The following is a 54,585-nucleotide window of genomic DNA, read 5'->3' on the forward strand; positions in this document are numbered from 1 at the left end:
CCCGGAGCACCCACCCCCGGAACCGCCCCCGGCGTCACCCACCCTCCCGAAAGCCCCCACCCCCACAGAAGCCCCGCGCAGCGGCCCCCCTCAGCCCCTCCGCCCCGTGTGCACCGTCATCGCCGAAAGATAAAAGGCATCCCCCCGCCGAAGGATCCCCCTGGGCGCCTCCCGATCGATCAGCACCTCCAGCGTCGCCCGGTCCTCCTCCCCCAGCACCTCCGCGAGCTGGTCGTACCGCCGCACGAGCTGGGTGTGCAGGTACTCCCGGGCCGGCCCGGCCAGTGGCGCCGGGTGGTCGACCAGGAAGGTGCGCGTTCCGCTGGGCTCCAGTCCGGCCCGCTCCAGCATGGCCGGCCAGTCCTCGACCTCCTCGGTGGTGTCCGGCAGTTCGGCCCGCATCGCGGCGAAGCCGTCCTCGTGGGCCGCGTCCAGCCGGGACTGGAGGCCCGGCCGACCGAGCCCGAAGTCGCGGGGCAGGAAGCGCGCGGGCAGCCCGCTCTCCGCGACGGCGAGCAGGCCCCCGGGCCGCAGCCGCCCGGCCAGCGCGGTGAGTGCGGCCTGCTGGTCGCCGAGGTGGTGGATGGCGTTGCCCGACCAGATCAGGTCGGCGTCCCCGAGCTTGTCGAACTCGGCGGGCAGGTCGGCCTGTTGGATCCCCAGGCGACCGCCCGAGCGGGCCCGGGCGCGCTCCAGCAGGGCGGCCGACTGGTCGACGGCGACCACCTCGGCCGCCGGGAAGACCTCCGCGAGCAGCCCGGTGATCACCCCGGGCCCGGCCCCCACGTCGAGCACCCGGCGCACCCCGTCGCCCCCGGCGAGTCCGGCGAGCCACTGCCCGGCCGCGGTGACGGCCCCGGCCCGCAGATCCGCCTCGCGCTCCAGATGCACCGCCATGGCGTCCCAGTCCAACTCCGCCGCCGCCACCCGCCCGTGCCCATGCCCATGCCCGTGCCCATGCCCATGCCCACCATGGCCATGACCCTGCCCCTGCCCCTGCTGATGCGCGTTCATCCCGTACCTCATCTCCTTCTTCTCCGTTGCCGGTCCGACGAAAGCTTCGCCGCTCAGGCGGACAGCGCGACCCCGGACGCGCGGCACAGCGCGACCGCCCGTCCGATCTCCTCGTCCACCAGGTCGTGGTCGAGGTCGAGGGCGGCGGCCGCACCCATCCCCGCGGCCACGACCACCTGGGCGCGCGGGTCGACGACGTTGCCGACCGCCCAGACGCCGGGCACGCTGGTGCGCCCGGTCCGGTCGACGGCAACCCAGCCGTTGTCGTCCCGGGCGCAATCCAGCCCGAACAGCAGGGCGTCCCGGGGCACCATCTGCGGGCGGACGAACACCGCCTCCCGGGGCACCACGGCCCCGTTCGCGAGTTCGACGCCGCGCAGCCGCCCGCCGTCGGCCACCAGCCGCACGATCCGCCCCTCGACCACCCGGACGCCGCGCGCCGCGAGCCGTTCCCGTTCGGCGTCGGTCGGCTCCAGGGTGTGCGCGAGCAGCAGCACGTCGGCCGACCACTGCCGCAGCAGCAGCGCCAGGTCGACCGACCCCGGGCCGGTGCCGAGCACCCCGAGCGGGCGGTCGCGGACCTCCCAGCCGTGGCAGTACGGGCAGTGCAGCACGTCCTTGCCCCAGCGCTCGGCGAGACCGGGCAGCTCCGGCAGCCCGTCCCGCAGTCCGGTGGCGACGACCACCCGGCGTGCGTGCAGCACCGGTCCGCCCGCCAGTTGCACGGTGTGGCCGAGCTCGGCAGGTCCGGCGGGCTCGATGTGCTCCACCCGCCCGTCGATCAGGTCGACCCCGTACCGGGCGACCTCCTCCCGGCCGACCGCCAGCAGTGCGGCCGGGGGCATGCCGTCCCGGCTGAGGAAGCCCTGCAGGTGGGCGGCGGGGGCGTTGCGCGGTTGACCCGCGTCGACCACCGCGACCCGCCGCCGGGCCCGTCCCAGCACCAGGGCGGCGTTCAGTCCCGCCGCACCCGCGCCGACCACCACCGCGTCGTAGCGCTCCGCCGTACCGTTCTCGGTCATCGTCGCTCACCTCCACCGCCAGGCTGCGACCGACCACCCCGTATCAGCAAGCTTTCTTGCCGCCTCAGCAAACCCGTCCGCCCTCTCCCCCCCTCACCCCCGACCCCCACTCCCCCGCCAGGACCACCACGCCGCCACCGCCACCCCGTACCGCGCGACCACCCACCCCACCCAGGGGCCCCACAGCGCCGTCCCGCTCAGCGCACATCCCAGCCCGAACCCCCCGTAGCCGCCGCACCGCTCCCGACCCACTCGCGCGCCACCATGCCCCCAGGCTCGCGCCGCCCGCCCCGCCCCGACCTCCCCCTCGGCAGCCATCCCCCTCCCCCTCCCGGGGGATCCCCACCCCACCCCGAACCGCTCCGCAGCCCGCCCCCCGGCCCCCGAAGCCGCTACAGGGCGCATGACAGCGCGCCACAATGGCCGCATGAAGACCATCACGCAGCGCGAACTCGCGGCGCGGTCCAAGGCCGTGCTCGACGACGTCGAAGCCGGCGAGATCTACTACATCACCCGTAACGGCACCGAGATCGCCGAGGTCCGTCCCATCAGCAGCCGCCGTCGATTCGTTCCCGTCGAAGAACTCCAGCGGAAATGGCAGCACGCACCCGCCGTCGACGCGGCACAGCTGCGCGCCGAAGCCGATGCCTTCTACGGGGACGAGGACCGAGTCGACGACGACCCGCAGGAGCAGGCGTGACCGCGCGACGCCGACGCGGGCCGCCCCGCCCACGCCGGATGGACCTGATGATCGCGGCCACGGCCGCTGCCCATGGCCTTCCGCTCTACACCCGGAACGGAGCCGACTTCGCCGGCCTCGAACAGGGAGTGGAGATCATCCTGGTCTAGGGCGCAGCGGACCCGCCCACGGGCGACCGCCCGACCGGGAGGTCGAGCAATCGCCCCGTCACCCCCGGCTCACTCCCTCGGTGCGGCGAAGCAGTGGACGACGACCGTCCGGCCGGAGGCCCACCGCTGCTCGGCGCTGCCGAGCGGGGTCCAGCCGAGCCGGCGGTAGAGGGCCAGGGCGTCGGTGTGGTCGGCGACCACGTCGAGCACCGGCTGCAGCCCGAGCGCCCGCGCGTGCGCCACCGCACTCGCCAGCAGCCGGGCCCCGGCAGCGTGGCCGCGCGCCGCCGGGGCGACGTACAACCGGCCGATCACGACGGTGAGTTCCGGTCTCCCCCCGGTCCGCCGGCTCCACAGGTCGGGCGCCGGGTCCCCCGGCCCGCTGCGGACCAGCCCGACGTGCCCGGCGATCCGGCCGTCCCACTCGGCGACCCAGGCGGCCAGCAGGCCGTCCGGGGTGAGCCAGGCCGCGGGCCGGGCCGGCCATTCGACGGGGTAGCCGTCGCTGCTGTGGACGTCGCTCAGGGCCCGTACGCAGTCGGCGAGATCGGCGGCGCGGCGCCGACGGACGCCCGCCCCCGCCCCACCGGTCCGCCGAGTGCCGGACGCGACGACATTGGCGCGTTCTTCAAGGTCAGCCATGCCGGTACGTTACCGGCCGCCCCTCAGCGGCGCAGCAGGTCGACCACACCGGTGAGGTCCTCGGCGCCGCTGCCGAGCGCCAACCGGTGCTCCATCAACCGGAAGTACGGGGACAGCAGTTCGACGCTCACGCGCTGTTCCTCCGCGGTCCGCAGCAGCGTCTCCTTCCCCGCCACCTGCATCGCCAGGTTGGAGACCACGCCGGTGGTGTAGTCCCCGCTCTCCAGCTGCCCGGCCGTCCGCCCGGCCGACCCGGCCATCGCGGTGAGCCAGTCCACCAGCAGCGGCGCCAGTTCGCCGGGCGTCACCGCCTCCCCCCGCACCAGCGCGAAGGCGTGGGCGATCCCGCCGAACATCCCGTACATCGCGCTGAGCAGCGCCACGTCGTGCAGCGCCGCGTACCCGGCGTCCGCCCCGACGTACCGGGCCCCGGCCGGCACGGACAGCACCTCCCGGTGCTCCTCGAACAGCTCCGCCGACCCGCTGTAGAACACGTACCCCCCGGCCGCCGGAACGCCGATCATCGGCGGCACGGCCATGATCCCGCCGTCCAGGTACCGGGCGCCCCGGCGGGCCGCCCATGCGGCCCGCGCCCGGGCCTGGCCGGGCGTGCCGGTGACCAGGTTGACCACGTCCTTCCCGGTCAACTCCACGCCCGCCAGCGCCTGTTCGACCGACTCGTCGTCCAGCAGGCAGACCACCACCAGCCGCCCGGCCGCCACCGCCCCGGCCGCCGTGGACGCCACCTCGGCGCCCGCCCCGGCCAGGGCCGCGGCCCGCGCCGCCGTCCGGTTCCAGACCGTCAGCGGGTGCCCGGCGGCCAGCCAGGCCCGCCCCAGCGCGGCCCCCATCGCCCCGGCCCCGAGCAGCACGACCGGAGTCCCCATCACACCGTCAACCCTGTTCTCTCCCATGCCGATCAGCCTCGCCGCACCCCCCGACCATGATCAAGTACGTACTTCGGAGTGGGTGGTTACCCTGGGGTGAGCAACGAGGTCGGAAGGGGTGGGCATGGCGACCGTGCCGAGGCCGGGGGCGCACGTCTGCGGGATCGACGCCGCGATGGACGTGATCGGCGGCAAGTGGAAGGTGCTCATCCTGTGGGCCCTCGGCGAGCGCCCGCACTGCCGCTTCGGCGAACTGCGCCGCCTGGTCCCGGGGATCACCGAGAAGGTGCTGGCCGCCCACCTGCGCGAGCTGGAGGCGGACGGCATCGTGCATCGGCAGTCCTACGACGAGGTACCGCCCCGGGTCGAGTACGCGCTGACCGACCCGGGCCGGCGGCTGAACGCGGCCCTGGCCCCGCTGGGCGCCTGGGGCCGGGAGCACGTCCTGGACCGGTGACTCAGTGCTCCTCCTGCACCAGGTGGTCCACGCAGGCCGCGACGGCGAGCAGCAGCCCGGTGTCCGCCCCGTCCGAGATCTCCACCCCGTAGGTGTCCCGGACCCGGAACCACTTGCGCGAGATCCGGGCGAGCTGGTGCCCGTGGTGGTTCTCCACCCGGTAGTCCTTGTCGATCAGGTTGCCGTGGATCCGCAGCTCACCGCCGCCGGCCAGCTCCACCAGGTACTTGTCCCGGAACGGGGTGAACAGCTTCTCCCGGACGGTGGCGACCACCTCGCCGTCGGCGTCCTCGATCTTCATCGCGTCCCGGACGGCGAGCATCTTCTCCTTCACCACCGCCACCACGTGCCCGTGCGCGTCCTTCAGCTCGAAGGTGTGCCGCAGCCGCAGCACCTTGCCGTCCACCAGGTAGGCCTTGTGCCCCCGGTCGTCCTCGATCCAGTAGTCGTCGCCGACCGCGAACAGCTTCTCCCTGACCAGGTACCGCACCACAGCCTCCTCCGTCGTCGGACTCGAACCACCCATTCGACCCGACCCCCCACCCGCCGCGGAGCACCGCCGCGCCGAACCGCTTCAATACCGCCATGCCCACCACCGCGACCCTGCACAGCGAGCGCCTCGACCTCCTCCCGCTCGCCCCCGAGCACGCCGACGAACTGGCCGCCGCCCTCGCCGACCCGGCCCTGCACGCCTTCACCGGCGGCCGCCCGGCCACCCCCGAGGAGCAGCGCGCCCGCTGCGCCCGGCTCGCCGCCGGCTCCCCCGACCCGGCCGAGGTCTGGGGCAACTGGGTGCTCCGGCTGCGCGCCGACGCCGCCCTGGTCGGCTACGTCCAGGCCACCGTCCGCCCCGCCACCGCCGAGGCCGAACTCGCCTGGGTGGTCGGCACCCCCTGGCAGCGCTGCGGCCTGGCCACCGAGGCCGCCCGCGCCCTGCTCGCCCACCTCGCCGCCACCGGCACCACCACCGTCCTCGCCCACATCCACCCCGACCACCACGCCTCCGCCCGCATCGCCCGCGCCCTCGGCCTGCACCCCACCCCGCACCGCCAGGACGGCGAGATCCGCTGGCAGGCCACCCTCCCCCGGCCGTAGGAACCCCCGCCGCCCGGAATGCCCACTGCCGCCGATGGGGTTGGATACAGCCATGGCATCTCGTGCACGTGTACGCGCCCCCGAGCTGGTCGGGGCAGGCGGTTGGCTGAACACCGGCGGCAAGGACCTCACCCTCGCCGACTTCCGGGGCAAGATCACCGTCCTGGACTTCTGGATGTCCTGAACCATTGAGGTAACTCCAGATAGGGTGTATCGCGTGCACCACCACACCATCGCTGACCTGTACCTTCGCCTGTCCCTGGATAGGGACGGGAAGACAGCGATCGACCGCCAGGAAGCCGACTGCCGCGCATGGGCGGAGCGCAACGGACTGACCGTCCGCAAGGTCCACATCGACCGGGGACGCAGCGGGTACAAGGACGTGAGTCGCAAGGGCTTCGATGCCGCGCTCACTGCCGTCACGTCCGGCGTGGTGGGCGTCCTGGTCGTCTGGAAGCTCGATCGCCTTTCTCGGAAGGGAATCGGCGAAGTCGGCACAGCGCTCGACGCCATCGGGCGCGTTGGCGGCCGTCTCGTCTCCGTGATGGATGGCCTCGACACGGCCAACGACAGCGCTCGGGTCACGATTGCCCTGCTCGCTGAGCTTGCCCGCTCGGAGTCACGCAACATCGGTACCCGCGTGAGCAATGCAAAGCGGTACCTGCGCCAGAAGGGCCAGTGGATCGGCGGTCAGCCACCCTACGGGCTCGCCGTGGAACCGGAGACCAAGAAGCTGGTGCACGACCCGGACACCGCCGTCTACGCCCGGATGATCGCGGACGAGGCGCTGAGCGGCAAGGCGCTGGTGCACATCGCCCGCTTTCTGAATGAGCACGAGATCGAGTCCCCGCGTGGCGGTAAGTGGAGTTCTTCCAGCGTCATGCAGTTGCTCCGCGCCCCGGCGTTCGCTGGCCTCATGCCTCAGACGGAGTACACGGAGGCAGCAGACGGAACACGGAAGTACGGCAGCCGAGTCGTGCCCTACCGGGACCCCGAGACGCTGGACACGATCAGCATCGGCGAGGGCATCATCACCCCCGGTGAGCGGGAGCTGATCATCCGGCAACTGGAGTCCCGAACGTTCCCGCATGCGGGCAAGCGCCACGGCCACAAGCAGGGCACGGCGCTTCTCACCGGTCTTGCCCGCTGCGCCCTGTGCGAGTCGCCGATGAGCCAGTCAGGGACTTCCTACGTCTGCGCCAACAAGCGGATGGGTCGGGGATGCTCGGGAGTCACAGCGCGAGTCGCGAGCCTTGACCACCACGTGACCGATGCGTTCCTGAGCCGTCTTCCGGCGCTGGAGCCGGGAGACCCGTTGCTGTCCGCCATCGCAGCCCGATGGGTTCAGCGGCAGGACCCCGAGGTGTTCGCGAAGCGGGACGCGATAGAGGCGGAGATCAGCGACGAGAGCGCCCGTCTGGCCGACCTGGAAGACGCTCGCTACGTGCGAGGCGAATTCTCGGGGGCCGACGCGATCGAGCGGTACAACCGTCTCGCTGGCCGCTTGCGAGGCCGGATCGACGGCCTGCGCGCCAACTTGGCAGCAATGCCGACCCCAGCAGTCGACATTTCCCCACTGTTGGACGGTGAGCTCCTGCGGGAAGCGTGGGAGAGGGACGTCGTCGCAGGCCAGCGCGACCGGCTGAGGCTGGCCATTGACCGCGTGAACGTCAGCCGGGGCGAGCGGGGCAAGCGGTTCGCTGGCCATGATCGGTGCGTCATCGAGTGGGCCGACATGGCGCCTGAGAACCCGTAGCCGTCCCACTAGACACCCCCTCGCAGCCCCGTCCTGGCCATACCCGGCCGGGACGGGGCTTTCGCATGACCGCAGAGTGCCACCGGGGCCATGCCCGCCCGCCTGAGAAGTCCTCGCCGCAGTCACCCGCCAGGGCGGCTACGCCCACTCACTGCCCGTGCTGGCGGACGGGCCACTGTGAGCCACGCCACAGCACGCCTTGTAGGACCCCGCCAGGCCGGCGAGCAGCACTGCCCCTGTTCTCCCTTGGCTGTTTCCTGGTACGCGCTGTGGGGGTCCTACAGGCGCCGTGCGCGATCCGCCAGCGCGAGCGGCCAGATCCGTTAACCACCCCCCGTTAATACCTATGCCAGCCGAGGCAGGTCGCAGGGTGGTCCCGTTAGGAAAGAGAGTAAGTGCTGTACCTACTTCTGTATCTATCTATAGCAGTACTCGCATATAGCTCTGTAGGGGTACTGGGGAAACCTGTATCACCACCACGCCACTTTCCTAACACTATCCCGGGAGGCCGTTCCTGCTGACCATCGGAATCGCCTGTGACCGGTGCGGGAAGTCCCTGCGGGGCCGTCAGCGCGCCGTCTGCTCGAACGCCTGCCGTCAGGCACTCAAGCGGGCCGAGAAGCGGACCACCGCCGATCTGATGGGGCGTCCATGCGATGCCTGCGGCGACGCTTCCGACTACGCCAACGGCCACGGGGCCTGGTGCGAGGCGCATACAGCCAGGGCCCGACACGAGGACGCGGAAGCAGCGCGCTGGGACGCCATGTGCGCCCTGGAAGGCTGCGAGAACAGCGCCGGATGGGACGGCATGGGCCGGGCCCGCAAGTACTGCTCGAACGCCCACAGCCAGAAGGCGTACCGGCTGCGTAAGGCCGCTGCCGCTGCTGCCGTTATGGCTCCCCGGTCGACTCTGACGCCAGGGGGCGGACGGGAGGACATTAGCCGCTCCGAGTAACCACAGGTGCCGGGATGGTGGGACACCCTGGCCCTTCGGCCTCCCGTGGCACTAATTGAATAACCCATGATTCCGCCCTGCCCTGCCGATCTCCGGCAGCGTAGGGCTTTTGTATGCAAAAAATGAAAGGGTACTGTGATGGACCGCAGGGAATTCGTCAGCTCGGTCATGGCGAAGGTCATGGCAGAGGACGGCGCGAAGGAAAGCCGCCCGGCGCAGGATACTTCGCCTGACGTGAACTCGCCGGAGATCACCGCCATGCGCGAGAAGGTGGCAAAGTCGTCCGGCCTTTCTCTGGCGCTGGCTGGCAGGCTGAGCGGCACCACCGAGGCCGAGATCAAGGCGGACGCCGATCGCCTCACGGAGGCAATTCGGTCCATGCCCGCGAACCTGCGCACTCATCCGAAGTCGCTCGTTCCGACCGGCGGTGCAGTCGATCAGCCGCCCTCGCACCTGGACATTGACCCGATAAAGCTCGCCGCCAACATCATGGCTCGCCGGCTGGGAAGCTGAACGCCAATGACCGAAATCAGTGGAATTCCCGAAAACTCGGACCCGTCCATTCGAGTGCTCAACCCGGAGGGCTCGAAGGGGAACGGTCAATTCGGCTGGCACTTCTGGTGCGACCCGGTCGACACCGGCGAAACAGCGGAGGACTGTGAATGACTGAGTACCGAAATGCGAACTTCCTGCCCGCCCTGGAGGCGACGGCGAGCGTCCTCACCTTCTCGGCCGGGGGCCGCCCCTCGCTGGCCTACCGGCCGGTGATCGGCTGGCTGTCGGACCCCGTGCTCACCTACGCCGAGAAGACCGGCGGGCATTCGATCCCGTACGCCATTCCGCTTGTTCTTACCGCTAGCGGTGTAGCGCACGGAATGTCCCCTGCGGACGTTTCCCCGAAGGAGACCGGGGACGGAATCCGAGTGCCGGCCGACGAATTCCTACTGGGCGTCTCAACCAATCAGGCTGACGCTCAGCGGAGTTACGGCGCTGTACTGGATGCAGTCGAGCGCATGTTGGTCGAGATGGCCGAGCAGCAGGAAGCCGACGAGGCCGAGGTCCGAGAGGCCGCCGAGAGTGCGGCACACGCCGAGCGTGAAGCCGCTAAGCATGCTGCCGACATGGCCGCCGCAAAGGTTGCACAACGAGCCGACGTGATCAGCGGCGCCGATGCACTCATTGCCGAGAACCGCGAATTCATCGCATCGCATTCCGCCATCATGCCTGAGGAGAACACCATTGCCTGAAAACCTGACGCCCGAGCAGCAGCGCGCAAAGCGCATTGAAATGCTCCGTACCCGCGCCGAAATGGCCATCCCGCATTACGTTGACCTGATGACCCCGGATTCCGTCCGGGCCGCTCTCGCCGAGCTGGAGAGCACTCGGGAGCGCCGGGACGCCGTGGACGACCTGGTGGGCGCGCTCCGCGTGGAGCTGGCGGGCCTGGACGAGAAGGACGCCAGGGCCGCCAAGGATGCGCTCCGCGACGGCAAGCCGATCCCCAAGGCCACGAACCGGGGGCAGCTGGAGAACAAGCTTGCCGAGGCCGAGCGTCAGCAGGTGCCGCTGTACGAACTGGCGGCCGAAGCGGCCCACGCGGTGAAGGTCGCAGCCATCGCCGTTCGCGCGGACTGGCGACAGACGATCTGCGAGGAGGCCGAGACGGCCCGCACCGAGGCGCTGGCCACGACCGCTCGGCTTACGGCTCTCATGGATCAACTCAGCATCCACGCAAAGGCAGTTGAGGATATGGATGGCGACCTTGCCCAGCCGTGGGGAGCGAACGAGCGGCAGTGGCGGATCATGGCTCCGCGTGGCGGGATCCCATGGGATACCGACCGGCGGGCGCTGGACCGGATCGCCTCTGACCGGCTGGAGTACTCGACCACCTACCCCGGCGGCCTGCCGGGCCGACTGAGCCCCGACGCCGACCCGGCGGAGGAGCACAACCCGATGGCCGTTCCGTCGGCCCCGTTCGGTTCCCAGGCCCGATACCGACGATGAGCCAGGCATGGGAGGGCAGCGATCGGCGGGCACGCCTGCCGCGCAACTGGGCCACTCTCCGGCGCAGCGTCATGCAGCGCGCTGGCTGGCAGTGCGAATGGATGCGGGCGGACACGGGCCAGCGCTGCCCCGAGGTGGCGTCCGACTGTGACCATGTGATCCCGGGCGACGACCACAGCCCGAGCAACCTGCAAGCGCTGTGCGGCTACCACCATGGGGTGAAGTCGGGCCGTGATGGTGGCCTGGCCGCTGCTGCAAGTCGGAAGCCCGGCGGCCGGTACTCACGGCTGCGCAAGCCGCCCGAGCACCCCGGTTACGTTGCGTAGCGCCTGAGGGTGGGGGAGGACTCCCCTCCCCCTCTCTCAGGGATCGGTGCCGATAGCAGGAATCAGCCTCTCTACGGGTCTGGGAGATCCAGCCCGGCCCGCTTGTCACCCGCTGTGACCTGGCCCAGCGCCTGATTCCCCGCCCGGCCCACCCGCGCGTGCACAGCGCGGGTGCACCTGCGCGCCCGCCCGCGCACACGTGAGGGCCTCCGAGCCCAGAACACCCCACAGAGCCGCCACCCGGGGTCCTGGTCGGCCCGACAGCCGGCCGGGGCCCAACGGGCCCACCGGACCCGCCATGGCCCGCCAAGTACCCACCGTGGCAACAAGACTGGAGATACCTATCCGAACACCCTTCGTCCATCCGCCATGCGGCCGGGAGTGGTCCGGCCTGCGAGCCGAGCACTGTCCGGCCTGTCACGAGACGTTCGCCAGCACCCGAGCAGGCGACGCCCACCGAACCGGCCCACACAACGCCCGCAGGTGCCTCCCACCCGCCACCGCCGGGCTCTGGCAGGACGCCCGGGGCCTCTGGCACCGCAAGCCCTACCCGGATCTCTGAGCGCGCCCTTGCCCCTACCTGGCCCTTCGAGGGCCGGGCAGGGGCCTTCTTTGCATTCTCCCGCCAAGCCAGATCGCTGATCGGGATAGGGGGCCTGCTGTCGACACCGGCAACAGAAACCGGGCAGGCAAGAGCAGGTGCACATCAACTGAACTAATTTGTCTGACAGTTGGGATAGCTGGCCAGCATACTGACGTCCATGAGTGAGATTTGGGTGCCGACGCTTCAGCTCCCCGACGGCGACGACGAGGACGAGCATGTGAAGACCACGTTCGCGCACTACGGCCTGGCCATGTACCACGCCGAGGTTCTGGGGCACGGGCTCGTCAACGCACTCGCCGTAACAAAGATCATCGAAGCCCGAGACCAGGCTGAGGTTCTGATCCGCGACCCCTGGGCGCAGGGCTTCAAGAAGACCATGGAGAAGCTGATCACCCACGTCAGTCAGCAGACAGCCGCTGACCAGCAGCTTATCGACGACCTCAACGAGTGCCGGGCTCGCCGCAACCATCTCGCCCATGCCTTCTGGCGCGATCACGCAGAAGAGTTCTGCTCGTACGCAGGCCGAAACAGCATGATCGAGAAGCTTGAGTCCGACGACGCCCTGTTTGTGGGGACGGATAAGCGACTCGCCGAGGTAATGGACCCGCTCCACGGCCAGCTGGGCATCAGCGAGGACCTCTTCAGTGCGACCTTCAGCAAGCTGTATCGCGAGGCCAAGGGCCGCTAGAGGGCGCTCGGGGCCGATTGGGCCCTACGTTCCAGGTCACGTCAGGTGTCGCGGTCCCGACGTGACCCAGGAAGATTCACTAACCGAGGTACGGTGCGATCCTGCCCTCTAGAAAGTGCTGGAGCCGAAGGCGCTGCGTGTGGTGCATCGGCAGGTCGCCGATGCCTTCAGGCGCGACGAACTGGAGGTCTGTGGACTCGTCAGAGATGCGCAGTTCACCGCCCGTGATGTGGGCCGTGAAGCAAACATTGAACTGTTGCCGAACCTCGCCGTCCGAGTAAGCAATGACGTGTCGGGGATCGGTGTAAGTGCCGACCAGCCCCGTGATCTCGACATCGAACCCGGTCTCCTCGCGAACCTCTCGCACGGCGGTGCCCGGGAGAGACTCACCAAGATCCATCGCTCCGCCAGGCAGGGCATACAACCCGTTGTCAGTGCGCCGCTGGAGCAGGATGCGCCCGGCCTCATCCGTAACGACGGCGGAAGCCGCGACCACCAGCCGGTTTGGCTTGGGCGCGTTGGGGTCGTCGTAGTACTCGGTCCGTGCCATGTCTCAGCTCTCCTCGACTGGTTGTGCTGCGCTCCACACCGCATCGAAGCTCGAAGCGTAGGTGTCGAACATCGTGCCCGCACCCGTCCGGCGGAGATGCCAGACCGGAGCACCGAAGGCGTTCACGCCCCAGACGTGGGCATTCACGAGAAGCTCATCGTCTGCCCGGTACAGGCTGTTGTAGAGGGTGGTCCCATGAGTGCGGATCTCGATGCCGGGAGTGCCGATAAGGGGGCCGTAGTGCATCAGGGCGAGGCGGCACCGAGACTCGATGCCGTGGCCGAACCTCTCCTCTTCGCCGCGCTGCCTCACGTTCTCGCTGTCGGCGTCACCGAGGGCGATGCGGACTACGCAGCCGTCAGCGGCACGCTCGCGAAGGAGATCGTTAAGCCTGGGGTACGCCTCGTGGAGGAACACCGCAGCGTAGACCAACACGTCAATGCGTTCAGCAGCCTTACCGAGCAGATCAATGAAGACGGACACCGGCAAGTCAGCCCGCTGCTCGTACAGCGCCACCAGCTCAGGGCTTATAGCCCGTGCGGCTCGGGGCTGCCGCAGGCTCGGCCACAGTGCGAACATGTCTTCTCCCAAGGCTTCGGCTGCCAGACGCGCTGTCCCTAACCGGGGCGTCCTGCTCTGGTTGGCCCACCGCTCAACCGACTTGGTGTCCACGCCGGCCTTCTCGGCGAGGGCGGCGCATGTCCAACCACCCGACACCATGACGCTTTTCAGTCTCTCGTTTGGCATCTCGCTTGTCTCCCCACAGGCACCGGTCCTTTGCTAGGGACGTTCTACCGCGCGAGGGACGTTCTGGAGTGTCCTTCGCGCGAGGTTTCACCGTCCCGGGCGGTTGCCAGATCTTGGTGGCAACTCGGTGGGAGGAGCGACTAATGACGACGAAGACGGGCAGCGCAAGGACGCTGTCCGAGCACAGGGCGGCACGTCGCCAGACGGCGGGGACCTTCAACCCGCTCGACGACTATGACACCGAAGTGTCGGCCCGAGTGGCAGAAAAAGGTGTCCTGCGCGAGTGGCCCGCCTGCACCTGCGGCAAGGACACCTGTCCCGACAAGGGGGCCGCGTGACGCTGCCCACGGCTCCCTCCCCGGCTGTCAGCGCGCCGGAGAACCCCTGTCTGGGGTGTGCCTACTTCGACGGGATCGAAGCGCAGTACCCGGCCGACACCAACCCCACCATCGCGCGTCACTTGGTCCGGTGGCGGCGGCGCCACGCCGACGACGGTGAGTGCACGAACCCGCTGGCGGACCCGAATGAGTGACCACCAGGACGGCCACCAGACGGCCTCACATGCCCCCTCCGGAGACGTTGAGCCCGTGGACCCGTTCGAGTGGCTGAGGACCCACCCGTGGCCCGGTATGCGGCCCGGCGGGCCCCGGCCCGCCGGGCCCCGGCCGGTCCTCAGCCCGGAGGAGCACACCGAGGTGCCCCTGACTCTGGAGGAACGGCAGTGCCGGGCAGCGCTGCTGGCACGGGTGCGCGAGGCGAATCACCCAAGGCACTGACGCGCCCAACAGAACTCCCGTCCCGGCAGCCTGGGGAAGTATGCGGCCGGGACGGGTCGCACAACCCAGCAGGCAAACGCCAGTTGGGCCCGACCAGCACGGAGGTACTGAGATGGGTAAGCACGGCGGCGGGTCCGGCGACGGCAAGGGCGGCGGGCAGCAGGACGACAGCAGCAGCGGCAACAAGCACGGCGGTGGCGGGTCCTCCGAGGGTGGGAACACCAGCGACGGCCAGGGCCCGGCGGACGGCAAGTAACCAATGAGCACCAAGCACGATGCGGAGGCCGGTCGGACCCGGCTGGCCTCCGCGCTCATCGCCAACGGGTCTCTCGCCTCGGACTGGCTGGGGCCGTACAACGCCGTGCCGCGCCATCTGTTCGTGCCTGACACGATCTGGCCCGGCCAGGCCGACGGCGTGCGTCAGGGAGAGGCTGTGCACCGGTACGGCGATCCTGCGGGGTGGTGGAACGCCGTCTACTCGGACGTGCCGCTCACGACCCAGTGGGACGACGGCGACCACACCGGGGACGCACGGGGCACGACTCCCACGTCGTCCAACTCGATGCCCACCATGGTGTTCTCCATGCTCGCCGCCCTGGATGTGCAGGACGGAAACCGGGTGTTGGAGATCGGCACCGGGACCGGCTGGAACGCCGCCCTGTTGTCCCACCGGCTCGGGTCCGGGAACGTGGTCACCATCGAGGTCGACCAGGACAGCGCCGCCGACGCGCAACGCCGACTCGCTCGGGCCGGGTACTTCCCCGCGCCCGTGGTCGGCGACGGAACGAAGGGCCACCCGGACGGCCTCCCCTTCGATCGGGTGATCGCCACCTGTTCGGTCGGCCAGGTGCCGCACGAGTGGGTGGCCCAGACCCGGCCGGGCGGGCTGATCGTCGCCCCGTGGGGGCCGCAGTACGGCGGGGAAGCCGTGGTGCGGCTGACGGTCGGCAACGACGGCACGGCAAGCGGCCGGTTCGTCGGGTCGTCCGCCTTCATGCGGCTGAGGCAGCAGCGCACCCCCCGGCCGAACAGCCTTGAGTACCTGTCCGGGCCCTGGCCGGCGGACGGCTCGAAGTCCTCAACTCGGCTTTCGCCGGACGACGTTGGCGGCTGGCTTGAGATGTTCGCCATCGGCGTGCAGGTCTCCGGGGCGTTCCCGCTCACCGAGCGGTACGACGACGGTACGTACACGCTGTGGCTGCACGACACGGCCGTCACGTCGTGGGCCACCGCCGACTGGGAACCGGACCGGACCGCCTACGAGGTGGTGCAGTCCGGCCCCCGGAACCTCTGGGACGAGGTGGAGACCGCTCGGCGCTGGTGGGACGACCAAGGCCGCCCCGGCTTCGACCGGTTCGGACTCACGGTGACCCCGGACGGCCACACGGTCTGGCTGGACAGTGTGGAGACCCCGGTTCCCGTCCGAGGGTGACCGGACAACCGGCCCCGTCCGCGCGTCGCCCCCGTGGCACGTGGACGGGGCTCCACCTGTGCCACACGTCCAGGGGCGATCACCCGCTGCCGCTATGCCACAACGGCCAGACGCCCGGAATGCTGACATCCGAGGTGGGGTTTGATTGGGGCATGGCTTCTCGTGCACGTGTCCGCGCCCCTGAACTGGTCGGCGCTGGTGGATGGCTCAACACCGGCGGCAAGGATCTGTCCCTGGCAGACTTCCGAGGTCGCATTTTGGTACTAGACTTCTGGACCTTCTGCTGCATCAACTGTCTGCACGTCCTCGACGAGCTCCGCGAGCTCGAGGAGCGGCACCGCGACACCGTGGTGATCGTCGGCGTGCACTCGCCGAAGTTCGTGCACGAGGCCGACCACCAGGCGGTCGTCGACGCGGTCGCCCGCTACGAGGTGCACCACCCGGTGCTGGACGACCCGGCGCTGGCGACCTGGAAGCAGTACGCCGTCCGCGCCTGGCCGACGCTGGTGGTGATCGACCCCGAGGGCTACGTGGTGGCCCAGCACGCCGGCGAGGGCCACGCCCACGCGATCGCCCGCCTGGTCGCCGAGCTGGAGGCGGAGCACGAGGCCAAGGGCACGCTGCGGCGCGGCGACGGCCCGTACGTGGCGCCCGAGCCGAGCACCGACGACCTCAAGTTCCCCGGCAAGGCGGTGCGGCTGCCGAACGGCCACTTCCTGGTCGCCGACTCCGGCCACCACAGCCTGGTGGAGCTGGCCGAGGACGGCGAGACGGTGGTGCGCCGGATCGGCGACGGGCAGCGCGGCCTGGTGGACGGCACCAGCCCCCGGTTCAGCGAGCCGCAGGGCCTCGCCCTGCTCCCCGGGAACGGCGACTACGACGTGGTGGTGGCCGACACCGTGAACCACGCGCTGCGCGGCGTACGGCTGGCCGACGGCAGCGTCACCACGCTGGCCGGCACCGGCCGCCAGTGGTGGCAGGGCTCGGCGACCGAGGGCCCGGCCCGCGAGGTGGACCTCTCCTCGCCCTGGGACGTCGCCTGGTTCGACGGCCGGGTGTGGATCGCGATGGCCGGCGTGCACCAGCTGTGGGCGTACGACCCGGCGACCGGCACCGTCGGCGTCGCGGCCGGCACCACCAACGAGGGCCTGGTGGACGGGCCGGCCGCCGAGGCCTGGTTCGCCCAGCCGTCCGGCCTGGCGGTCTCCGCGGACGGCGGGACGCTCTGGGTGGCCGACTCCGAGACCTCCGCGCTGCGCTCCGTTTCACGTGAAACCGACGGCGGCACGACGGTCCGCACCGCCGTCGGCACCGGCCTGTTCGACTTCGGCCACCGCGACGGCGCCGCCGACCAGGCGCTGCTCCAGCACCCGCTGGGCGTCACCGTGCTGCCGGACGGCTCGGTGGCCGTCAGCGACACCTACAACCACGCGCTGCGCCGCTACGACCCGGCGAGCGGCGAGGTCACCACCCTGGCCACCGACCTGCGCGAGCCCTCCGGGGCGGTGCTGGTGGACGGCGACATCGTGGTGGTCGAGTCGGCCCGGCACCGGCTGACCAGGCTGCGGCTGCCCGAGGAGGCGGTGCGGGTCGAGTCGGTCGCCCACCGCACCCAGCGCGCGGCCACCGAGGTCGCGCCGGGCACCCTGCGGCTGGACGTGGTCTTCGAGGCGCCGAGCGGCCAGAAGCTGGACGAGCGCTACGGCCCGTCCACCCGGCTGCTGGTCAGCGCGACCCCGCCCGAGCTGCTGGTCTCCGGTGCGGGCGCGGACACCGACCTCTCCCGCGAGCTGGTGCTCTCCGACCGGGTCGCCGAGGGCGTGCTGCACGTCTCGGCGATGGCCGCCTCCTGCGACGACGACCCGGAGATCGAGTTCCCGGCCTGCCACGTGCACCAGCAGGACTGGGGCGTGCCGGTGAAGCTGGTCGCCGACGGCGTCCGCCGCCTCCCGCTGGTCCTGGCCGGCCTGGAGTAGCCCGGGCCCGAAGCAGTCCGGGAGCAGTCAGGGCCCGGAGCAGTCCGGGCGACACGCCAGGGGCCCGCCGGAGAACCGGCGGGCCCCTGCGCGTTCACCCTCGACCTCAGCCCTCCAGGAAGGCCTTGATCGCGCTCGCCAGCAGGTACGGGTCCTCCGCCCCGCACAGCTCGCGCGCCGAGTGCATGGACAGCGCCGCGATGCCGCAGTCCACCGTCTTGATGCCCAGGCGCGCCGCCGTGATCGGCCCGATGGTCGTCCCGCAGGGCATCGCGTTGTTGGACACGAAGCTCTGCCACGGCACGCCGGCCTTCTCGCAGGCGGCCGCGAACACCGCCCGGCCGACGCCGTCGGTCGCGTAGCGGTTGTTGACGTTCACCTTGAGGATCGGCCCGTTGTTCGGCAGCGGGTGGTGGCCCGGCTCGTGCCGCTCCGAGTAGTTCGGGTGGACGGCGTGGCCCATGTCCGAGGACAGGCAGACGGTGCCGGCCAGCGCCCGGGCGCGGTCCTCGGTGGAGCCGCCGCGGGCGTGGATCGTCCGGTCCAGCACGTTGCCGAGCAGCGGGCCGTGCGCGCCGGTGTCGGACTCGCTGCCGGTCTCCTCGTGGTCGAAGGCGGCCAGCACCGGGATGTACGGCAGCTCGGCGCCCCCCGTGACGGCGGCCGCCAGCGCGGCCGTCGCCGCGTGCACCGAGAGCAGGTTGTCCAGCCGGGGGCCGGCCAGCAGCTCGCGGTCGCGGCCCAGGTACGAGGCGGGCTGGACGTCGTGGGTCATCAGGTCCCAGCCGGCCACGTCCTCGGCGGCCAGCCCGGCCCGCTCGGCGACGTGGGCGATCAGCGCGCCCTCGTCGACCGGGCCGAGGCCCCAGATCGGGGTGAGGTGGCGCTGCCGGTCGAGCTTCATGCCGTCGTTGACCTGGCGGTCCAGGTGGATGGCGAGCTGGGGCACGCGCAGCAGCGGCTCGTCCAGCTGGACGAGCCGCTCGGTGCCGTCCTTCAGCGCGAGCCGGCCGGACAGGCCGAGGTCCCGGTCCAGCCAGGTGTTCAGCGGCACCCCGCCGTAGATCTCCACCGCGACCTGCCGCCACCCGGCCGAGCCGGTGTCCGGCACCGGCTTCACCCGCAGGTTGGGCGAGTCGGTGTGGGTGCCGACGATCCGGAACGGGGTCTCCGGCCCGGCCCCCTCGGGCAGGTACCACGCGATCAGCGCGCCACCGCGGATCAGGTAGCGCCCACCGGCCGTCCCGTCCCACGCCTCCGTCTCGGCGACCTGACGGAACCCCGCCTTCTCCAGTCGCTCGGCGGCGCTCGCGACCGCGTGGTACGGGGACGGCGAAGAGCCGAGGAACGCGATCAGATCGTCGGTGTGCGTCCGGTCGAAGAATGCCCGGCGGGCGGCGGTCGACATACTGCTCCAGGGTCGAGGGAGGGCCGAAGTCGGATGGGGGACCGACCTCGCACCTTGAGCATATGCCCGTACACGGACATGGCATTCGTTGCCTCGTCACGGATGCGGCCCACCGTCACGACCGTCGACCGGCGCTGCGCCGGCCCCCTTCACGCCCTGGTCCCGCACGGTCGCACACCGTCAGCGGAACTCCCCGAATCCCCTGCCCCGGGGCGGGACTTCGCCCCCCCCCCGGGAGCCGGAAACACCGAAGGGCCCGGTGGCAGCCGGGCCCTTCGGTGCGAGGGTGTCGTCAGGCGGTCAGAAGAGGGTGCGGGACCTTAGAAGGCCTCCTCCGCCAGCTCCATGATCTCGTTGTCGATGCCCTCGGCGATCGCCCGCTGCGGGGCGATGGTCGGGAGGACGTTCTTGGCGAAGAAGCGGGCGGCCGCGACCTTGCCCTGGTAGAACGGCACGTCCTTCTCGGAGGCGCCGGCCTCCAGCTTGGCCAGGGCCACCGCGGCCTGACGCAGCAGCAGCCAGCCGACCACGACGTCGCCGGAGACCATCAGCAGGCGGGTGGTGTTGAGGCCCACCTTGTACATGTTCTTGACGTCCTGCTCGACCGAGGTCAGGTCGGCGATGAGCTTGCCGACGATGGCCTCCAGGTCGCCGGCGGCCTTGGCGAGCAGCTCGCGCTCGGCGGCCAGGGCGTCGCCGCCCTCGGCGGAGGCGAGGAACTTCTGGATCTGCTCGGACAGCGCGGCCAGCGCCTGGCCGCCGTCCTTGACGATCTTGCGGAAGAAGAAGTCCTGGCCCTGGATCGCCGTGGTGCCCTCGTAGAGGGTGTCGATCTTGGCGTCCCGGATGTACTGCTCGATCGGGTACTCCTGCAGGTAGCCGGAGCCACCGAAGGTCTGCAGGGACTGGGCGAGCTGCTCGTAGGACTTCTCCGAGCCGTAGCCCTTGACGATCGGCAGCAGCAGGTCGTTGAGGCGCTCGGCGGCCTCGTCGGTCTCGCCGCGCAGCTTGGCGGCGGTCATGTCGTCCTGGACCGACGCGGTGAACAGGACCAGCGCGCGCATGCCCTCGGCGTAGGCCTTCTGGGTCAGCAGCGAGCGGCGCACGTCGGGGTGGTGGGTGATGGTGACGCGCGGGGCGGTCTTGTCCAGGAACTGCGAGATGTCGGCGCCCTGCACGCGCTCCTTGGCGTACTCCAGGGCGTTCAGGTAGCCGGTGGAGAGGGTGGCGATGGCCTTCGTGCCGACCATCATCCGGGCGAACTCGATGATCTTGAACATCTGGCGGATGCCGTCGACCTTCTCGCCGAGCAGCCAGCCCTTGGCCGGGTGCTTGGCACCGAAGGTCATCTCGCAGGTGTTCGAGGCCTTGAGGCCCATCTTGTGCTCGACGTTGGTGGCGTAGGCGCCGTTGCGCTCGCCCAGCTCGCCGGTCTCCCAGTCGAAGTCGTACTTGGGGACGATGAACAGGCCCAGGCCCTTGGTGCCGGGCTTGCCGCCCTCGGGGCGGGCCAGCACCATGTGGATGATGTTCTCGGACATGTCGTGCTCGCCCGAGGTGATGAAGCGCTTGACGCCCTCGATGTGCCAGGAGCCGTCCTCCTGCTTGATCGCCTTGGTGCGGCCGGCGCCCACGTCGGAGCCCGCGTCGGGCTCGGTGAGGACCATGGTGGAGCCCCACAGGCGGTCGGTCATCCGCTTGGCGACCTCGAGCTGCTCCTCGGTGCCCTCGTCGGCGATGACGCCGGCGAAGGCCGGGCCGGAGGAGTACATCCAGATGGCCGGGTTGGAGCCCAGGATCTGCTCGGCGAAGGCCCAGATCAGCGAGTTCGGGGTGACCTGGCCGCCGATGGACTCCGGGATGCCCAGGCGCCACCACTCGGCGTCCATGAAGGTCTGGTAGCTCTTCTTGAACGTCTCGGGGACCGGCGCGGTGTTGGTCTCCGGGTCGAAGACCGGCGGGTTGCGGTCGGTGTCGGCGAACGACGCGGCGAGGTCGTTCTCGGCGAGGCGGGCGATCTCGCTGAGGATGTTCTTCGCGGTCTCGACGTCCATGTCCGCGTACGGGCCGGTGCCGTACACCTGGTCGCGACCGAACACCTCGAAGAGGTTGAACTCCACGTCCCGCAGGTTGGACTTGTAGTGACCCATGGCCGTTTTCTCCGGTTCGTCGCTTCCGGGAGACCGCCGCGTTTCGGGCGCCCCGTACCCACCAGTAGGCATCATGATGCTACCCAGCGGTAACTTGGGCAAGCCCCCGACGGTGAATCCGCTATGAACGTGGTCACGTCCCACAGCCGGGACGGCCGCTCCTTGTCAGGATCGACGCCAGCGCGCGCGGGTGCGCTCCCGCTAGCCTGTCCGTGTGTACGGATATGACCAGAACGCATACCCGGGTGACCCCTACCAGCAGCAGACGGGTCCGCAGCCGGGCATGAACGGCATGCCCGGACCGGACGCCTACGGCGCGCAGGGCCAGGCGCCCCAGCAGTCGCTGTACCCGGAGCCCTCCCCGCCGTCCCTGGCGGACGCGGTCCGGGCCTTCACCACGGGCTCGATGGCGGTCGAGGACTTCCAGGCCATCTTCATCACCTCCAAGGTGCACTGCCCGCGCGGCGAGCGCCCCGGCTTCCTGGCCCTGCACAACACCCCGACGCCGGTGATCCCGATGTTCAGCTCGCTGAAGGAGCTGCGCCGCTACGCCGGCAAGGACTCCAAGCACTTCACCGTCACCGGCGCCGAGGTGCTGGACCTGCTGCCGACCGGCTACGGCTTCGCGCTGGACATGGAGGGCGAGCACCGGATGGTGTTCGACGCCAAGGCGGTCGAGCAGATGGTCGACTTCACCATGCGCCGGATGTACGGATAGCCCACCCTGGGAGGGGAGCCCGCGCTCCCTCGTCGCTACATAGTTCAACTTTCAACTTGCTTGTTGTTGATGATTGAACTAATCTCGTGGACGTAGGCCAGAGAACCCCCCTCGAAGGAGGCCGACATGCCCGCCGTGACCGTCGACAACCCGCTGACCCTCCCGCGCGTCACCACGCCGGACCCGGCCGTCGCGAACGCCCGGCCGGTGCTCACCGTCGCGACCGCACCCGAGGGCTACGAGGGCGAGGGCTTCCCCGTCCGCCGCGCCTTCGCCAAGATCAACACCAAGTTCCTCGACCCGTTCATCATGATGGACCAGATGGGCGAGGTGGACTACGCGGCCGGCGAGCCGAAGGGCACCCCGTGGCACCCGCACCGGGGCTTCGAGACGGTCACGTACATCATTGACGGAACGTTCATCCACCAGGACTCGCACGGCGGCGGCGGCACCATCACCGACGGCGACACCCAGTGGATGACGGCCGGCTCGGGCCTGCTGCACATCGAGACCCCGCCGGAGTCGCTGGTGCTGTCCGGCGGCCTGTTCCACGGCCTCCAGCTCTGGGTCAACCTGCCCGCCTCGGACAAGATGATCGCCCCCAAGTACCAGGACATCCGCGGCGGCAGCGTCAAGCTGCTCAGCACCGAGGACGGCGGTGCGCTGATCCGCGTCATCGCCGGTGAGATCGACGGCCACCAGGGCCCCGGCACCACCCACACCCCGATCACCATGGCCCACGTGTCGGTGAACCCCGGCGCCCAGGTCACCCTGCCCTGGCGCGCCGACTTCAACGCCCTCGCCTACGGCCTGGCCGGCAACGGCTCGGCCGGCACCGAGCGGCGCCCGTTCCACCGGGGCCAGGCCGTGGTCTTCGGCGACGGCGACTCGATCACCATCCGCGCCGACGAGAAGCAGGACTCCCGCGACAACAACTTCGAGGTCGTCCTGCTCGGCGGCCTGCCGATCCGCGAACCCGTCGCCTGGTACGGCCCGTTCGTGATGAACAGCCACCGCGAACTCCAGCAGGCCATGGAGGACTTCCAGGCCGGCCGCCTCGGCACCGTCCCCGCCGGCGCCGAGTAGTCCGCCACGGCGCAGGGCCCCGGACCACCCGGTCCGGGGCCCTGCGCCGTCCGCGGGCGACCCTCCCCGCGGCCGGGGAACGGGCGGCCGCGGCAAGGCGCCGGCTCACAGCAGGGCGTAGAGGGCGGAGGCGTCGTCGTGGGTCTTGCCGCGCGGCCAGCGCTCGCAGCCCGCGTCCGCCCGCTCCACCTCGCGCACCTGGGCGATCAGCTCGGCCGGGCCGGACTCCGCCAGCAGCCGCAGCACGTCGCCCCAACTCCCCAGCCCGAAGCGCTCGGTGTAGCGCGAGGCGCCGTCGGTGAGGGCGGCCAGCGCGTGCAGCCGGTCCAGCCGGACGAAGCCGGTCTCGGCGTGCTCGGCGGCCCGCGGACTGGCGGCGGCGATCCACGGGCCGGCCCCCCGGTTGCGGGCGGCCCGCACCGCCAGCGCGTACTCCAGGTGCAACGCGGCCCGTTCGGCCGTGCCCGGGACGGTCGCCCAGACCTGGCGGCGCAGCCCCTCCCCGCCGGGGAAGCGCTGGTTGTCGCCGATCACCCTGGGCGGGCCGTCCTTGAGCTCCAGCACCAGCAGCGAGTCACCGAGCACCAGGTACTCCAGCGACTCGCCGTGCCGCCGGGCCGCGACCACCATCGCCGCCGGTGTGTTGGCGTGGCCGAGGTCGCAGCGGCCGCCGTGCAGCGCGGCCGTCTCCACGATGGCGTCGGCCAGGCACTCGGCGATCGAACGGTCCACCCGGTCGGTGAGCCGGGCGAGCAGGTGCACGCCCAGCCGGCGGACGTACCAGGCGGTCCCGTGCCGGCACCCGGACTCCAGGCCGGCCGGCGAGCTGGCGCCGTCCAGCAGGACCAGCGCCTCCGGCGAGGCGGCCGCGAAGTCCTCGCTCTCGCGGTCGGGCCGCCGTGCTTCCCCTGCGAGCTGTAGCTGCATCCCGACAGTGTGGCGCCGTCCCCGGCCCGCGCCCAGACCCCGTGCACCGGTGCGGGCCGGGCCGGCCCCGGTGCCCGGTGGCAGCGGGGGCGATTCGGCCATACCGTCGGATAACGGCCGCCCGATTCGGCCAATCCGGGCCGGTCGGGTTTGGGACCACCTTCGAGTGCCCGAGCGGCCCGGGACTGACGAGGAGCGGAAGATGTTCTGGCAGTTCATCGTGTTGCTCGCCGCCGCGCTCGGCTTTCCGACCGCCGCCCTGCTGTACTTCATCGGCGGGCCGCGCTTCCCGGACGAGAAGCGCGGCCCGCGGTCCGGGCCCCCGCACGCCTCCTGAGCAGCGGCCCCTCCCGCACCCGAGCCGGCCCGAGCCGGACCTGCCCCGTGTGAGGCCTATCCCGCGTGAGGCCTGCCCCGCGTCAGGCCGTCCAGGCCGGGTCGCGGCCGAGCAGCGCCAGCGCCCGGTCGAACCGGCCGGCGCCGGCGCCGACTTCGCGACCGGGGCGGAAGGCCCGCCCGGGCGCCCGGGCCTCCGGGGTGTCCGGGACGGCCTCGCTCACCGTCAGCAGCGCGGTGGCCAGGGCCTCGTCGCCGTCCACCGCCGCGACCAGCGCCGCCGCACCGCCTAGCGCGGCGGCGACGTCCCAGGCGTGCACCAGGGTGTCCACCAGGTGGAAGCCGACCGCCAGTCGGAGCGGGAAGGGGCCGCCGTCGCGGATCTCGGGCAGCCAGAGCGACCGCTCGGCGGCGGCCGCCGCCCGGAAGCCGGCGGTGAGTTCGGCACCGGTGCGGCGGAAGTCCGCCGCCGGGTCCGCGCCGAGCCGGGCGTCCGCGAACAGCGCGAGGTCCGGGCCCGCGCCGAGCGCCGCCGCGGCGAAGCCCCGGTGCTGGCCGACGCAGTGCTCCAGCAGGCGGCGCAGCGTCCAGTCGGCGCACGGGGTGGGCCGGTCCAGGTGCTCCGGCCGTACCGTGTCCACCACCTCGACGGCCACCTCCATGGCCCGTGCGTGCAGTTCGACGAGTTCCCAGTCGACGGTCCTCATGCGGCAGTGACCCCCAGTCCTGCGGAAATGAATCCGATCACCTGGTCAACGACGGCCGGTTCCGCGACGATCCTGCGGTGACCCAGCCCCCGGGTGGTCACCAGGTCGAGCCGCTCGCCGTACGCCCGCTTCAGCCGGTGCGCCTGCGCGACCGGCACCACCCCGTCGTCCTCGTCGTGCAGCACCAGCACCGGCAGCCCGATCGCCGCCGCCCGGAGCGCGGCGTCGTAGCGCTCCCAGACCCCGGCGTCCCCGGCGAACAGGCCCTGCTCGATCCGCTGGCGCAGCGCCTGCTCGACGGTGCCGTCCAGGCCCAGCCCGGCGCAGAACGCGGACGGGAAGAAGCCGACTTCGGACACCCCGGAGACGGCCGCCAGCCGGCCCGCCCGCAGTCCGTCGCCCAGCGCGCCGAAGGCCGCGCAGACGCCCAGCGAGTGCGCGACCACGGCCTCGAACGGCCCGTACCGCTCCTGGAGCCGGAGGGCGAGTTCGCGGTACTCCAGCACGCTGGTGGCGCGGCCGCCGGAATCGCCGTGCCCGGGCGCGTCGAAGGCGAGGACGCTGAGCCCGAGGGCGCGCAGCCGGGGCACGAACGGCGCGAAGCGGGAGGCCCGGGAGCGCCAGCCGTGCAGCAGCAGGACCGGCCGCTCGCCGCCGCCCCAGCGGTAGCCGACCACGGGCTTGCCGCCCACGGCCAGCGGTTCGAGGGCCGCCTGCCGGTGCACCTCCTGCTCGGCGGGCCGCACCCGGCTGCGGCGCAGCGGGCGGCGGAACAGCTCGTAGGCCGCCCGGCCGGCCAGGCCGGGGGCGATCCGGGCGGTGGGGTTGAGGGCGGTGCGGATCAGTGCCTGGGCCGGGTCCATCGGATCTCCCTGTTCTCCTGCTCCCTGGGCCTTGCTCGCGGCGAGATATTAGCACGACCGTTCGTGCAGTTTTAGGCTCCGCCCACGGCCCGCGCACTACCCTGGGCGGCACCCACCCCACGAAGGAACGAGGACGCACGATGGCCGGAGCGACCACCGACGGACGGGTCCTGCGCGGTGAGGAGACCCGCCGGGCGGTGCTGCGCCGCGCCGTCGGCATCGCCTCCGTCGAGGGCCTGGACGCCCTGTCCATCGGGCGCCTCGCCACCGACCTCGGCCTCAGCAAGAGCGGCGTCTTCGCCGGCTTCGGCTCCAAGGAGGAGCTCCAGCTCGCCACCGTCCGCGCGGCCCGCCGGATCTTCGCCGACGCCGTCGTGACCCCGGTCGCCGACACCCCGCCCGGCCTCCCCCGGGCCCGCGCGCTCTGCGAGAGCTGGCTCGCCTACTCCCGGGCCCGGGTCTTCCCCGGCGGCTGCTTCTTCCACCAGGTCATCGCCGAGTTCGACGCCCGCCCCGGCCCCGTCCGGGACGCCCTGGCCGACTGCGCCCGGCAGTGGCACGCCACCGTCGTCGAGTCCCTCGCCGCGGCCCGCACGGCCGGCGCCCTGCGCCCCGACACCGACCCCGACGACCTCGCCTTCGCCCTGATCGCGGTGCTGGAGACGGCCAACTCGCAGGCCGTGCTGCACGAGGAGGACATCCCCTACCAGCGGGCGGGCCGTCTGCTGCTGCGCCTGCTGCGCGCCGAGGCCGCCGACCCGGCCGACCCGGCACTCGCCTAGGCAGCCTCCGAGCACCTTCGGAGCGCGTCCCGCGACCCGCCCGGGGAAGCGCCCGGGAGACGCTCAGGGCGTCGCCAACACCCGTTCCAGCAGCGCCGATCCGGCCAGCAGCCGTTCGTCCCCACCCGCCGTGCCGACCACCTGGAGGCCGAGCGGAAGCCCGTCCGGGGTGCACCCGGCGGGCAGGCTGAGCGCGGGCAGGCCGAGGAAGCTCCACGGCAGCGACATCACCGCGTCCCCGGTGCTGTGCAGCCCCTCCGGCGCACCGCCGGTCGCGGCCGGCGCCAGCCACAGGTCCACCCCGGCCGCGTCCGCCGCCGCGGCCACCCGCGCGCGCAGCCGCTCCCGGAACTCCAGCGCGGCCGTCCGGTCCTCGGCCGCGACCCCCTGGCCGACCCGGATGCCCACCACCGTCTCCGGCCGGTACAGACCGCCGAACCGGGCGAACCAGTCGGCGTGACTGCGGGCCAGCTCGAACCGGTTGACGGTCTGCAACTGCCGGGTGACCTCGGCGAAGTCGGCGAACAGCGGCACCCTGCGCACCGTCACCCCGGCTCGCGCCAACCGCGCCAACTGCTCCTCGAAGGCCCGCCGGGCGACCGGCTCGGCCCGCTCCAGGTACGGGCCGTCCGGCACCCCGAGGACCGGCTCCGCAGCGGCCCCGGCAGCGCGCCAGCCGTCGCAGAGCAACGCGGCCGCCAGCGCCGCGCCCGCCAGATCGGCGGTGAACACGCCCAAGGTGTCGAGGCTCGGCGCGTTCGGGAGCACGCCCGCGATCGGGATCCGCCCGTACGTCGGCCGGAACCCCACCACCCCGCAGTACGCGGCCGGCCGGATCACCGAACCGACGGTCTGGGTGCCGATCGCCAACGGCACCAGCCCGGCCGCGACCGCCGCCGCCGAACCGCTGCTGGACCCGCCCGGGGTGTGCCCCGGACGGTGCGGGTTGCGGGTCGGCCCCGGCGCGCTCGCGGCGAACTCGGCCGTCACCGTCTTCCCCGCGACCAGCGCGCCCGCCGCCAGCAGCCGGTCCACCACCACGGCCTGCGGTCCCGCCAGCACGCCCGGCGGCAGCGCCGACCCGCCGTGCGTGGGCAGCCCGTCCACGTGCACGATGTCCTTCACCCCCACCGCCACCCCGTACAGCGGCGGGCGCCCGGCCGGATCCGGGTGCCGTGCCGCCAACTCCCGTGCCCGCGCCCGCAGTCGGTCGGGCCGTCCGGGCTCGGGGACGAAGGCGTGGAGCAGCGGGTCGACCCGCTCGACCAGGGCGCACAGCCGGTCGACGTACTCGGGCAGTCCGGGCGCGCCGGAGCGCAGCCCGGCGGCCTCGACGGTCAGCGACCGGGGCCGGACCAGGGGTTCGTCCATGCCGAGCACGGTAGCGCGCGACCGCTCACTGGTGCTCGGCCGACAGGTACGGCGTCTCGCGCAGGAAGTACGCCCCGCAGGTGTGGCAGCACAGTTCCGGGGTCCGCCCCCAGTCCACCGCGTCCCGCACCGGTGCCCCGGGGTCGAGCTCCCGGCCGCACATCGCCACGCTCTGCGCACCCCGGACCATGTGCCAGAGCCGCACCCCGCCGGCCTCCCCGTCGGCGCCGAACTCGGCTCGCATCTGGTGCATCATGCCCCCATCGTCCGACCGCCCCCCGCCCCCGGCAACCGGAGCGCCCCGGGGCCCTGCTCCCCCGTCCGGAGCGCGGTCACCACACCCCGGTAGGGTACGCGGGCGAACCAGCGCCGACGGCTCCCGTCGAGGCCCCAAGTCGCCCGAATCCACCCGAATTTCCCCCAAAGATGGAGCTTGTCAGCGTGCGCTCTTCCCGTCTTCTCGCCGCCTCCGCACTGACGGCGCTGACCCTCTGCGCCACGGCCGGCGCCGCCACCGCGGGCGCCGTCGGGATCACCTCCTCGCCGACCCCGACCGCCACCACGAGCCCCACCCCGACCGCCACCTCCCCGAGCAGCCCGGTCACCCCGAGCGTCCCGGGCACCCCCACCCTCAAGCCGATACCGAAGCCGACCCCGGACTCCCGGTGCCAGGGCGGCGTCTTCCAGAGCGCCCTGCTCAAGGCCACCGGCACCGGCCTCTACGGGACCACCCTGATCAAGGGCGGCCCGGCCGCCGAGATCACCGTGACCTGGGAGAACAAGAGCGGCGTGGACCTGCCCGTGGTCCACAACTCCCTCTACGTCACCGACGAGTTCAACAGCGACCGCCCGGTCGGGTGGAGCGCCGCGTTCTTCGACGTCCAGCTCGACACCGGCGACGGCTGGAAGCCCGCCCGGCTCGACGACCGGAGCCTGCAGTCGCCCGACCTCAAGCTGGCCAAGGGCGAGAAGCGCACCTACAAGGTCCGGATCGCCGCCACCGCCAAGGCCCCGGTCGGCCGCTACGGCGCCAACTACGAGGCCGGTTCGGACGCCTTCGACAACGACAAGATCCCCACCCCGGCCAACAACAAGCCCCAGGCCTGCACCCAGTTCCTGGACGACTACGCGGGCACGTTCCAGGTCGCCGAGGCCGGCGGCGCCACCGCCCCGGCCGCCAGCACCCCGGCCACCACCGCCGTGCCCGCCGCCGCCGTCTCCGCCTCCCCGTCGGCCGGCCCGCACCTGGCCGAGACCGGGGCCGACTCCAGCACCCTGCCGCTCGCCCTGGGCGGCGCCGCGGTGCTGGCGGCCGGCGCCGGTACCCTGTTCGTCCTGCGCCGCCGCAAGGCCGGTGCCCACAACTGACCCTCCGCCACATGAACCGAGGGGCGCGGACAACCGTTCGGGCCCCTCGGTGGTCTACCCCGGAGAGCGCACCCCGACCGACCGCTGGAGCCCACCGATGCGTCCCGCCCGCCTCCCCGCCGCCTGCACCCTGCTCGTGCTCACCGTCGGTCCGGTCGCCCTCGCCACGGCCCCCGCCCTCGCCGCCGACACCCCCTCGGCCACCCCGGCCGGTCCGACCCCCACCGGCCCCGCCACCGGCGAGCCCACCGGCCCGGCCGAGTGCCCGGAGGGCGTCACCGCCGACCCGATCCCGGCCACCGGCACCACCGACGCCGCGGGCGAGCTCGCCGTCACCTTCACCAACACCACCACCGCCACGGCCAAGCAGTTCGCCGCCACCGTCGCGCTCGCCGACGGCGCCGGCAGCCTCCCGCTGGAACTGCGCGCGGGAGCCGGGGCCTGGAAGCCCCTGACCGTCACCGGCACCCCCGTCAACGCCGGCAGCTACCAGCTCCCCCAGGGCCAGAAGCTCACCCTCACCGTGCGCAGCGCCGCCGGGGCCGGGCACGGCGACCACCGGATCACCTTCACCGCCAAGTCCGAGGTCCTCCCCAGCAGCTCCGCCCCGGCGAAGAAGTACACCTGCCCCCAGCTGACCGCCACCTACACGGCCACCCTCACCCTCACCCCCACCCCCACCGCCGACCGCACCCCGGCCCCCGCCCACCTCGCCGACACCGGCGCCGGCACCGCCACCCGCCCCCTCGCCGTCGCCGGCACCACCGCCCTCCTCCTCGGCGCCGGTCTCCGCGTCCTCACCCGCCGCCGCCCCACCGCCGACTGACGCGGACACCCGGGCACCCGGACACCCGGAACCAGCGGCACCGACCCGCTGCCGCTACGAGGCCGCCCGGAGCAGCGCGTCGTCCTGCCACTTGAGGATCTTGTCGAAGCTGACGATCGCCCCGCGGAGCGGGTGGTTGCGGAGCTGGACGTGGTCCGTGAGGGCGTGGATGAGGAAGAGGCCGCGGCCGGACTCGGCGGTGAGGTCGGGGAGGGCGTCGAGGTCGACCGGGCGGAGGGTGGGGACCTGGGGACGGCAGGGCAGGACGTGGGTGTCGTACGGGTGGCCGTCGCGGCGGGGGCGGTGGGCACTGAGGACCCGGGCCGGGACGGTGGCGCGGGCCCGGCGGGAGCGGCGGGGCGCCCGGCCGCTCGTGGCGGGGCGGGTGGCCGGGAGCGGGCCGGCCGGGCGGCGGGCGGGCAGGGCGCCGGCGGCGGGCAGGCCCGGGCCGGAGTCGGTGACCTCGATCCGCAGCCGGTCGCCGTTGATCGAGGCGGTGACCTGGAAACCGTCGTCCGGGCGGCCGGTGGCGCCGTGTTCGACGGCGTTGGCACAGGCCTCGGTGAGGGCGACGCCGAGGTCGTCGGCGATCTGCGGGTCGACGCCAGCGGTCGCCATGGCGCCGAGCAGGATGCGCCGGGCCAGCGGCACGCTGGCCGGGTCGCGCTTGAGGTGCAGAGTCCACCAGATGTCCACGGGAGGTCCCTCCTGGCTGCGGCTCCACATACAACTAGGTATCTCCGGGCGATTCGGCGGTGAACCGTGCCCGGGGGCGGCTACCGCCCGTTCGGCGGATGGACTGGGGACGGGCTCTGTGCCGAGCGGCGCGCTCCCGGCCCTGCACGCCGCGGCCGAACGGGGCATTCGTAGGGATTTCCCACCCTGCCCGTGTCGGCGGTGTACGCGATGAGATGATGGCCCGGCCATGACTGCCCTCCCCGCCGCCCCGTTCCAGGGCACCCCTGCACCGGTTCGGCCGGTCCGGGCTGCCGCCTGGGACCTGCGGCTCGCCCGGGCGGTCCCGTTCGCGCTGGTCTGCACGCTGATAGCGGCCGCCGGGCACGCGCTGGCCGGTGGCGGGGACGTCCCGCCGACCGCGCTGGCGACGGGTTTCGCCGCGGTGCTGGTGTTCGCGGCGGTGTGCGGCGGACGGGAGCGTTCGCTGGCGGCCATCGCCGGGGCGCTGGGCGCGGGGCAGCTCGGTCTGCACTGCCTCTTCCACGGTTTCCACGAGGTCGCCGGCTCCGGCATGCCCGGTGCGATGTCCATGCCGCAGGCGGCCGGCCGGCTGATCTGCAACGAGGCCCGGCCGGGCACGCTGCTCGGCCTGCCCGGCGGCACCTCGCCCGAGCAACTGGTCTCCTCCGCGGGCCTGGACCCGCACGTGTACGCCGTCGCGCCCTGGTGGCAGGGCGGCGTGCTGGGGATGACGCCGTCGATGCTGGCCGGGCACCTGACGGCCGCGCTGGTGGCGGGCTGGTGGCTGCGGCGCGGCGAGGCGGCGCTGTGGCGGCTGGTGCGGGTGGCCGCCTCGGCGGCCCGGGAGCACTGGGCGGCGCCGCTGCGGTCGGCGCTGGTGCTGGTGGCCGCGCTGCTGCGCGGGCTGTGCGGCGCGACCGGTCCGGTCCGCCGGTTCGGGGCGGGCGGCGGCGGGAGCCGGCTGTCCGCGGGTGCGGTGCTGCGGCACAGCGTGGTGCGGCGCGGCCCGCCGTGCGGGGCCCTCGCGTACTGACCCGGCGTTCCCCCGTACCCGACGAGCGGTACCGGTCGACCCGGTGACGTGCGCGGTGTCCGGGCCGTTCCCGTCCTCCCACGGCGACGGCGGCCCCAAGGCCCTGCCCCACCCACGTCCGCCCGCGCGGCCCCGCCGAGACCGGCGACCGCGCGCGCCGAGCTCCGATCGGAGACCCCCCATCATGCGTTCCCTTCCCGCCCGTCGCATCGCCGCCGTCACCCTGACCGCCGCCGCCTCGGTGGTGGCCCTGGCCGGCCCCGCCTTCGCGCACGTCACCGTGAACCCGGGCTCGGCCGCCCAGGGCGGCTACACGGCCGTCGACTTCCGGGTGCCGAACGAGAGCGACACCGCGAGCACGGTGAAGCTGGAGGTCAACCTGCCGCTGGACCACCCGCTGGCGTCGGTCCGCACCCTGCCGCTGCCGGGCTGGACCGCCGCGGTCGAGAAGTCCAAGCTGGACAAGCCGATCAAGGTGCACGGCAGCGACGTCACCGAGGCCGTCTCCAAGATCACCTGGACCGCCGACGCGGGCACCAAGATCGCCCCCGGCCAGTTCCAGGAGTTCCGGCTCTCGCTCGGCCCGCTGCCGACCGACGCCGACAGCATGGAGTTCAAGGCGCTGCAGACCTACGACAACGGCGACATCGTCCGCTGGATCGACGAGTCCAAGGACGGCCAGCCCGAGCCGGCCCACCCGGCCCCGGTCCTGAAGCTCACCAAGGCCGCCGCCGGTGACGGCCACGGCGTCACCGCCTCCCCGGCCGCCGGTGCCCACGGCGACAGCTCCGACCACGCCGCCGCCTCGGCCGGCGACGGCAAGTCCAGCGACGACACCGCCCGCACCCTCGGCGTGGTCGGCATCGTGGTCGGCGTGATCGGCACCGCCGTCGGCGTGCTCGGCCTGCGCCGCCGGAACAGCGGCTCCGCCTCCTGACCCCCGCGCCGACGGGGCCGCCGCGACCACGGCGGCCCCGTCGGCGGCCCCTCGCGCCCCGATCGGATCCACCATGCCCCGCACCACCCGCACCACCCGCCTGGCCGGCGCGGCCGCGCTCGCCCTGGCCGCCGCGCTGACCCTCTCCGCCTGCGGCTCCTCCGGCGGCGGCTCCTCCGCCGCCAAGGTCGTCCAGCAGAAGGACGACACCCCCTACCAGGGCACCAAGCTGGCGAAGAACTTCGAGAAGCCGGACCTCCAGCTGACCGACACCGCCGGCCAGCCGTACGACCTGCGGCAGCAGACCAACGGCAAGGCCACCCTGCTGTTCTTCGGCTACACCAGCTGCCCGGACGTCTGCCCGACCACCATGGGCGACATCGGCGTCGCGATGAAGGCGCTCCCCGCGGAGGAGCGGAAGAAGATCAACGTCGTCTTCGTCTCCACCGACCCCCAGCGCGACACCCCCAAGGTGCTGCGCAGCTGGCTGGACTCGATGGGCACCGACTTCATAGGCCTGACCGGCGACCTGGAGAAGGTGAAGACCGCCGCCAAGTCGCTCGGCATCATGATCGAGGACCCGGTGGTCAACGCGGACGGCACCGTCACCTCCACCCACGGCGCCCAGGTGCTGGCCTTCCTCCCCTCGGACGACAAGGCGCACGTGCTCTACATGAGCGGCACCGAGGAGAAGACCTACGAGCACGACCTGCCGCTGCTCGCCAAGGGGGTCGCGGCGTGAACCCCGCGACGGCCGGCACCCGGCGCTTCCGGCGCTCGGCCCTGCTGGGAGCCGTGGTCGCCACCGCGCTGGGCGGCGGCGCGATACTCGCCGCCTGCGGGACCGGTGGCCAGGGCGGCGGCACCGCCGCCGGCGGTCCGGCCAGGCTGAGCGTGGCCGACTCCTACGTCCCGCTGCCCCCGGCCGGCGGCATGGGGGCCGGCTACCTGACCGTCCGCAACGACGGCGGCGGCGCCGACCAGCTGGTCAAGGTGACCAGCCCGGACGCCGAGTCGGTCACCATGCACCGCTCCACCCCGTCGACCATGGAACAGGTCACCAGCCTGGACGTGCCCGCGCACGGCGCGCTCCAACTCGCCCGCGGCGGCACCCACCTGATGATCATGGGCTGGCAGAAGGCCCCCGCCCTGGGCGACGAGCTGGAGTTCGACCTGACCTTCGCCAAGTCCGGCACCATCTCCGTCAAGGTGCCGGTCAAGGAGCTCACCTACCGCCCAGGCCAGAGTTAGGGGACCCGCCAGCATGGAGAAGGCCTCGCACCGCAGACTCCCGCACCCCGCGACCGGCGGCCGCGGGACCGCCGACCGCCCGGCCGCCCGGCGCACGGCCACCGAGCGCACGGCCACCGACCGCACGGCCACCGACCGCCGGACCGCCCGCCGGCGGATCGCCGGGCTCCTCGGGACGCTCGGCGCGCTGCTCGCGCTGATGCTGGCCGGCGCCGGCCCGGCCGCCGCGCACGCCACCCTGGACGCCACCGACCCGGCGCAGAACTCGGTGGTCGCCACCGCCCCGGCGGCGGTCACCCTGACCTTCAGTGAGACCGTCTCGCTGTCCAACGACTCGGTCCGGGTGCTCGACCCGGCCGGCAAGGCCGTGGACACCGGCAACCCGGGGCACGCCGACGGCAAGGGCAACACCGCCCGGGTCGGCCTCAACAGCGGGCTCGCCAACGGCACGTACACCGTCGCCTGGCGGGCCGTCTCCGAGGACTCGCACCCGGTCGGCGGGGCGTTCACCTTCTCCATCGGCGCCCCCTCGGACACCTCGGTGTCCGCCACCGCGCTGCAGGGCGCCAAGGCCGACACCCTGGTCGCCGCCCTGTACGGGACCGGACGCACCGTCGCCTACGCGGCGTTCGCGCTGCTCGCCGGGGTCGCCGCCTTCGTCCTGGTCTGCTGGCCGGCCGGGGTCGCCCGGCGCCCGGTGCAGCGGCTGCTGATGACCGGCTGGACGGCGCTGCTGACCTCGACCGTCGCGGTGCTGCTGCTGCGCGGCCCGTACGAGCGCGGCTCGGGCGTCGGGCAGGCCCTCGACCTGTCGCTGGTGCGCACCACCCTGGACGAGCGGATCGGCACCGCGCTGGCCGCCCGGCTGCTGCTGCTGGCGGCCGCCGGGATCTTCCTGTCGCTGCTGGTCGGCCAGTTGGGGCAGCCGCCGAAGCCGGTCGCCCCGACCGCCGACGAGCACCCGGCGGAGGACGCCGAGGCCGCCGAGCTGCGCGAGCTGGAGCAGCGGGCCGTCGAGCGGCCGCAGCGCGAGGCCCGGCTCGGCCTGGGCGTGGCCGGACTGGTGCTCGCGGTGGCGCTCTCCGCGACCTGGGCCGGCGCCGACCACGCCTCGGTGGGCATCCAGGTCTGGCTGGCGCTGCCGTTCGGCATCCTGCACCTGATCGCGATGGCGCTCTGGCTGGGCGGGCTGGCCGCGCTGCTGGTCGCGCTGCGCGAGGGCGTCGGCGCCGAGGTGGTGGACCGCTTCTCCAGGGTCGCCTTCGGCTCGGTGGCCGTGCTGGTCGTCACCGGGGTCTACCAGTCCTGGCGGGGCGTGGGCAGTTGGAGCGCGCTGACCGGTACGGAGTACGGGAAGCTGCTGCTGGTGAAGACCGGCTGCGTGGTCGTGATGCTGGGGGTCGCCTGGATCTCCCGCAGCTGGCTGGCCCGGCTGCGCTCGGCCCCGGCCGAGGCCGCGGAGGTCGAGCGGGCCGAGGTGCCCGAGCCGGTGGGCGCCGTGGCGTCCGGCGCGGACCCGCTCCGGCAGGCGCAGTTGGAGCGCCAGCTGGCCGCCGCGCGCAGCGCCGGCCGCGACCGCGGACTGACCCCGACCCGGGCCGGGCTGCGCCGCTCCGTACTGGTCGAGGCGCTGGTCGCCGTGGCGGTGCTGGCGGTCACCACGATGCTCACCAACTCGCCGCCCGGACGGGTGGCCGGCGAGGTCAAGGCGGGCGGTGCCGCGGGCGCCGGGAACGCCGCTCCGGCCGCCCCGCAGACCGAGCCGGGCCGCACGGTGGAGCTCAAGCTGCCGTACGACACCAAGGGCCGGACGCCGAACGCCAAGGGCACCGCGACCGTCACCCTGAACCCGGCCCGGACCGGCCCGAACGAGGTCAAGCTCGCGCTGGACGGCACGGACGGCAAGCCGGTGGACGTCCCCGAGGTGCAGCTCGCCTTCACCCTGCCGGACCGCGACCTCGGCCCGCTGCCGGTCGCGCTCACCCCGGAGGGCACCGGCCGCTGGAGCGGCACCACCCAGCTCCCGCTGGCCGGGACCTGGGTGGTCTCGGTGCAGATCCGTTCCTCGGACATCGACCAGACCACTCCGACCCAGCAGTTCAAGGTCGGGTGAGCGCGATGGGAACGACGGACACCACGGACCCGACGGACGCCACCGGAGCGGCGGGAGCGGCGACACCGACCGGGCCCGGCGGCACCGCCCCGGCCACCGGCTTCAGCCGGCGGGCGCTGCTCGGCACGGCCGGCGCCGGACTGCTGGTCGGCGCCGGGGCGGGGGTGGCCGGGGCGGTCGTCCACGACCGCTCCGGACGGTCGGCCGCGGACGACCGGGCACCCGACGGCGCGCTCGGCACCGGCCGGGTGCCGTTCCGGGCCGAGCACCAGGCCGGCATCCTCGAACCCGCGCAGGCGCGGGTCCAGTTGGCCGCCTTCGACCTGGTCGACGGGGCCGGCCGGGACGGGCTGCGCGCCCTGCTGCAGCGCTGGACCGGCGCGATCGAGCGGCTGACCACCGGTCAGCCGGCCGCGGAGTTCGACAACCAGGTCGCCCTGGACGCCGGCCCCTGCTCGCTCACCGTCACGCTGGGCTTCGGCGCCGCGCTGTTCGACAAGGCCGGACTGGCCGACCGCCGCCCGGCCGCCCTCGAACCGCTGCCCGCCTTCACCGGCGACGCGCTGGACCCGGCCCGCGGCGACGGCGACCTGTTCGTCCAGATCGGCGCCGACGACGCGCTGGTGGCGCTGCACGCCCTGCGGACCCTGCAGAAGCTGGCGGCCGGCACCGCGACGCCGCGCTGGCAGTCGGCCGGCTTCGCCCGGACCCCCGGCGCGACCGCCCGCCCGGTGACCGGCCGCAACCTGATGGGCCAGATCGACGGCACCAACAACCCCAAGCCGGGCGAGGACGGCTTCGCCGCCAAGGTGTTCTGCGCCGCCGGCGGGGACGGGCCGGCCTGGCTGACCGGGGGCTCGTACCTGGTGTTCCGGCGGATCCGGATGCTGCTGGACCACTGGGAGGAACTGCCGGTGGAGCGTCAGGAGCGGGTGATCGGGCGGCGCAAGTCGGACGGTTCGCCGCTGAGCGCGCCGGCCGGTTCGGGCGAGGGCACCGCGGTGGACCTCTCCGCCCAGGGCCCGGACGGCGGGGTGGCGGTGCCGGCCGACGCGCACATCCGGGTGGCCGCGCCGGCGAGCAACGGCGGCGCGGCGATGCTGCGGCGCGGCTTCTCGTACCACGACGGGACGCTGCCGGACGGCTCGCCGGACGCCGGGCTGCTCTTCCTCGCCTTCCAGGCCGACCCGCGCAGGGGCTTCACCCCGGTGCAGCGCAAGCTCTCCCGGGGCGACGGCCTCTCCCGGTTCCTGCGGCACGAGGCGAGCGGGCTGTACGCGGTGCCGCCGGGGGTACCGGCCGGGGGCTACCTCGGGCAGCAACTGCTGGAGGGGTAGCGACCCCGCCCCGGGAGGCCGGGACGGCGCCGTCCGCGCCGTCCCGGCTTCCGGAACGCGCTCATGCCCGCGCCGCGGAATCGTTATGGTGACTGCTTCGGCACCACCCCGCTCGTGCAGCACCCCTTTCCCCACGGAGGCGTCATGTCGGCCACCCGCTACACCTACCTCGGCCCGGCCGGCACCTTCACCGAGGCGGCGCTGCACACCCTGCCGGAGGCGGCGACCCGGGAGCTGGTGCCGCTGTCCTCGGTCGCGTTGGCGCTGGACGCGGTGCGCGGCGGGGAGGCCGCCGGGGCGTTCGTCCCGATCGAGAACTCGGTGGAGGGCGCGGTCACCGCGACCAACGACGAACTGGCCGCCGGCGCACCGCTGATGATCTACCGCGAGGTACTGCTGCCGATCGCCTTCGCGCTGCTGGTGCGGCCGGGCACCGAGCTGTCCGGGGTCAAGACGGTGACCAGCCACCCGGTGGCCCAGCCCCAGGTGCGCAAGTGGCTGGCCGCCAACCTGCCGGACGCCGTCTGGGAGTCCGCCGCCTCCAACGCGGACGGCGCCCGGCTGGTCGCCGAGGGCCGCTACGACGGGGCGTTCGCGGGTGAGTTCGCGGCGCCGATCTACGGGCTGGACCCGCTGGTCAAGGAGATCGCCGACGCGCAGAGCGCGACCACCCGCTTCGTGCTGGTCGGCCGGCCCGGCCGGGTCTCCTCGCCGACCGGGACGGACAAGACCTCGATGGTGGTCTGGCTCCCGGACGACCACCCGGGTGCGCTGCTGGAACTGCTGCAGGAGTTCGCGGTGCGCGGGGTGAACCTGATGCGGATCGAGTCCCGGCCGACCGGCGAGGGGCTGGGCAGCTACTGCTTCCTGATCGACTGCGAGGGGCACCTGTCCGAGCGGCGGGTGGCCGAGGCGATGATGGGCCTCAAGCGGATCTGCCCGCAGGTGCGGTTCCTGGGCTCCTATCCGCGGGCCGACCGGCAGGGGTCCAAGCACCGGCGGCCGGGCACCTCGGACGAGGACTTCACCGCGGCCGCCGACTGGCTCTCGCGCGCACTCGACGGGCGCGGGGACATCTGAGCGCCACTTTTTGTCTTTCTGTCCTTTTCCGACTGTTATCGACCGGCCTGATCAAGTGCGTCGGGTGACCGTACCGTCATCCACAGGAACCTCCGGCTCCGCGGCCCGCTGTCCACAGGCCTTCCCGCTGTCCACAGCCCGAGGTTATCCACAGGCCTGGGGATGAGTCGACAAACCGGTATAGCCATTGCCCAGAACCGGTCGGACCATCGGTTTGCGTCGCAGAGATGACCAATCGGACCAGAGTCACCCGCTTGCCTCTAAATCACCCGTGCGAGTGCTTCAATTCCCTCACTCGGGAAGGTCCATTGGGGTTTGAAACCTCAATTCCCCGGTTTCGAGGAAGGGGTGTTGATCACCCCCGCTCATCCACAGGCCCGGGGCGGGGCCTGTGGATAACCCGCCCCCGCCCCGGGCCGGGTCGGTTCCCCACAGGAGTTATCCACAGGATCGGCCGAGTTATCCCCAGGGGAAAACCGGTACCGGTGGAGGAACGCCCGCCCGGTACGCTTGGCCCTGTGATTGACCTTCGCCTGCTCCGTGAGGACCCTGACCGAGTGCGCGCCTCGCAGCGCGTCCGTGGCGAGGACGTCGACGTGGTCGACGCCCTCCTCTCCGCCGACGAGCGACGCCGGTCCTCGGGCAGCCGCTTCGACGAACTGCGCAACGAGCAGCGGGTGCTCGGGAAGCAGGTCGCCCAGGCCAAGGGCGAGGAGAAGACCGCCCTGCTCCAGCGCACCAAGGACCTGGCCGCCGAGGTCAAGGCCGCGGACGCCGAACAGGGCACGGCCAAGGAGGAGGCGGACCGCCTGCTCCGCTCCCTGGCGAACCTCATCGACCCGGCCGCCCCGGTCGGCGGCGAGGAGGACTTCGTCACCCTGGAGGAGATCGGCACCCCGCGCGACTTCGCCGCCGAGGGCTTCGAGCCCCGCGACCACGTGGAGCTCGGCCAGCTGCTGGGCGCGATCGACACCGAGCGCGGCGCCAAGGTCGCGGGTGCCCGCTCCTACTACCTGACCGGTCCCGGCGCGCTGCTGGAGCTCGCCCTGGTCAACATGGCGATCGCCCAGGCCACCGCGGCCGGCTTCATCCCGATGATCACCCCGGCCCTGGTCCGCCCGGCCGCCATGGACGGCACCGGCTTCCTCGGTCAGGCCGCCGAGAACGTGTACCACCTCCCCGAGGAGGACAAGTACCTGGTCGGCACCAGCGAGGTCCCGCTGGCGGCGTACCACATGGACGAGATCATCGACGCCGACAAGCTGCCGCTGCGCTACGCCGGCTACTCGTCCTGCTTCCGCCGCGAGGCCGGCACCTACGGCAAGGACACCCGCGGCATCATCCGCGTCCACCAGTTCGAGAAGGTGGAGATGTTCGTCTACACCACTCCCGAGGACGCGGAGAACGAGCACCGCCGGCTGCTCCAGTGGGAGAAGGACTTCCTCAACGCGCTGGAGCTGCCCTACCGGGTGATCGACGTCGCCTCCGGCGACCTCGGCTCCTCGGCCGCCCGTAAGTTCGACATCGAGGCCTGGATCCCGACCCAGGGCAAGTACCGCGAGGTCACCTCGACCTCCAACACCACCGAGTACCAGGCCCGCCGCCTGTCGATCCGGATGCGCGAGGACGGCAAGACCCGCCCGCTCGCCACCCTGAACGGCACCCTGGTCGCGGTCCCGCGCACCATCGTGGCGATCCTGGAGAACCACCAGCAGGCCGACGGCTCGGTCGTCGTGCCCGAGGCGCTGCGCCCCTACCTCGGCGGGCGGACCGTCATCGAGCCGGTCAAGTGACCTCCTCCGCATCGCCCGTCGGTGGCGACCTGCCCTACCGGCTGGTCGCCACCGACCTCGACGGCACGCTGCTGACCAGCACGGAAACCGTCTCCGAGCGCACCCGCGCCGCGCTGGCCGCGGCCACCGGCGCGGGCGCGCTGCACATCGTGGTGACCGGCCGCTCGGCCGTCTGGGCCCGCCCGGTCTTCGACGAGATCGGCTACACCGGGATAGCGGTCTGCGGCCAGGGCGCCCAGGTCTACGACGCCGGCGCGCACAAGCTGCTGACCTCGCTCACCCTGGACCGCCGGCTGGCCGCGCTCGCGATCGAGAAGATCGAGGCCGAGACCGGCCCGCTGGCCGTCGCCGCCAACCAGGACGGCCTGGACGGCCAGGTGCTGGCCGGGCCCGGCTACGAGCTGCTGATCGGCTCCGACCTCCCGGTCGTCCGGGTCGAGCGCGACGAGCTGCTGGGCTCCCCGATCAGCAAGCTCTACATCCAGCACCCCGGACTGACCGACGACGCCCTCGCCGAGGCCGCCCGACGCGTCGCCGGGGACCTCGTCGGCGTGGTGATGGCCGGGGCCGGCGTGGTCGAGCTGCTGCCGCTGGGCCTGTCCAAGGCCACCGGTCTGGCCGTCGCGGCCCGCCGCCTGGGCGTGCGCGCCGCCGACACCGTCGCCTTCGGCGACATGCCCAACGACGTGCCGATGTTCGGCTGGGCGGCCCACGGGGTGGCCATGGCCAACGCCCACGAGGAGCTGCTCGCCGTGGCCGACGAGGTCACCACGGGCAACGACGAGGACGGCGTCGCCGTCGTCCTGGAACGGCTCTTCCCGACCCGGTCGTAGGACCGTTCGGCCCGGCCCACCGCCTCCGCCACCCCCGCCTCTTCCGACGGCTGAAACCCGGACCCCAGGGGTTGTAGGATGACCGGGCAATTGGTTGTAGGATGACCCATGACCGATCAGTGGTGTGCGAAGGGAGGCCCGGTATGAGCGGCGACGGCAACGGCCTGCACGCGGCCGGGCGGCGATCCCTGGTGGACACCGCGATCGAGCAGCTCCGCGAGCAACTGGCCGACGGCAGCTGGCCGGTGGGATCGCAGATCCCGACCGAGCACGAGCTCGCCGAGCGGCTGAAGGTCGGCCGGAACACCGTGCGGGAGGCGATCCGGGTGCTGGTGCACGCCGGGATGCTGGTCTCCCGGCAGGGCGAGGGGACCTTCGTCCGGTCCACCAGCGACCCGGCGGCGGTGCTCCGCGGCGTCCAGCGCTCGGGCATCCGGGACGTCCTGGAGGTCCGTGCCGCGCTGGAGACCGAGGGCGCCCGACTGGCCGCGCTGCGGCACACCCCCGAGGACGTCCGGCGGATGCGGGCCGCACTGGCCCGGGAGGCCGAGGTCTTCGCCCGGCACCCCGAGCGGACCGCCCGCGAAGCCACCGTCGAACACGACCTGGAGTTCCACACCGCCGTCGTCGAGGCCGCGCACAACCCGGCCCTGGCCGAGGTGTACCGCTACTTCGGCGCCTCCGTGCGCGAGGCGATGACCTCCGCCTTCGGCGACCACGAGATGCCCGAGGCGTCCGTGGCCACCCACGAGGCGCTGGTCGACGCGATCGAGAGCGGTGACCCGGACCGCGCCGAAACGGCGTGTCGCGCGCTGCTCGCCGAGCCCACCGCGGCCGTCGAGCAGCTGCTCGCGGCCATCGCGGCCCGGAAGTAGGACGGCGCGAGCCCCGCTTCCGTCCGTACCGCGGCCGGTGGAGGCCTCCTCCCGCCGTGCCCGCGCCACCCCCCGGCTCCCCCGGACCGGGCAGTCAGGAAAGAACAGCACACCCATGGCCGTCACCCGTGCCCAGCAGCCGGTTGTCACCGCTCCCGTCCCGCTCCCCGTCCGCAGCCGGCTGGCCCATCCCGCCCTGCTGCTGACCGGCATCGTGCTGGTCGCGCTCAACATGCGCGCCTGCCTGGCCGCGGTCTCCCCGATGGTCGCCGAGATCCAGCGCACCTTCGGCCTGTCCGCCACCGCGAGCGGGCTGATCACCACCGTCCCGGTGCTGTTCCAGGGCGTCGGCGCCCCGCTCACCCCCCGGCTGACCCGCCGGTTCGGCGCCGAGCGGGTCGTGCTCGGCGCGGTGCTGGTGCTCGGCGCGGGCGTCCTGCTGCGGGTGCTGCCCTCGGTGTTCGCGCTGTACGCGGGCTGCGTGGTGATCGGCGTGGCCATCGCCGTGCTGAACGTGTCGATGCCGGGCCTGGTCAAGCGGGAGTTCCCGGACCGCGCGGCGACCATGACCGGCGTCTACTCGACCACCATGCTGGTCGGCGCGACCCTCGCGGCCGGCACGTCCGTCCCGCTGGAGCACGCGCTCGGCGGCGGCTGGCGGGCCTCGCTCGGCGCCTGGTCGCTGCTCGCCCTGATCGCCGCGGTGGCCTGGCTGCCGCAGGTGCTGCGCGCCCGGCAGGAGAAGGCCGCGGCGGCCGCCGCGGCCCAGCCCGGCAAGCCGATCGAGGGCCTCTGGAAGTCCCCGCTGGCCTGGCAGATCAGCCTGTTCATGGGCATCTCGTCGCTGCTGGTGTACACCCTGGTCGCCTGGATGCCGACCATCCTGGCCGACCACGGCATGGACCGCGGCCAGGCCGGACTGGTCTTCGCCTTCTCCAACCTGGTGCAGGTGGCCGGCGCCTTCCTGGTCCCGCTGATGGCCGGCCGGATGACCAGCCAGCGCGCCCTGGCCGTCACCATGGCCGCCCTGAACGGGCTCGGCATCGCGATGCTGCTGGTCGTCCCGGTCTCCGCCGCCTGGGCGACGGCGGCCGTGCTCGGCGTGGCCCAGGGCGGTTCGCTGGGCCTGGGCCTGGCCTTCATCGTGCTGCGCACCGGCACCGCGGCCGGCGCCGCCCAGTTGGGCGGGATGTCCCAGGCGATCGGCTATCTGGTCGCCGCGGCCGGCCCGGTCGGCGCCGGTGCGCTGCACCAGCTGACCGGTGGCTGGGACGCCACCCTGGTGCTGATGCTGGTGCTGGCCCTGGTGGTCGGCGCGGCCGGCTTCGGCGCCGGGCGCAACCGCACGCTCTGAGCCCTGCCTTCTGATTGCTCCGTCCTCGGCCCCGCCGAGGCCGGAGCAGTCGCCTTTCCGCGGCCGCTCCCCCGCGCCGGGGCTCCCGCGGCTACTCCTCCGCGGCGAGGGTCAGCCCGGCGAGCTTCACCGAGGCCAGCACCGTCGCCCCGACGGTGACCACCAGCAGCAGCGGGAGGGCCGCCCCGAAGGAGACGTCGGCGCCGATCGCCGCGTCCCCGGCCACCTTCTCGGCGATCGCCCGGCCCCACTGCTGGATGCTCAGCGTCCGGGCGCCCTCGACGAAGTTGCCGATCAGCGACTCCCAGACCAGCGCGTACGCCAGCCCGGCCACCACCGCGTGCCGGGTGACCACGCCGAGCAGCAGGAACAGCGCGCTGTACGCGGCCCCGGCGACCAGCACCGCCACCGTGTAGCCGAGCGCCACGCCGTCCTTGGTGCCGTACAGCACCAGCCCGGCGACCAGGGTCGGGACGGCGGCGAACAGCCAGGTGGTGGCGATCGCGACGGTCAGCTTGGTGGTGATGATCTGCCAGCGCGGCAGCGGCTTGGCGAGCAGGTAGACGATCGAGCCGTCGTCGATCTCGGTGGCGATCACCCCGGTCCCGATCACCAGGCCCAGCAGCGGCACCAGGGTGCCGAGGTCCAGCTGGCCGAGGATCTTGACGGTGAGGCTGTGCGAATCGCTGCTCGACCCGCTCGCGAGGGCCGAGATGACCAGCAGCAGGGCCGGGGCCACCAGCAGCAGGACGCCGCGACGGCGGCCCAGCAGCCCGCGCAGGGTCAGCCTGGCGACGGTGGGGTTCATGGTCGGTCGGCCCCTTCCTGGGCAACGTCCTGGGCAGAGGTCCGCTCGGTCATGCGGACACCAGGTAGGAGAAGACGCTCTCCAGCGACTCGTCCGCCGGGGACACGGTGTACAGCCGGATGCCGGCCTCCCGGGCGACCCGCGGCAGCAGGGTGGTGAAGCCCTGGAAGTTGACCGCCTCGATCCGCAGCGCCCGCTCCCGCTCGTCCACCTCGATACCGGTGGTCGAGCCGTCGGCGATCAGCGCGGCGGCGAGCCGGCGGTCGTCGCTGGAGCGGACCAGGTAGCGGTGCGGGCGGTTGGTCATCAGCCGGCGGATCCGCCGGAAGTCGCCCGAGGCGGCGTGCCGTCCGGCCACCACCACCTCGATGTGCCGGGCCAGTTGCTCGACCTCCTCCAGGATGTGGGAGGAGAACAGCACCGTCCGGCCGTCCGCGCCGAAGCGGCGCAGCAGGTCCATCAGCTGCAGTCGCTGGCGCGGGTCCATGCCGTTGAAGGGCTCGTCCAGCAGCAGCACGGCCGGGTCGTGGACGAGGGCCGAGGCCATCTTGACCCGCTGCTTCATGCCCTTGGAGTACGTCCCGGTGCGGCGGTCCTTGGCGTACGCCATCTCGACCAGGTCCAGGGCGCGCCGGGCGGCGGCGCCGGGCTGGGGCAGGCCGTGCAACTCGGCGTTGGCGAGCACGAACTCCCAGCCGGTCAGGTAGTCGTACATCGACTCCCGCTCGGGGACCAGGCCGATCTGCCGGTACACCTGCTGGTTGCGCCAGATCGGTGCGCCGTCCAGGGTGACGGCGCCGCTGGACGGCGAGAGGAAGCCGCTCATCATGTGGATGAGCGTGGACTTGCCCGCGCCGTTGGGCCCGAGCAGACCGGTGATGCCGGGGCCGATCGACATCGTGATGTCGTTGACCGCGACGACGTTCCCGAACCAGCGGGAGACCTTGTCGATGGTGATGGTGGCCATGCCGCCCTCTCAGACCTCTCGCTAGACGTTCTTGTAGCGGCGCAGCAGGATCCGGTAAGCGCCCGCCACCATCGCCGCGGCGACGAGTGCGAACACCGTCAGGCCGATCCCGCCCGGGGCGTGCCGCCGGTCGGGCGCGTCGCCGCCCAGCCCGAACAGCTCGTTGACCAGTGCCTCGACCAGGCCGGTCGGCGAGATCAGCGACGTCCACTGGGCCGGGTCCGGGGACTTGAACGGGTTGCCGTTGATGCCGACCACGACCGCCGAGATCGTCGAACTCACCGCCAGGTAGCCCATGATGGCGGCCACCCCGAAGCCGCGGCGCGGGGTGCTCGCGGCGATCACCACCGCGACCGAGGTCGGCACCAGGGCGTACAGCACGGCGGCGGCCAGGCCGTAGAGGAAGTGGCCGGTGTTGTGCCCGAAGTCCATCCCGGCCAGCAGCGCGCCCGCGTACAGCACCAGCAGCGGGGCGGCCATCAGCAGGAACTGGGCGCAGGCCATGGCGCCGAACTTGGCCCGGACGTAGTCGGCCCGGGTGATCGGGCGGGAGAAGTACAGCGGGACGGTGTGGTGCCGGAGGTCCCGGGAGAGCAGCACCGGCGCCTGGGAGGCGAGGAAGATCGACACCACCAGGCCGAGGCTGGAGAGGTAGCCGGCGTACTCGACCGGGAGCTCGGGCCGCTTCAGGTAGACCGCGGCCGCGACGAAGATCATCGCCGGGACGGTCACCACGCCCAGCAGCAGCATCGGCAGCACCTTGGACTTGCCGGAGCGGCCGAGGCCGTAGGCGGCGCGCAGGCTCTGGGTGAAGAGCGAGCGGGTGGCGTAGCCGCGGCCGAGGCGGGGGCCGGCGTAGCCGCGGTAGCCGATGTCGTGGATGACACCGGTGTCGGCGGGCCTGGTGTCAGGAGGCTGCGGCATCGTCCGTCCCTCCCTTGTGCGCGTCCGTGAAGAGTTCGGCGACCCGGTGCCGGCGCTGTTCCAACCGGACCAGGCCGAGGCCGAGTTCGGCGACCGTGTCGCGGATGGTGTCGTAGGTGTCCTCGCCGGCCAGCCGGACCAGCAGCAGGTGCGAGCTCTCCGACTGGACCTCCAGGCCGACGGCGGCGAGCCGCTCGCGGACCTCGGCGCCCGGCTCGGCGACGGCGTCCTGCGGGTGGTCGGTGACCTCGACCGCGAGGACGGCCGTCGCCTCGGTGAAGGAGGCGGTGGAGGAGGAGCGCAGCAGCTTGCCGCCGTCGATGACCACCAGGTGGTCGCAGGTCCGCTCCAGCTCGCCGAGCAGGTGGGTGGTGACCAGCACCGAGATGCCGAAGTCGGAGTGCACCCGGCGGATCAGGCCGAGCATCTCGTCCCGGCCGGCCGGGTCCAGGCCGTTGGTCGGCTCGTCCAGCAGCACCAGCTTCGGGTCGTGCACCAGCGCCTGGGCCAGCTTGACCCGCTGCTTCATGCCGGTCGAGTAGCCGCCCATCGGGCGGTACCGCTCCTCGTAGAGGCCGACGTGCCGCAGGGTGTCGGCGGTGCGTTCACGGGCGGCGGTGGCGGGCAGCCCGGCCATCCGCGCCATGTGCACCACGAACTCGGTCGCCGAGACGTCCGGCGGCAGGCAGTCGTGCTCGGGCATGTAGCCGACCCGCTCGCGGATCTCCTCCCCCCGGGTGGCGATGTCCAGGCCGAGCACCTCGCCGCGGCCGGACGTCGCCGGGGCGAGCCCGAGCAGGATCTTGATCAGGGTGGACTTGCCCGCCCCGTTGGCCCCGACCAGCCCGACGACCCCGGGCTGCACCTCGACGGTGAGCTGGTCGAGGGCAGTGACCCGGGGGAACCTCTTGGTGAGGCCCTCGGTCTTGATGACAGCAGTGGACACGCGTTCAACGTAACGGGCCCGCACCGCAGGGGCCATGAGCTGGAATGACGAGGCCTCCTAGTGCCCCGGTATGACGCCGGGCACCCGCACCCCTAGGGGAAGCCCGCGTTCCCCTCCCCGCTCCGGCACCCGTCATGACTCCGGGCCCCTCGCGGAAGTTCCCCGGCGTAGGGTCGGGTGCATGCGACTGAGCACCGTGATCCTCCCCATCCACCGGTGGAGCGAGGGGCAGAAGATCTGGCGGCGGGCCGAGGAGCTCGGCTTCCACGCCGCGTACACCTACGACCACCTGTCCTGGCGGTCGTTCCGGGAGGAGCCGTGGTTCGGGGCCGTCCCCACCCTGACCGCGGCGGCCACGGCCACCGAGCGGCTGCGGCTGGGCACGCTGGTGACCTCGCCGAACTTCCGGCACCCGGTGACCCTGGCGAAGGAGCTGATCACGCTGGACGACGTGTCCGGCGGGCGGCTGACGCTGGGGATCGGGGCCGGGGGGACGGGCTTCGACGCGACGGCGATGGGGCAGGAGGCGTGGTCGCCGAAGGAGCGGGCGGACCGGTTCGGGGAGTTCCTGCCGCTGCTGGACGAGTTGCTGCGCGAGGACGCGGTGACGCGTGAGGGCACGTACTACTCGGCGGTCGAGGCGCGGAACATCCCCGGCTGCGTGCAGACCCCGCGGGTGCCGTTCTACGTGGCCGCGGCCGGGCCGCGCGGGATGCGGCTGGCCGCCGAGTACGGGCAGGGCTGGGTGACGTACGGGGACCCGAAGGGCCCGGCGGACGTGCCGGCCGAGCAGGCGCCCGCCGTGATCGCCGCGCAGCTCGGGAAGCTGACGGCGGCCTGCGAGGCGAAGGGGCGGGACGTCGCGACGCTGGAGAAGATGCTGCTCCAGGGCTCGACGGCGGAGAAGCCGCTGGAGTCGCTGGACGCGTTCGTGGACTTCGCCGGCACCTACCGGGAGTTGGGCATCACCGAGCTGGTGATCCACTGGCCGGTGCCGGACTCGATCTTCGCCAACGACCTCGACGTGTTCGAGCGGATCGCCACCGAGGGCCTCGCCCAGCTCGGCTGAGGGCCGACGTCGGGCCCCCGCCGGGTGTCAGGGGTGCGGGCGGGTGCGCTGGGCCGGGAGGCCCGGGACCGGCTCCGGGGTGCGGCGGGCGAGCTCGGCGAGGGTGTGGAAGAGGACCTCGCCGAGCAGGACCGGCTCGCGGGAGGCGGCCCGCGGGCCCGGGGCGTCCACGGTGTCCCGGGTGTCCTGGGTGTTCCGGGCCTCCCGGGCGGAGGCCGGGGGCTGCCCGGGGTCCGGGGGAGGGAGGGTCGGGTGCGGCTCGTCACGGAGCTGGCGAGTGGGCATGGCTCTTCCTGCCGACGGGGTGGCCGGGAGGAGTCCTGCCCGCCGGGCCGCAGCGACACCCCGGAGCCGGGCGAATCGGCCGGAAACGGCGCGCGAAGGGCCGGAACCCGTCCTTACGGTCATGTCCGGCGGCCGCGGTCCGGCCGGGGCCGGGGGCGGTGCCCGGAGCGGTGCCCGCGGCGTCGCCGATGGGCGAAGATGGACCGGTGACCGAACCCCGCAGCGCCCCCCGCCTCATCGCCACCGACCTGGACGGCACGCTGCTGTGCGCCGGCGGCACCGTCAGCGATCGCACCGCCGCGGCCCTGACGGCAGCCGAGGAGGCCGGGGTCCAGGTGGTGTTCGTGACCGGGCGGCCGCCGCGCTGGATGCAGCAGTTGAGCCCGCACATCGGCGGTCACGGGGTGGCCATCTGCTCCAACGGCGGCGCGATCGTGGACGTGCGGCGCGGCGGCGAGCTGATCGAGTACTTCCCGATGTCGGCCGGGACGGCGCTGGCCGTGGTCGAGACGCTGCGGGCGAAGCTGCCCGGCACCGCGTTCGCCTTCGAGTACGCGGACGGCTGGGCCCGTGAGCCCGGCTACGAGGTGCTGATGTGGGGCGACGCCGAGATCCGCGCGATCGGCCCGGCCGAGGAACTCCTCGGCGACGGCGGCCCGGTGCAGGGCCTGTTCAAACTGCTGGCCAAGCACCCGGAGCTGGAACCGGACGCCTTCCTCGCCGAGGCCCGCACGGCCGCCGGGCACCTGGCCGAGATCACCCGCTCCTCGCCGATCTCGCTGCTGGAGATCAGCGCGCCCGGCGTCACCAAGGCCAGCACGCTGGCCCGTTGGTGCGCCGAGCACGGGATCGACCGGTCCGAGGTGGTGGCCTTCGGCGACATGCCGAACGACCTGGAGATGCTGGCCTGGGCCGGAACGGCGTACGCCGTCGCCAACGCGCACCCCGAGGTGCTGGCGGCGGTGCCGCTGCACACGGTGAGCAACGAGGACGACGGCGTCGCGGCGGTGCTGGAGCGGCTGCTGAAGCCGTCCTGACCGGGCGGACCCTCCCGGGGGCTCCCAGGCCCCGACCGGCGGCCGCGCCGGCAGCCGACGGTCGTGCCCGGCAGCCGACGGCCGTGCCCGGCCTAGCCGAAGCGGCCGTTGACGTAGTCGGAGGTCCGCTGGTCGCGCGGGCTGCCGAAGACCTGCTCGGTGGGCCCGGCCTCGACGATCCGGCCCGGGGTGTCGTGGGTGGCCAGGAAGAACGCGCAGGTCTGCGAGACGCGCTGGGCCTGCTGCATGTTGTGGGTGACGATCACGATGGTGAGCCGCCCGCGCAGTTCGGCGATGGTCTCCTCGACCCGGCGGGTCGAGGTCGGGTCGAGCGCGGAGCACGGCTCGTCCATCAGCAGGATGTCCGGCGAGACGGCCAACGACCGTGCGATGCACAGGCGTTGCTGCTGACCGCCGGAGAGGGCGCCACCCGGGGTGTGCAGCCGGGTGGACACCTCGTCCCAGAGCCCGGCCCGGCGCAGGCTGGTCTCCACCAGCTCCCGGCGCTCCTCCTTGGACACCTTGATGCCGGCCAGCTTGAGCCCGCTGGAGACGTTGTCCTGGATGGACATCGCCGGGAACGGGTTGGGCCGCTGGAACACCATGCCGATCCGGCGCCGCACCTCGGCGGGGCGCCGGCCCGGCCGGTAGACGTCGTCCCCGTCCAGCAGCACCTCGCCGGCCAGCGCGGCGCCGCGCACCATCTCGTGCATCCGGTTGAGGATCCGCAGGTAGGTGGACTTGCCGCAGCCGGACGGGCCGATCAGCGCGGTCACCTCCCCGGCCGGCATCGCCAGCGAGACCCGCTCCAGCACCTTGCGGCTGCCGAACCAGGCGGAGACGTCCCGGGTCTCCAGCCCGGCCAGCACCCCGTCCCCGGGGGCGGCCGCCGGCGGGACCGGCGGGAGGGTGAGGGTGTCGGCGGCCGGGTCGACCGCCGCGTCGTGCGGCTGGTGGGTGGTGTCGGTCATCGGTACGGTCCTCCGGGCGCGCGTCAGTAGAGGTTGGGCAGCAGGGCGGCGGCGTTCTCGTAGACCGCCCAGAGCAGCGCGCCGACCACCGGCGCGGCGCTCAGGTAGGCGGTCGAGCGCCGCCAGTACCGGGCCAGCAGCAGCGCCCCGGCCACCGCGCCCAGCAGGCCCAGGGACCACAGCTGCAGCACGGCCAGCGCGCCCTTGTCCGCGGCCAGTGCCTTGTCGTACGGGACAGTGGCCGGGCGGCCGCCGGGGTTCTGCTGCGGGTCGCCCTCCAGCCGGGCCCCGATCATCACGGTGGAGCCGGGGATCCAGTCGGAGTCGCCGGTGACCAGGACCAGCCGGTTGCGGGCCGGGTCGGTGATCGGGTGGTCGCCGTCGCCGTACACGTTGACCACGTAGGTGGACTTGCCCTGGCCGGTGGTCGCCTCGATCCGGTCGCCCACCCGCAGCTTGGACAGCTCGGCGAACGGCGCGCCGAAGGTGGCGCCCCGGCCGAACAGCACGGCCACCCCGGTCTGGCCGGGCAGCGCGGTGTCCCGGCGGTGGCCGGGGCCGCGCATCAGGTCCCGGCCCGTGGTGCCCTCGACCACCACGGCCTGGTGCAGGCCGATCGCCGGGATGTCCAGCAGCGCCACCGGGTCACCGTCGGCGGCCGAACCGGTCGGGGCGACCGCCCGGGCGAGCTGGTCCTGGAAGGTCTTGTACGCCGTCGACTGGTAGTGCCGCTCCTGCACGTGCGAGAGCGTGAACAGGAAGCCGACGAAGCCCAGCACCAGCGCGGCCAGCAGGCTGACCGCCCAGGCGCCCTGGAGGAAGCGGCGCCGGGCGGGGGTGACCGCCGGAGCCGCCTTCGGCTCCCCGGCCGCGGCTCCGGCCGCCGGGGCGCCCGCTGCGGCCGGGGCCGGGGTCTGCGCCCGGGCCGCCGGCTTCTCCAGGACGGGGGCCGTCACGCGGCACCGCCCGAGCCCTTGCGCCGGCGCAGCAGCCGACGGCCGAGCAGCGGCGGGACGAGCACCACGGCGAGCAGTTCCAGGGCGGTCAGCGTGGACAGCATCCAGTCCTCCGGCTTGCCGCTCACCTCGACCACGTTCGCGGCGACGTCGGTGGCGCCGCCCCGACCGCGGGCGACCACCTGGCCGGTCTGCGGGTCGACGGTGTCGGCGGAGCCGTCACCGGCGTTCGGGTCGCCGGCCGCGGCGCCTGCGGCCGGGGCGTTGGGGTCACCGGCCGCGGCGCCGCCGGAGCCGCCCGCGTCGCCGTTGCCGCCGGAGCCGCCGGAGCCGTTGCCGCCCGCACCACCGCCCGCACCGCCGGAGCCGCCGGAACCGCCCGCACCACCGGACCCACCGGAACCGCCCGAGCCGCCGGAGCCACCCGAACCGGTCTTCACCGCCTGGCCGTTCTGCACGGTGCAGTCCAGCGGCGCGCCCTGCTTGTCGCACGGGCTGGGCATCGGGGCGTTCTTGAGGACGGTCAGTTCACCGGCCGAGTTGAAGGTCGGGTTGGCGCAGTTGGCCAGGGTCTCCGGGTCGACCGGGCTGGCGTTGCCGGGGATCGACTTGGTCTGCAGCAGCCCGCCGCGCACCAGGTTGCGCGGGATCGGCGAGTAGCCGAGGCCGTCCGCCTCGCCCTGGCCCTCGCAGAGCACGTAGGCGAGGAAGCGGCTGAGCGCGTTGCCCTTGTCGTTGTTGAAGCGGCCCGGCGGCGGCAGTGCGGCTCCGGCCCGCGGCACGATCACGTAGCTGTAGCTGGAGATCGGGTAGGAGCGCGGGTCGTCCATGGTGTAGACGCCGTCGAGGTTCTGCTGGAGGTAGTTCGGGTCGCTGGCCGGGGTGTTGTCGTCCACCCCGCGGATCTTGGCGGCGGTCAGCGCGATGGCCACGTTGGAGGCGGTCGGCAGCGAGTAGTACCCGGCCTGGTTGAGGACCTTCACGACCGGCCAGTTGCTGCGCTTGGCGAAGGCGTACTCGTCGTAGCCGATGGTGCCGAGCCCGGACGGCGCCTTGATGTACCCGGCGACGACGTCGGAGCCGTTCTGGGCGACCATCCGGCCGGCGGGCGGGAAGAACTCGGTGTAGTCACCGCAGGTGGTGCCGTTCACGGAGGAGCAGTAGGCGTCCCACTGGTCCTTGTGGGTGTGCTCCATCCAGCGGGTGAACTGGGCGGTGGCGCCGGAGCCGTCCGAGCGGACCACCGGGGTGATCGGCAGGCTGGGCAGCTGCTTGCCGTAGTCGGCGGTGACCTTCGGGTCGTTCCAGTTGGTGATCTTGTTGGTGAAGATGTCGACGATGGTCTGCGGCGACAGCCGCAGGTCCCGGACCTGCTTGCCGCCGACCACCAGGTTGTACATGAAGGTCGTGCCGCCGGCGGTGATCGGGATGTAGGAGAAGCCGTAGGTGGGCTTCTCCACACCACCGCTGCCGGTCTGCTGGCCGGCGGAGTTGACGCCGGTGTCCTGGGTGGTGCGGAAGGGCACGTCGGAGGCGGTGAAGTCGTCCTGCCCGAGGGTCCAGGAGTTGCGGCCGGCCGCGGAGCCGATCGGGTTGAAGCTGATCTGGATGCCCTGCGGCCCGACGTCCTGGCGCCACTGGTCGATGGCCGGACCGGCCCAGCTGGAACCGTCGGCGCTCAGCGCGACGCTCGCCGCGAACGCCCGCGAGCCCGGCCCCAGCAGCGGGGCGGCGGCGAGCAGGAACAGCGACATCAGCAGGGCGAGCGCGCGGGCCACGGGGCGGCTTGCGGCCTCCCACGACATGAGAACTCCTCTGGGACGGAGGGTGGTTGGGTGGGTCATCAGCTGTTCCCGGGGAGTGGGACGGTGGGGTGCGCGGGTCCGGAGGCCGTCCGCGCCGCGGCCGGGGCGGCGGCACCGGACGGCCCGGCGGCCCGGGCGTCGGCTTCGGCGCGGCGGGCCGCGCGGTCGATCCGACGCTTCTGGCCGCGGGTCAGCTCGCCGGGCTTGCGGCCGCCGAGCACCCGGGCGGTGACGAACAGGATCAGCACCACGACCATCAGGGTCAGTCCGGCCGCGAACGCCCGGGCGATCATGTCGGGGTAGGGCTGCTTGACGTAGTTCCAGATGTAGAGCGGCAGCGACACCTGGTGCTCGTGGAACGGGTCGGCGTTGAACTGCGAGGTGAAGCCCGAGGTCAGCAGCACCGGCGAGGTCTCGCCGACGCCGCGCGCCATGCCGAGCACCACCGCGGTCATCAGGCCGGGCCGGGCGGTCGGCAGCACCACGTTCCACACCGTCCGCCACTGGCTGCCGCCCAGCGCGTACGAGGCCTCGCGCAGCGTGCCCGGCACCAGCCGGATCACCACCTCGGCGGCCCGGGTGACGATCGGCATCATCATCACGGTCAGCGCCAGGGAGGCCGCGAAGCCGCTCTTGTCGAAGCCGAAGGTGATGATGAAGATCCCGAGGATGAACAGACCGGCCACGATGGACGGCAGCGCGGTCATCGCCTCGACCAGGGTCCGCACCGGCTTGGCCATCCGGCCACCGACCTCGGACATGAAGACGGCCGCGGCGATGCCCAGCGGCACCGCGAACAGCGTTGCCATGCCGAGCTGTTCGAGCGATCCGACGATCGCGTTGAGCGCTCCGCCGGAGGTGATCGGGTTGAGCGGCCCGGTGCGTTCCATCGACTCGGTGAAGAAGTTGAGGTGCTGGGCGGCGTCCCAGCCGCGGCTGGCCACGTAGCCGATCTGGTCGCCGATCAGCGCGACCACCAGCAGCCCGGAGCTCCAGGCGACCACCGACACCAGCCGGTCCCGCACCACGAGCTCGCCCCACTGGAGCCGCCCGAGGGTGAAGTAGCCGGCCAGGAAGAGCAGGTACCAGCAGACCAGGAAGCCGAACACGCCGCTGAACGGCAGCACCCGCTCGTACAGCATCCAGTCCAGCGCCAGCGAGCCGACCGCCGAGCCGACCACCGTGAACAC

58 protein-coding genes (1 of these 58 only partly in view) are annotated in these 54,585 nt (G+C 72.7%); 34 read left to right on the forward strand and 24 right to left on the reverse strand.

Features of this window, described 5'->3' with window-relative positions:
• Positions 1–90 precede the first annotated feature (90 nt).
• Together AB0O91_RS24680 and AB0O91_RS24685 are read right to left on the reverse strand one after the other, a co-directional pair.
• Entirely contained in the window at positions 91–897 is an 807-nt protein-coding gene (locus AB0O91_RS24680; protein ID WP_363436805.1) for a class I SAM-dependent methyltransferase, read from the reverse strand.
• A 170-nt stretch (positions 898–1,067) separates the two neighbouring features.
• The gene (locus AB0O91_RS24685; RefSeq protein ID WP_363436808.1) at positions 1,068–2,036 is read right to left on the reverse strand and encodes an NAD(P)/FAD-dependent oxidoreductase; all 969 of its coding nucleotides are present in this window, start codon (positions 2,034–2,036) and stop codon (positions 1,068–1,070) included.
• A 427-nt stretch (positions 2,037–2,463) separates the two neighbouring features.
• Here AB0O91_RS24685 and AB0O91_RS24690 point away from each other — a divergent pair, with 427 nt between their 5' ends.
• Both AB0O91_RS24690 and AB0O91_RS24695 read left to right on the forward strand, forming a co-directional pair.
• Entirely contained in the window at positions 2,464–2,736 is a 273-nt protein-coding gene (locus AB0O91_RS24690; protein ID WP_363436810.1) for a PhdYeFM domain-containing protein, read from the forward strand.
• Positions 2,733–2,885 (forward strand): hypothetical protein, encoded by a 153-nt coding sequence (locus AB0O91_RS24695; protein WP_363436812.1) that lies wholly within the window; start codon positions 2,733–2,735, stop codon positions 2,883–2,885. Before AB0O91_RS24690 ends, AB0O91_RS24695 begins: the two co-directional genes overlap by 4 nt.
• A 69-nt stretch (positions 2,886–2,954) precedes the next feature.
• On the opposite strand, the gene AB0O91_RS24700 is transcribed toward AB0O91_RS24695, so the two are convergent.
• The gene (locus tag AB0O91_RS24700) at positions 2,955–3,527 is read right to left on the reverse strand and encodes a GNAT family N-acetyltransferase (RefSeq protein ID WP_363436814.1); all 573 of its coding nucleotides are present in this window, start codon (positions 3,525–3,527) and stop codon (positions 2,955–2,957) included.
• 23 nt (positions 3,528–3,550) lie between these two features.
• Entirely contained in the window at positions 3,551–4,441 is an 891-nt protein-coding gene (locus AB0O91_RS24705; protein ID WP_363436816.1) for an NAD(P)-binding domain-containing protein, read from the reverse strand.
• Between the two features lie 97 nt (positions 4,442–4,538).
• Here AB0O91_RS24705 and AB0O91_RS24710 point away from each other — a divergent pair, with 97 nt between their 5' ends.
• Positions 4,539–4,871: a helix-turn-helix domain-containing protein gene (locus tag AB0O91_RS24710; RefSeq protein ID WP_363436818.1), complete on the forward strand. Its 333-nt coding sequence runs from the start codon at positions 4,539–4,541 to the stop codon at positions 4,869–4,871.
• A 1-nt stretch (position 4,872) separates the two neighbouring features.
• Here the strand turns inward: AB0O91_RS24710 and AB0O91_RS24715 are convergent, their stop codons facing one another.
• Positions 4,873–5,361: an LURP-one-related family protein gene (locus AB0O91_RS24715; RefSeq protein ID WP_363436821.1), complete on the reverse strand. Its 489-nt coding sequence runs from the start codon at positions 5,359–5,361 to the stop codon at positions 4,873–4,875.
• Between the two features lie 95 nt (positions 5,362–5,456).
• On the opposite strand from AB0O91_RS24715, the gene AB0O91_RS24720 reads away from it, so the two are divergent.
• The 7 genes from AB0O91_RS24720 to AB0O91_RS24750 all read left to right on the forward strand — a co-directional run bounded on the left by AB0O91_RS24720 (position 5,457) and on the right by AB0O91_RS24750 (position 12,299).
• Entirely contained in the window at positions 5,457–5,966 is a 510-nt protein-coding gene (locus tag AB0O91_RS24720) for a GNAT family N-acetyltransferase (protein WP_363436824.1), read from the forward strand.
• Positions 5,967–6,018: 52 nt separating this feature from the next.
• Positions 6,019–6,150 (forward strand): hypothetical protein, encoded by a 132-nt coding sequence (locus tag AB0O91_RS24725; protein WP_363436827.1) that lies wholly within the window; start codon positions 6,019–6,021, stop codon positions 6,148–6,150.
• Positions 6,151–6,183: 33 nt separating this feature from the next.
• Positions 6,184–7,722, forward strand: coding sequence for a recombinase family protein (locus AB0O91_RS24730; protein ID WP_363436829.1), 1,539 nt, complete (start codon positions 6,184–6,186; stop codon positions 7,720–7,722).
• A 1,093-nt stretch (positions 7,723–8,815) separates the two neighbouring features.
• The gene (locus tag AB0O91_RS24735; RefSeq protein ID WP_363436831.1) at positions 8,816–9,190 is read left to right on the forward strand and encodes a hypothetical protein; all 375 of its coding nucleotides are present in this window, start codon (positions 8,816–8,818) and stop codon (positions 9,188–9,190) included.
• Positions 9,191–9,339: 149 nt separating this feature from the next.
• Positions 9,340–9,924, forward strand: coding sequence for a hypothetical protein (locus AB0O91_RS24740; protein WP_363436833.1), 585 nt, complete (start codon positions 9,340–9,342; stop codon positions 9,922–9,924).
• Positions 9,917–10,681: a hypothetical protein gene (locus tag AB0O91_RS24745; protein WP_363436835.1), complete on the forward strand. Its 765-nt coding sequence runs from the start codon at positions 9,917–9,919 to the stop codon at positions 10,679–10,681. The genes AB0O91_RS24740 and AB0O91_RS24745 overlap by 8 nt, the downstream gene beginning before the upstream one ends.
• 1,087 nt (positions 10,682–11,768) lie before the next feature.
• Positions 11,769–12,299: a hypothetical protein gene (locus AB0O91_RS24750; protein ID WP_363436837.1), complete on the forward strand. Its 531-nt coding sequence runs from the start codon at positions 11,769–11,771 to the stop codon at positions 12,297–12,299.
• Positions 12,300–12,378: 79 nt separating this feature from the next.
• Here AB0O91_RS24750 and AB0O91_RS24755 read toward each other — a convergent pair whose 3' ends face one another.
• Entirely contained in the window at positions 12,379–12,849 is a 471-nt protein-coding gene (locus AB0O91_RS24755) for an NUDIX domain-containing protein (RefSeq protein WP_363436839.1), read from the reverse strand.
• Between the two features lie 3 nt (positions 12,850–12,852).
• Positions 12,853–13,596: a helix-turn-helix transcriptional regulator gene (locus tag AB0O91_RS24760; RefSeq protein ID WP_363436841.1), complete on the reverse strand. Its 744-nt coding sequence runs from the start codon at positions 13,594–13,596 to the stop codon at positions 12,853–12,855.
• A 143-nt stretch (positions 13,597–13,739) separates the two neighbouring features.
• Between AB0O91_RS24760 and AB0O91_RS24765 the strand changes: the two genes are divergently transcribed.
• From AB0O91_RS24765 to AB0O91_RS24785, 5 genes are all read left to right on the forward strand, one after another.
• On the forward strand, positions 13,740–13,934 hold the full coding sequence (locus AB0O91_RS24765) for a hypothetical protein (RefSeq protein WP_363436843.1): 195 nt from the start codon (positions 13,740–13,742) through the stop codon (positions 13,932–13,934).
• Positions 13,931–14,128, forward strand: a complete 198-nt coding sequence (locus AB0O91_RS24770) for a hypothetical protein (RefSeq protein WP_363436845.1) — start codon at positions 13,931–13,933, stop codon at positions 14,126–14,128. The genes AB0O91_RS24765 and AB0O91_RS24770 overlap by 4 nt, the downstream gene beginning before the upstream one ends.
• A gap of 356 nt (positions 14,129–14,484) precedes the next feature.
• Positions 14,485–14,628 carry a hypothetical protein gene (locus tag AB0O91_RS24775; protein ID WP_363436847.1) on the forward strand — a complete coding sequence of 48 codons (144 nt, stop codon included), beginning with the start codon at positions 14,485–14,487 and terminating at the stop codon, positions 14,626–14,628.
• A gap of 3 nt (positions 14,629–14,631) precedes the next feature.
• Positions 14,632–15,804, forward strand: a complete 1,173-nt coding sequence (locus tag AB0O91_RS24780) for a methyltransferase domain-containing protein (protein WP_363436848.1) — start codon at positions 14,632–14,634, stop codon at positions 15,802–15,804.
• A 152-nt stretch (positions 15,805–15,956) separates the two neighbouring features.
• Entirely contained in the window at positions 15,957–17,780 is a 1,824-nt protein-coding gene (locus tag AB0O91_RS24785; protein ID WP_363436851.1) for an NHL domain-containing thioredoxin family protein, read from the forward strand.
• A gap of 106 nt (positions 17,781–17,886) precedes the next feature.
• Here the strand turns inward: AB0O91_RS24785 and AB0O91_RS24790 are convergent, their stop codons facing one another.
• Both AB0O91_RS24790 and AB0O91_RS24795 read right to left on the reverse strand, forming a co-directional pair.
• Entirely contained in the window at positions 17,887–19,188 is a 1,302-nt protein-coding gene (locus tag AB0O91_RS24790) for a M18 family aminopeptidase (protein WP_363436853.1), read from the reverse strand.
• Positions 19,189–19,508: 320 nt separating this feature from the next.
• Positions 19,509–21,338 carry an acyl-CoA dehydrogenase gene (locus AB0O91_RS24795; protein WP_363436855.1) on the reverse strand — a complete coding sequence of 610 codons (1,830 nt, stop codon included), beginning with the start codon at positions 21,336–21,338 and terminating at the stop codon, positions 19,509–19,511.
• 283 nt (positions 21,339–21,621) lie between these two features.
• Between AB0O91_RS24795 and AB0O91_RS24800 the strand changes: the two genes are divergently transcribed.
• A complete protein-coding gene (locus AB0O91_RS24800) occupies positions 21,622–22,056 on the forward strand; it encodes an SseB family protein (RefSeq protein ID WP_350507437.1) in 435 nt (144 codons plus the stop codon).
• 126 nt (positions 22,057–22,182) lie between these two features.
• Positions 22,183–23,142, forward strand: coding sequence for a pirin family protein (locus tag AB0O91_RS24805; RefSeq protein WP_363436858.1), 960 nt, complete (start codon positions 22,183–22,185; stop codon positions 23,140–23,142).
• A gap of 105 nt (positions 23,143–23,247) precedes the next feature.
• Here AB0O91_RS24805 and AB0O91_RS24810 read toward each other — a convergent pair whose 3' ends face one another.
• Entirely contained in the window at positions 23,248–24,069 is an 822-nt protein-coding gene (locus AB0O91_RS24810; protein ID WP_363436860.1) for an integrase, read from the reverse strand.
• A 202-nt stretch (positions 24,070–24,271) separates the two neighbouring features.
• Between AB0O91_RS24810 and AB0O91_RS24815 the strand changes: the two genes are divergently transcribed.
• Entirely contained in the window at positions 24,272–24,406 is a 135-nt protein-coding gene (locus AB0O91_RS24815) for a hypothetical protein (RefSeq protein ID WP_363436862.1), read from the forward strand.
• An 82-nt stretch (positions 24,407–24,488) separates the two neighbouring features.
• Here AB0O91_RS24815 and AB0O91_RS24820 read toward each other — a convergent pair whose 3' ends face one another.
• Entirely contained in the window at positions 24,489–25,112 is a 624-nt protein-coding gene (locus AB0O91_RS24820; RefSeq protein ID WP_363436864.1) for a TIGR03086 family metal-binding protein, read from the reverse strand.
• A complete protein-coding gene (locus AB0O91_RS24825) occupies positions 25,109–25,975 on the reverse strand; it encodes an alpha/beta fold hydrolase (protein ID WP_363436866.1) in 867 nt (288 codons plus the stop codon). Before AB0O91_RS24825 ends, AB0O91_RS24820 begins: the two co-directional genes overlap by 4 nt.
• 140 nt (positions 25,976–26,115) lie before the next feature.
• On the opposite strand from AB0O91_RS24825, the gene AB0O91_RS24830 reads away from it, so the two are divergent.
• Positions 26,116–26,757, forward strand: coding sequence for a TetR family transcriptional regulator C-terminal domain-containing protein (locus tag AB0O91_RS24830; protein WP_363436867.1), 642 nt, complete (start codon positions 26,116–26,118; stop codon positions 26,755–26,757).
• Between the two features lie 63 nt (positions 26,758–26,820).
• Here AB0O91_RS24830 and AB0O91_RS24835 read toward each other — a convergent pair whose 3' ends face one another.
• Complete coding sequence (locus AB0O91_RS24835) at positions 26,821–28,128, reverse strand: amidase (RefSeq protein WP_363436869.1); 1,308 nt, start codon at positions 28,126–28,128, stop codon at positions 26,821–26,823.
• Between the two features lie 25 nt (positions 28,129–28,153).
• The gene (locus AB0O91_RS24840) at positions 28,154–28,384 is read right to left on the reverse strand and encodes a hypothetical protein (protein ID WP_363436872.1); all 231 of its coding nucleotides are present in this window, start codon (positions 28,382–28,384) and stop codon (positions 28,154–28,156) included.
• A gap of 185 nt (positions 28,385–28,569) precedes the next feature.
• Here AB0O91_RS24840 and AB0O91_RS24845 point away from each other — a divergent pair, with 185 nt between their 5' ends.
• Positions 28,570–29,496: an LAETG motif-containing sortase-dependent surface protein gene (locus AB0O91_RS24845; protein ID WP_363436875.1), complete on the forward strand. Its 927-nt coding sequence runs from the start codon at positions 28,570–28,572 to the stop codon at positions 29,494–29,496.
• Positions 29,497–29,593: 97 nt separating this feature from the next.
• Entirely contained in the window at positions 29,594–30,322 is a 729-nt protein-coding gene (locus AB0O91_RS24850; protein WP_363436876.1) for a hypothetical protein, read from the forward strand.
• Between the two features lie 54 nt (positions 30,323–30,376).
• Here the strand turns inward: AB0O91_RS24850 and AB0O91_RS24855 are convergent, their stop codons facing one another.
• A complete protein-coding gene (locus AB0O91_RS24855; RefSeq protein ID WP_363436878.1) occupies positions 30,377–31,018 on the reverse strand; it encodes an ATP-binding protein in 642 nt (213 codons plus the stop codon).
• A gap of 229 nt (positions 31,019–31,247) precedes the next feature.
• Here AB0O91_RS24855 and AB0O91_RS24860 point away from each other — a divergent pair, with 229 nt between their 5' ends.
• From AB0O91_RS24860 to AB0O91_RS24910, 11 genes are all read left to right on the forward strand, one after another.
• On the forward strand, positions 31,248–32,054 hold the full coding sequence (locus AB0O91_RS24860) for a hypothetical protein (protein WP_363436881.1): 807 nt from the start codon (positions 31,248–31,250) through the stop codon (positions 32,052–32,054).
• 184 nt (positions 32,055–32,238) lie between these two features.
• On the forward strand, positions 32,239–32,991 hold the full coding sequence (locus AB0O91_RS24865) for a YcnI family protein (RefSeq protein WP_363436883.1): 753 nt from the start codon (positions 32,239–32,241) through the stop codon (positions 32,989–32,991).
• Between the two features lie 73 nt (positions 32,992–33,064).
• Positions 33,065–33,733 carry an SCO family protein gene (locus tag AB0O91_RS24870; protein ID WP_363436885.1) on the forward strand — a complete coding sequence of 223 codons (669 nt, stop codon included), beginning with the start codon at positions 33,065–33,067 and terminating at the stop codon, positions 33,731–33,733.
• A complete protein-coding gene (locus tag AB0O91_RS24875) occupies positions 33,730–34,242 on the forward strand; it encodes a copper chaperone PCu(A)C (RefSeq protein WP_363436887.1) in 513 nt (170 codons plus the stop codon). Before AB0O91_RS24870 ends, AB0O91_RS24875 begins: the two co-directional genes overlap by 4 nt.
• A 13-nt stretch (positions 34,243–34,255) precedes the next feature.
• A complete protein-coding gene (locus tag AB0O91_RS24880; protein WP_363436890.1) occupies positions 34,256–36,355 on the forward strand; it encodes a FixH family protein in 2,100 nt (699 codons plus the stop codon).
• A gap of 5 nt (positions 36,356–36,360) precedes the next feature.
• Positions 36,361–37,692 (forward strand): iron uptake transporter deferrochelatase/peroxidase subunit, encoded by a 1,332-nt coding sequence (gene efeB, locus AB0O91_RS24885; RefSeq protein WP_363436892.1) that lies wholly within the window; start codon positions 36,361–36,363, stop codon positions 37,690–37,692.
• A 144-nt stretch (positions 37,693–37,836) separates the two neighbouring features.
• The gene (gene pheA, locus AB0O91_RS24890) at positions 37,837–38,772 is read left to right on the forward strand and encodes a prephenate dehydratase (RefSeq protein ID WP_363436895.1); all 936 of its coding nucleotides are present in this window, start codon (positions 37,837–37,839) and stop codon (positions 38,770–38,772) included.
• Positions 38,773–39,290: 518 nt separating this feature from the next.
• Entirely contained in the window at positions 39,291–40,565 is a 1,275-nt protein-coding gene (gene serS, locus AB0O91_RS24895; protein WP_363436897.1) for a serine--tRNA ligase, read from the forward strand.
• On the forward strand, positions 40,562–41,398 hold the full coding sequence (locus AB0O91_RS24900; RefSeq protein WP_363436900.1) for an HAD family hydrolase: 837 nt from the start codon (positions 40,562–40,564) through the stop codon (positions 41,396–41,398). Before serS ends, AB0O91_RS24900 begins: the two co-directional genes overlap by 4 nt.
• A gap of 143 nt (positions 41,399–41,541) precedes the next feature.
• Complete coding sequence (locus AB0O91_RS24905) at positions 41,542–42,273, forward strand: FadR/GntR family transcriptional regulator (RefSeq protein WP_363436903.1); 732 nt, start codon at positions 41,542–41,544, stop codon at positions 42,271–42,273.
• 115 nt (positions 42,274–42,388) lie between these two features.
• Positions 42,389–43,627 carry an MFS transporter gene (locus AB0O91_RS24910; protein WP_363436906.1) on the forward strand — a complete coding sequence of 413 codons (1,239 nt, stop codon included), beginning with the start codon at positions 42,389–42,391 and terminating at the stop codon, positions 43,625–43,627.
• 91 nt (positions 43,628–43,718) lie between these two features.
• Here AB0O91_RS24910 and AB0O91_RS24915 read toward each other — a convergent pair whose 3' ends face one another.
• From AB0O91_RS24915 to AB0O91_RS24930, 4 genes are read right to left on the reverse strand one after another with little or no spacing between them, the layout of a single operon-like run.
• Complete coding sequence (locus tag AB0O91_RS24915) at positions 43,719–44,435, reverse strand: ABC transporter permease subunit (protein ID WP_363436909.1); 717 nt, start codon at positions 44,433–44,435, stop codon at positions 43,719–43,721.
• 49 nt (positions 44,436–44,484) lie between these two features.
• A complete protein-coding gene (locus tag AB0O91_RS24920; protein WP_363436911.1) occupies positions 44,485–45,402 on the reverse strand; it encodes an ABC transporter ATP-binding protein in 918 nt (305 codons plus the stop codon).
• Positions 45,403–45,423: 21 nt separating this feature from the next.
• The gene (locus AB0O91_RS24925; RefSeq protein ID WP_363436914.1) at positions 45,424–46,326 is read right to left on the reverse strand and encodes an ABC transporter permease; all 903 of its coding nucleotides are present in this window, start codon (positions 46,324–46,326) and stop codon (positions 45,424–45,426) included.
• The gene (locus tag AB0O91_RS24930; protein WP_363436916.1) at positions 46,310–47,272 is read right to left on the reverse strand and encodes an ABC transporter ATP-binding protein; all 963 of its coding nucleotides are present in this window, start codon (positions 47,270–47,272) and stop codon (positions 46,310–46,312) included. Before AB0O91_RS24930 ends, AB0O91_RS24925 begins: the two co-directional genes overlap by 17 nt.
• A 181-nt stretch (positions 47,273–47,453) precedes the next feature.
• Between AB0O91_RS24930 and AB0O91_RS24935 the strand changes: the two genes are divergently transcribed.
• The gene (locus AB0O91_RS24935; RefSeq protein WP_363436919.1) at positions 47,454–48,341 is read left to right on the forward strand and encodes an LLM class flavin-dependent oxidoreductase; all 888 of its coding nucleotides are present in this window, start codon (positions 47,454–47,456) and stop codon (positions 48,339–48,341) included.
• Positions 48,342–48,368: 27 nt separating this feature from the next.
• On the opposite strand, the gene AB0O91_RS24940 is transcribed toward AB0O91_RS24935, so the two are convergent.
• On the reverse strand, positions 48,369–48,626 hold the full coding sequence (locus AB0O91_RS24940; RefSeq protein ID WP_363436921.1) for a hypothetical protein: 258 nt from the start codon (positions 48,624–48,626) through the stop codon (positions 48,369–48,371).
• A 188-nt stretch (positions 48,627–48,814) separates the two neighbouring features.
• Here AB0O91_RS24940 and AB0O91_RS24945 point away from each other — a divergent pair, with 188 nt between their 5' ends.
• Complete coding sequence (locus AB0O91_RS24945; RefSeq protein WP_363436923.1) at positions 48,815–49,663, forward strand: HAD family hydrolase; 849 nt, start codon at positions 48,815–48,817, stop codon at positions 49,661–49,663.
• Between the two features lie 92 nt (positions 49,664–49,755).
• On the opposite strand, the gene AB0O91_RS24950 is transcribed toward AB0O91_RS24945, so the two are convergent.
• The 4 genes from AB0O91_RS24950 to pstA all read right to left on the reverse strand — a co-directional run.
• Entirely contained in the window at positions 49,756–50,532 is a 777-nt protein-coding gene (locus tag AB0O91_RS24950; protein WP_363437044.1) for a phosphate ABC transporter ATP-binding protein, read from the reverse strand.
• A 125-nt stretch (positions 50,533–50,657) separates the two neighbouring features.
• Positions 50,658–51,590, reverse strand: a complete 933-nt coding sequence (locus AB0O91_RS24955) for a class E sortase (protein ID WP_363436925.1) — start codon at positions 51,588–51,590, stop codon at positions 50,658–50,660.
• Complete coding sequence (locus AB0O91_RS24960) at positions 51,587–53,395, reverse strand: substrate-binding domain-containing protein (protein WP_363436928.1); 1,809 nt, start codon at positions 53,393–53,395, stop codon at positions 51,587–51,589. Before AB0O91_RS24960 ends, AB0O91_RS24955 begins: the two co-directional genes overlap by 4 nt.
• Positions 53,396–53,433: 38 nt before the next feature.
• Positions 53,434–54,585, reverse strand: the 3' portion of a protein-coding gene (gene pstA, locus AB0O91_RS24965) for a phosphate ABC transporter permease PstA (RefSeq protein ID WP_363436930.1). The gene runs 129 nt beyond the window's last position; the window shows 1,152 of its 1,281 coding nt (coding positions 130–1,281); its start codon lies beyond the right edge, outside the window; the stop codon is at positions 53,434–53,436.

It is taken from the genome of Kitasatospora sp. NPDC089797 (genome assembly GCF_040684795.1).
Classification (GTDB): domain Bacteria; phylum Actinomycetota; class Actinomycetes; order Streptomycetales; family Streptomycetaceae; genus Kitasatospora.

Excerpts from the sequence above, each read along its gene's own strand:
- AB0O91_RS24940 (WP_363436921.1), bottom strand. The coding sequence starts at position 48,626 with ATGCCCACTCGCCAGCTCCGTGACGAGCCGCACCCGACCCTCCCTCCC.
- AB0O91_RS24705 (WP_363436816.1), bottom strand. The coding sequence starts at position 4,441 with ATGGGAGAGAACAGGGTTGACGGTGTGATGGGGACTCCGGTCGTGCTG.
- AB0O91_RS24765 (WP_363436843.1), top strand. The coding sequence starts at position 13,740 with ATGACGACGAAGACGGGCAGCGCAAGGACGCTGTCCGAGCACAGGGCG.
- AB0O91_RS24910 (WP_363436906.1), top strand. The coding sequence starts at position 42,389 with ATGGCCGTCACCCGTGCCCAGCAGCCGGTTGTCACCGCTCCCGTCCCG.
- AB0O91_RS24680 (WP_363436805.1), bottom strand. The coding sequence starts at position 897 with ATGGCGGTGCATCTGGAGCGCGAGGCGGATCTGCGGGCCGGGGCCGTC.
- AB0O91_RS24760 (WP_363436841.1), bottom strand. The coding sequence starts at position 13,596 with ATGCCAAACGAGAGACTGAAAAGCGTCATGGTGTCGGGTGGTTGGACA.
- AB0O91_RS24785 (WP_363436851.1), top strand. The coding sequence starts at position 15,957 with ATGGCTTCTCGTGCACGTGTCCGCGCCCCTGAACTGGTCGGCGCTGGT.
- AB0O91_RS24690 (WP_363436810.1), top strand. The coding sequence starts at position 2,464 with ATGAAGACCATCACGCAGCGCGAACTCGCGGCGCGGTCCAAGGCCGTG.
- AB0O91_RS24815 (WP_363436862.1), top strand. The coding sequence starts at position 24,272 with ATGTTCTGGCAGTTCATCGTGTTGCTCGCCGCCGCGCTCGGCTTTCCG.
- AB0O91_RS24810 (WP_363436860.1), bottom strand. The coding sequence starts at position 24,069 with ATGCAGCTACAGCTCGCAGGGGAAGCACGGCGGCCCGACCGCGAGAGC.
- AB0O91_RS24960 (WP_363436928.1), bottom strand. The coding sequence starts at position 53,395 with ATGTCGTGGGAGGCCGCAAGCCGCCCCGTGGCCCGCGCGCTCGCCCTG.
- AB0O91_RS24830 (WP_363436867.1), top strand. The coding sequence starts at position 26,116 with ATGGCCGGAGCGACCACCGACGGACGGGTCCTGCGCGGTGAGGAGACC.
- AB0O91_RS24750 (WP_363436837.1), top strand. The coding sequence starts at position 11,769 with ATGAGTGAGATTTGGGTGCCGACGCTTCAGCTCCCCGACGGCGACGAC.
- AB0O91_RS24755 (WP_363436839.1), bottom strand. The coding sequence starts at position 12,849 with ATGGCACGGACCGAGTACTACGACGACCCCAACGCGCCCAAGCCAAAC.
- AB0O91_RS24725 (WP_363436827.1), top strand. The coding sequence starts at position 6,019 with ATGGCATCTCGTGCACGTGTACGCGCCCCCGAGCTGGTCGGGGCAGGC.
- AB0O91_RS24860 (WP_363436881.1), top strand. The coding sequence starts at position 31,248 with ATGACTGCCCTCCCCGCCGCCCCGTTCCAGGGCACCCCTGCACCGGTT.
- AB0O91_RS24735 (WP_363436831.1), top strand. The coding sequence starts at position 8,816 with ATGGACCGCAGGGAATTCGTCAGCTCGGTCATGGCGAAGGTCATGGCA.
- AB0O91_RS24870 (WP_363436885.1), top strand. The coding sequence starts at position 33,065 with ATGCCCCGCACCACCCGCACCACCCGCCTGGCCGGCGCGGCCGCGCTC.
- AB0O91_RS24905 (WP_363436903.1), top strand. The coding sequence starts at position 41,542 with ATGAGCGGCGACGGCAACGGCCTGCACGCGGCCGGGCGGCGATCCCTG.
- AB0O91_RS24700 (WP_363436814.1), bottom strand. The coding sequence starts at position 3,527 with ATGGCTGACCTTGAAGAACGCGCCAATGTCGTCGCGTCCGGCACTCGG.
- AB0O91_RS24775 (WP_363436847.1), top strand. The coding sequence starts at position 14,485 with ATGGGTAAGCACGGCGGCGGGTCCGGCGACGGCAAGGGCGGCGGGCAG.
- AB0O91_RS24840 (WP_363436872.1), bottom strand. The coding sequence starts at position 28,384 with ATGATGCACCAGATGCGAGCCGAGTTCGGCGCCGACGGGGAGGCCGGC.
- AB0O91_RS24825 (WP_363436866.1), bottom strand. The coding sequence starts at position 25,975 with ATGGACCCGGCCCAGGCACTGATCCGCACCGCCCTCAACCCCACCGCC.
- AB0O91_RS24920 (WP_363436911.1), bottom strand. The coding sequence starts at position 45,402 with ATGGCCACCATCACCATCGACAAGGTCTCCCGCTGGTTCGGGAACGTC.
- AB0O91_RS24820 (WP_363436864.1), bottom strand. The coding sequence starts at position 25,112 with ATGAGGACCGTCGACTGGGAACTCGTCGAACTGCACGCACGGGCCATG.
- AB0O91_RS24925 (WP_363436914.1), bottom strand. The coding sequence starts at position 46,326 with ATGCCGCAGCCTCCTGACACCAGGCCCGCCGACACCGGTGTCATCCAC.
- AB0O91_RS24780 (WP_363436848.1), top strand. The coding sequence starts at position 14,632 with ATGAGCACCAAGCACGATGCGGAGGCCGGTCGGACCCGGCTGGCCTCC.
- AB0O91_RS24850 (WP_363436876.1), top strand. The coding sequence starts at position 29,594 with ATGCGTCCCGCCCGCCTCCCCGCCGCCTGCACCCTGCTCGTGCTCACC.
- AB0O91_RS24795 (WP_363436855.1), bottom strand. The coding sequence starts at position 21,338 with ATGGGTCACTACAAGTCCAACCTGCGGGACGTGGAGTTCAACCTCTTC.
- AB0O91_RS24720 (WP_363436824.1), top strand. The coding sequence starts at position 5,457 with ATGCCCACCACCGCGACCCTGCACAGCGAGCGCCTCGACCTCCTCCCG.
- AB0O91_RS24880 (WP_363436890.1), top strand. The coding sequence starts at position 34,256 with ATGGAGAAGGCCTCGCACCGCAGACTCCCGCACCCCGCGACCGGCGGC.
- pheA (WP_363436895.1), top strand. The coding sequence starts at position 37,837 with ATGTCGGCCACCCGCTACACCTACCTCGGCCCGGCCGGCACCTTCACC.
- AB0O91_RS24835 (WP_363436869.1), bottom strand. The coding sequence starts at position 28,128 with ATGGACGAACCCCTGGTCCGGCCCCGGTCGCTGACCGTCGAGGCCGCC.
- AB0O91_RS24945 (WP_363436923.1), top strand. The coding sequence starts at position 48,815 with ATGGGCGAAGATGGACCGGTGACCGAACCCCGCAGCGCCCCCCGCCTC.
- AB0O91_RS24915 (WP_363436909.1), bottom strand. The coding sequence starts at position 44,435 with ATGAACCCCACCGTCGCCAGGCTGACCCTGCGCGGGCTGCTGGGCCGC.
- AB0O91_RS24935 (WP_363436919.1), top strand. The coding sequence starts at position 47,454 with ATGCGACTGAGCACCGTGATCCTCCCCATCCACCGGTGGAGCGAGGGG.
- AB0O91_RS24865 (WP_363436883.1), top strand. The coding sequence starts at position 32,239 with ATGCGTTCCCTTCCCGCCCGTCGCATCGCCGCCGTCACCCTGACCGCC.
- efeB (WP_363436892.1), top strand. The coding sequence starts at position 36,361 with ATGGGAACGACGGACACCACGGACCCGACGGACGCCACCGGAGCGGCG.
- AB0O91_RS24710 (WP_363436818.1), top strand. The coding sequence starts at position 4,539 with ATGGCGACCGTGCCGAGGCCGGGGGCGCACGTCTGCGGGATCGACGCC.
- AB0O91_RS24805 (WP_363436858.1), top strand. The coding sequence starts at position 22,183 with ATGCCCGCCGTGACCGTCGACAACCCGCTGACCCTCCCGCGCGTCACC.
- AB0O91_RS24740 (WP_363436833.1), top strand. The coding sequence starts at position 9,340 with ATGACTGAGTACCGAAATGCGAACTTCCTGCCCGCCCTGGAGGCGACG.
- AB0O91_RS24800 (WP_350507437.1), top strand. The coding sequence starts at position 21,622 with ATGAACGGCATGCCCGGACCGGACGCCTACGGCGCGCAGGGCCAGGCG.
- AB0O91_RS24790 (WP_363436853.1), bottom strand. The coding sequence starts at position 19,188 with ATGTCGACCGCCGCCCGCCGGGCATTCTTCGACCGGACGCACACCGAC.
- AB0O91_RS24685 (WP_363436808.1), bottom strand. The coding sequence starts at position 2,036 with ATGACCGAGAACGGTACGGCGGAGCGCTACGACGCGGTGGTGGTCGGC.